This is a genomic window from Acidobacteriota bacterium (genome assembly GCA_020845575.1).
Lineage (GTDB): Bacteria > Acidobacteriota > Vicinamibacteria > Vicinamibacterales > Vicinamibacteraceae > Luteitalea.
Window position 1 is genome coordinate 56,347 of sequence record JADLFL010000076.1, and the last position, 57,671, is coordinate 114,017.

The 57,671-nt window shown below is 68.4% G+C and carries 44 protein-coding genes and 3 pseudogenes (2 of these 47 only partly in view); 27 read left to right on the top strand and 20 right to left on the bottom strand.

The genetic code is table 11. From position 1 onward, the window contains the following. From IT182_19385 to IT182_19440, 12 genes are all read left to right on the top strand, one after another. Nucleotides 1-1,043: the 3' portion of an iron ABC transporter permease gene (locus IT182_19385; GenBank protein ID MCC6165515.1), read on the top strand. Its footprint begins 28 nt before the window's first position; 1,043 of the gene's 1,071 nt are visible here — the last part of the coding sequence; its start codon lies off the left edge, out of view; its stop codon occupies nt 1,041-1,043. Beyond that, complete coding sequence (locus IT182_19390) at nt 1,040-1,873, top strand: ABC transporter ATP-binding protein (GenBank protein ID MCC6165516.1); 834 nt, start codon at nt 1,040-1,042, stop codon at nt 1,871-1,873. Before IT182_19385 ends, IT182_19390 begins: the two co-directional genes overlap by 4 nt. Further along, nucleotides 1,855-2,763 carry an alpha/beta hydrolase gene (locus IT182_19395; protein ID MCC6165517.1) on the top strand — a complete coding sequence of 303 codons (909 nt, stop codon included), beginning with the start codon at nt 1,855-1,857 and terminating at the stop codon, nt 2,761-2,763. Before IT182_19390 ends, IT182_19395 begins: the two co-directional genes overlap by 19 nt. After that, on the top strand, nt 2,760-3,872 hold the full coding sequence (locus IT182_19400; GenBank protein ID MCC6165518.1) for an ABC transporter substrate-binding protein: 1,113 nt from the start codon (nt 2,760-2,762) through the stop codon (nt 3,870-3,872). The genes IT182_19395 and IT182_19400 overlap by 4 nt, the downstream gene beginning before the upstream one ends. 103 nt (nt 3,873-3,975) lie before the next feature. Beyond that, a complete protein-coding gene (locus IT182_19405; protein ID MCC6165519.1) occupies nt 3,976-5,052 on the top strand; it encodes a YncE family protein in 1,077 nt (358 codons plus the stop codon). A gap of 7 nt (nt 5,053-5,059) precedes the next feature. Further along, a complete protein-coding gene (locus tag IT182_19410) occupies nt 5,060-6,682 on the top strand; it encodes an AMP-binding protein (GenBank protein MCC6165520.1) in 1,623 nt (540 codons plus the stop codon). A 3-nt stretch (nt 6,683-6,685) separates the two neighbouring features. Continuing rightward, nucleotides 6,686-7,342, top strand: a complete 657-nt coding sequence (locus tag IT182_19415; GenBank protein ID MCC6165521.1) for an isochorismatase family protein — start codon at nt 6,686-6,688, stop codon at nt 7,340-7,342. A gap of 39 nt (nt 7,343-7,381) precedes the next feature. Beyond that, nucleotides 7,382-7,621: an isochorismatase gene (locus IT182_19420; protein MCC6165522.1), complete on the top strand. Its 240-nt coding sequence runs from the start codon at nt 7,382-7,384 to the stop codon at nt 7,619-7,621. Beyond that, nucleotides 7,618-11,574, top strand: a complete 3,957-nt coding sequence (locus tag IT182_19425; GenBank protein MCC6165523.1) for an amino acid adenylation domain-containing protein — start codon at nt 7,618-7,620, stop codon at nt 11,572-11,574. The genes IT182_19420 and IT182_19425 overlap by 4 nt, the downstream gene beginning before the upstream one ends. Before the next feature lie 14 nt (nt 11,575-11,588). After that, nucleotides 11,589-12,356, top strand: a complete 768-nt coding sequence (locus tag IT182_19430) for a 2,3-dihydro-2,3-dihydroxybenzoate dehydrogenase (GenBank protein ID MCC6165524.1) — start codon at nt 11,589-11,591, stop codon at nt 12,354-12,356. A 187-nt stretch (nt 12,357-12,543) separates the two neighbouring features. After that, complete coding sequence (locus IT182_19435; protein MCC6165525.1) at nt 12,544-14,751, top strand: TonB-dependent receptor; 2,208 nt, start codon at nt 12,544-12,546, stop codon at nt 14,749-14,751. A 74-nt stretch (nt 14,752-14,825) separates the two neighbouring features. Next, nucleotides 14,826-15,314 carry a TlpA family protein disulfide reductase gene (locus tag IT182_19440; GenBank protein ID MCC6165526.1) on the top strand — a complete coding sequence of 163 codons (489 nt, stop codon included), beginning with the start codon at nt 14,826-14,828 and terminating at the stop codon, nt 15,312-15,314. 176 nt (nt 15,315-15,490) lie between these two features. Here IT182_19440 and IT182_19445 read toward each other — a convergent pair whose 3' ends face one another. From IT182_19445 to IT182_19455, 3 genes are all read right to left on the bottom strand, one after another. Beyond that, nucleotides 15,491-16,510, bottom strand: a complete 1,020-nt coding sequence (locus tag IT182_19445) for a zinc-dependent alcohol dehydrogenase family protein (protein ID MCC6165527.1) — start codon at nt 16,508-16,510, stop codon at nt 15,491-15,493. A gap of 208 nt (nt 16,511-16,718) precedes the next feature. After that, nucleotides 16,719-17,387, bottom strand: a complete 669-nt coding sequence (locus tag IT182_19450) for a carboxymuconolactone decarboxylase family protein (protein ID MCC6165528.1) — start codon at nt 17,385-17,387, stop codon at nt 16,719-16,721. 536 nt (nt 17,388-17,923) lie between these two features. Beyond that, the gene (locus IT182_19455) at nt 17,924-18,811 is read right to left on the bottom strand and encodes a LysR family transcriptional regulator (protein ID MCC6165529.1); all 888 of its coding nucleotides are present in this window, start codon (nt 18,809-18,811) and stop codon (nt 17,924-17,926) included. A gap of 176 nt (nt 18,812-18,987) precedes the next feature. On the opposite strand from IT182_19455, the gene IT182_19460 reads away from it, so the two are divergent. Beyond that, nucleotides 18,988-20,001, top strand: a complete 1,014-nt coding sequence (locus IT182_19460; protein ID MCC6165530.1) for an aldo/keto reductase — start codon at nt 18,988-18,990, stop codon at nt 19,999-20,001. Nucleotides 20,002-20,305: 304 nt separating this feature from the next. After that, nucleotides 20,306-20,833 (top strand): cupin domain-containing protein, encoded by a 528-nt coding sequence (locus tag IT182_19465; GenBank protein ID MCC6165531.1) that lies wholly within the window; start codon nt 20,306-20,308, stop codon nt 20,831-20,833. Between the two features lie 443 nt (nt 20,834-21,276). Here the strand turns inward: IT182_19465 and asnB are convergent, their stop codons facing one another. Genes asnB through IT182_19480 form a run of 3 tightly spaced genes read right to left on the bottom strand, consistent with a single transcriptional unit; the run spans nt 21,277 to nt 26,352 of the window. Then, nucleotides 21,277-23,214, bottom strand: coding sequence for an asparagine synthase (glutamine-hydrolyzing) (asnB, locus tag IT182_19470; protein ID MCC6165532.1), 1,938 nt, complete (start codon nt 23,212-23,214; stop codon nt 21,277-21,279). A gap of 10 nt (nt 23,215-23,224) precedes the next feature. Next, on the bottom strand, nt 23,225-24,211 hold the full coding sequence (locus tag IT182_19475; GenBank protein ID MCC6165533.1) for a glycosyltransferase: 987 nt from the start codon (nt 24,209-24,211) through the stop codon (nt 23,225-23,227). Continuing rightward, a complete protein-coding gene (locus IT182_19480) occupies nt 24,208-26,352 on the bottom strand; it encodes a discoidin domain-containing protein (GenBank protein MCC6165534.1) in 2,145 nt (714 codons plus the stop codon). The genes IT182_19475 and IT182_19480 overlap by 4 nt, the downstream gene beginning before the upstream one ends. 21 nt (nt 26,353-26,373) lie before the next feature. On the opposite strand from IT182_19480, the gene IT182_19485 reads away from it, so the two are divergent. The 4 genes from IT182_19485 to IT182_19500 are packed head-to-tail and all read left to right on the top strand — an operon-like array spanning nt 26,374 to nt 32,279. Continuing rightward, complete coding sequence (locus tag IT182_19485) at nt 26,374-27,882, top strand: NAD(P)/FAD-dependent oxidoreductase (GenBank protein ID MCC6165535.1); 1,509 nt, start codon at nt 26,374-26,376, stop codon at nt 27,880-27,882. Continuing rightward, nucleotides 27,879-29,375 carry a phenylacetate--CoA ligase family protein gene (locus tag IT182_19490; GenBank protein MCC6165536.1) on the top strand — a complete coding sequence of 499 codons (1,497 nt, stop codon included), beginning with the start codon at nt 27,879-27,881 and terminating at the stop codon, nt 29,373-29,375. The genes IT182_19485 and IT182_19490 overlap by 4 nt, the downstream gene beginning before the upstream one ends. After that, nucleotides 29,365-30,162 carry a class I SAM-dependent methyltransferase gene (locus IT182_19495; GenBank protein MCC6165537.1) on the top strand — a complete coding sequence of 266 codons (798 nt, stop codon included), beginning with the start codon at nt 29,365-29,367 and terminating at the stop codon, nt 30,160-30,162. Before IT182_19490 ends, IT182_19495 begins: the two co-directional genes overlap by 11 nt. A gap of 2 nt (nt 30,163-30,164) precedes the next feature. After that, nucleotides 30,165-32,279, top strand: coding sequence for a peptidoglycan DD-metalloendopeptidase family protein (locus IT182_19500; GenBank protein ID MCC6165538.1), 2,115 nt, complete (start codon nt 30,165-30,167; stop codon nt 32,277-32,279). 6 nt (nt 32,280-32,285) lie between these two features. Here the strand turns inward: IT182_19500 and IT182_19505 are convergent, their stop codons facing one another. After that, a complete protein-coding gene (locus IT182_19505; protein ID MCC6165539.1) occupies nt 32,286-33,506 on the bottom strand; it encodes a Glu/Leu/Phe/Val dehydrogenase in 1,221 nt (406 codons plus the stop codon). Nucleotides 33,507-33,534: 28 nt separating this feature from the next. Further along, nucleotides 33,535-34,503 carry a DUF1080 domain-containing protein gene (locus IT182_19510; protein ID MCC6165540.1) on the bottom strand — a complete coding sequence of 323 codons (969 nt, stop codon included), beginning with the start codon at nt 34,501-34,503 and terminating at the stop codon, nt 33,535-33,537. 62 nt (nt 34,504-34,565) lie between these two features. On the opposite strand from IT182_19510, the gene IT182_19515 reads away from it, so the two are divergent. Beyond that, nucleotides 34,566-34,823, top strand: a complete 258-nt coding sequence (locus IT182_19515) for a hypothetical protein (GenBank protein ID MCC6165541.1) — start codon at nt 34,566-34,568, stop codon at nt 34,821-34,823. 65 nt (nt 34,824-34,888) lie between these two features. Here the strand turns inward: IT182_19515 and IT182_19520 are convergent, their stop codons facing one another. Further along, a complete protein-coding gene (locus IT182_19520) occupies nt 34,889-35,485 on the bottom strand; it encodes a protein tyrosine phosphatase family protein (GenBank protein MCC6165542.1) in 597 nt (198 codons plus the stop codon). A gap of 247 nt (nt 35,486-35,732) precedes the next feature. Between IT182_19520 and IT182_19525 the strand changes: the two genes are divergently transcribed. The 7 genes from IT182_19525 to IT182_19555 all read left to right on the top strand — a co-directional run bounded on the left by IT182_19525 (nt 35,733) and on the right by IT182_19555 (nt 42,196). Next, nucleotides 35,733-35,918 carry a hypothetical protein gene (locus IT182_19525; protein ID MCC6165543.1) on the top strand — a complete coding sequence of 62 codons (186 nt, stop codon included), beginning with the start codon at nt 35,733-35,735 and terminating at the stop codon, nt 35,916-35,918. Between the two features lie 37 nt (nt 35,919-35,955). Further along, on the top strand, nt 35,956-36,552 hold the full coding sequence (locus IT182_19530) for a hypothetical protein (protein MCC6165544.1): 597 nt from the start codon (nt 35,956-35,958) through the stop codon (nt 36,550-36,552). Continuing rightward, the gene (locus tag IT182_19535; GenBank protein ID MCC6165545.1) at nt 36,549-36,959 is read left to right on the top strand and encodes a FixH family protein; all 411 of its coding nucleotides are present in this window, start codon (nt 36,549-36,551) and stop codon (nt 36,957-36,959) included. Before IT182_19530 ends, IT182_19535 begins: the two co-directional genes overlap by 4 nt. Then, nucleotides 36,956-38,356 (top strand): FesM, encoded by a 1,401-nt coding sequence (locus IT182_19540; GenBank protein MCC6165546.1) that lies wholly within the window; start codon nt 36,956-36,958, stop codon nt 38,354-38,356. The genes IT182_19535 and IT182_19540 overlap by 4 nt, the downstream gene beginning before the upstream one ends. Further along, the gene (locus tag IT182_19545) at nt 38,353-38,916 is read left to right on the top strand and encodes a hypothetical protein (GenBank protein MCC6165547.1); all 564 of its coding nucleotides are present in this window, start codon (nt 38,353-38,355) and stop codon (nt 38,914-38,916) included. Before IT182_19540 ends, IT182_19545 begins: the two co-directional genes overlap by 4 nt. A 131-nt stretch (nt 38,917-39,047) precedes the next feature. Then, nucleotides 39,048-40,853, top strand: coding sequence for a Na+:solute symporter (locus IT182_19550; GenBank protein MCC6165548.1), 1,806 nt, complete (start codon nt 39,048-39,050; stop codon nt 40,851-40,853). A 23-nt stretch (nt 40,854-40,876) separates the two neighbouring features. Beyond that, nucleotides 40,877-42,196: a hypothetical protein gene (locus IT182_19555; GenBank protein ID MCC6165549.1), complete on the top strand. Its 1,320-nt coding sequence runs from the start codon at nt 40,877-40,879 to the stop codon at nt 42,194-42,196. 48 nt (nt 42,197-42,244) lie between these two features. Here IT182_19555 and IT182_19560 read toward each other — a convergent pair. The 4 genes and pseudogenes from IT182_19560 to IT182_19575 form a co-directional block, all read right to left on the bottom strand. Then, a pseudogene (locus IT182_19560) lies at nt 42,245-42,457 on the bottom strand (aldo/keto reductase). Further along, the gene (locus IT182_19565) at nt 42,458-43,639 is read right to left on the bottom strand and encodes a carboxymuconolactone decarboxylase family protein (protein ID MCC6165550.1); all 1,182 of its coding nucleotides are present in this window, start codon (nt 43,637-43,639) and stop codon (nt 42,458-42,460) included. 44 nt (nt 43,640-43,683) lie between these two features. Further along, nucleotides 43,684-44,787, bottom strand: coding sequence for an alpha/beta hydrolase (locus tag IT182_19570; GenBank protein MCC6165551.1), 1,104 nt, complete (start codon nt 44,785-44,787; stop codon nt 43,684-43,686). Further along, nucleotides 44,784-45,056: pseudogene (locus IT182_19575) on the bottom strand (alpha/beta hydrolase). The gene IT182_19570 and the pseudogene IT182_19575 overlap by 4 nt, the downstream one beginning before the upstream one ends. Nucleotides 45,057-45,337: 281 nt before the next feature. Here IT182_19575 and IT182_19580 point away from each other — a divergent pair. Continuing rightward, a pseudogene (locus tag IT182_19580) lies at nt 45,338-45,481 on the top strand (LysR family transcriptional regulator). A 131-nt stretch (nt 45,482-45,612) separates the two neighbouring features. On the opposite strand, the gene IT182_19585 reads toward IT182_19580, so the two are convergent. From IT182_19585 to IT182_19615, 7 genes are all read right to left on the bottom strand, one after another. Further along, the gene (locus IT182_19585; protein ID MCC6165552.1) at nt 45,613-47,703 is read right to left on the bottom strand and encodes a hypothetical protein; all 2,091 of its coding nucleotides are present in this window, start codon (nt 47,701-47,703) and stop codon (nt 45,613-45,615) included. A gap of 11 nt (nt 47,704-47,714) precedes the next feature. Beyond that, entirely contained in the window at nt 47,715-50,087 is a 2,373-nt protein-coding gene (locus IT182_19590) for a penicillin acylase family protein (protein MCC6165553.1), read from the bottom strand. 15 nt (nt 50,088-50,102) lie between these two features. After that, the gene (locus IT182_19595; protein MCC6165554.1) at nt 50,103-53,246 is read right to left on the bottom strand and encodes a TonB-dependent receptor; all 3,144 of its coding nucleotides are present in this window, start codon (nt 53,244-53,246) and stop codon (nt 50,103-50,105) included. Between the two features lie 53 nt (nt 53,247-53,299). Further along, nucleotides 53,300-54,766 (bottom strand): L-fucose/L-arabinose isomerase family protein, encoded by a 1,467-nt coding sequence (locus IT182_19600; GenBank protein MCC6165555.1) that lies wholly within the window; start codon nt 54,764-54,766, stop codon nt 53,300-53,302. Beyond that, complete coding sequence (locus IT182_19605) at nt 54,763-55,995, bottom strand: MFS transporter (protein MCC6165556.1); 1,233 nt, start codon at nt 55,993-55,995, stop codon at nt 54,763-54,765. The genes IT182_19600 and IT182_19605 overlap by 4 nt, the downstream gene beginning before the upstream one ends. Before the next feature lie 188 nt (nt 55,996-56,183). Then, complete coding sequence (locus IT182_19610) at nt 56,184-57,545, bottom strand: serine hydrolase (GenBank protein ID MCC6165557.1); 1,362 nt, start codon at nt 57,543-57,545, stop codon at nt 56,184-56,186. A 26-nt stretch (nt 57,546-57,571) separates the two neighbouring features. Further along, nucleotides 57,572-57,671 carry the end of a carbon-nitrogen hydrolase family protein gene (locus tag IT182_19615; GenBank protein ID MCC6165558.1) on the bottom strand. Its footprint extends 971 nt past the window's final position, so 100 of the gene's 1,071 nt are visible here — the last part of the coding sequence; its start codon lies beyond the right edge, outside the window; its stop codon occupies nt 57,572-57,574.

The following is a 57,671-nucleotide window of genomic DNA, read 5'->3' on the forward strand; positions in this document are numbered from 1 at the left end:
ATGCCCTGACAGGCATCGTCGACGTCTACGACGCCGTTGTCAGGCGACGCCTGTGGCTGCTGGCCGGCTTGACGAGCATGCTCGTCGCCGCTTTTGCGCTCGATCTCTCCGTCGGTCCATCGCGCCTGCCGCTGGCCGACGTGATCAGGACGCTGCTCGGGTGGAGCACCGATCAGGTGCAGACGGTCATCCTGCACGAAGTCAGGCTTCCGCAAGCCCTCACGGCCGTGCTCGTCGGCGCGGCGCTCGCGCTGGCCGGCACCGAGATGCAGACCACGTTGAACAATCCGCTCGCGTCGCCGTTCACGCTCGGCATGTCGTCGGCGGCGATCTTCGGCGCGGCGCTCGCGATCGTCCTCGGCCTCTCGCTGCCCGGCATCCCGCCGCAGTGGATCGTGTCGGCCAACGCGTTCCTCTTCGCAATCGGGTCGGTGTTCATCCTCCGCGGCGCCGCGCGTCGTCAACAGGCAGGCTCGGACACGCTCGTCCTCCTCGGCATTGCCCTCTTCTTCACGTTCAACGCGCTCGTCGCGATCCTCCAGTTCGTGGCCAGCGAGCAGGCGCTCCAGCAACTCGTGTTCTGGACGATGGGGAGCCTCGCGCGATCGTCGTGGCCCGAGGTACGCGTGCTGGCGCTGGTGGTGGTGCTCGTCACGCCGTTCACCCTGCGCGCCTCGTGGCAGCTCACCGCCCTGCGGCTCGGTGAGGAACGCGCGCGCAGCTTCGCGATCGACGTGCGGCGCCTGCGCATGCGTTCGCTGCTGCGCATCAGCATCCTCACCGCGACTGCCGTCTCGTTTGTCGGCACCATCGCGTTCATCGGTCTTGTCGGGCCGCACATCGGCCGCATGCTGATCGGCGGAGAGGACCATCGCTTCCTCATTCCCGCCAGTGCGTTGAGCGGTGCGCTCCTCCTGTCGCTCGCGTCGGTGATCAGCAAGGTCCTCATTCCCGGCGTAATCGTGCCCATCGGGCTCGTCACGGCGCTCATCGGCGTGCCGTTCTTCGTCTGGCTCGTCTGGCGTCGCGGAGCTGTCGCATGACGGCCGACCAGGCGTTGCGCGTCGAGCGCCTCAGCGCCGGATACGGCAACAGGCGCGTGCTGCGGGGCGTCACGCTGCCGGCGTGCGATCGCGGCACCGTGACGGCCCTCGTCGGTCCCAACGGCGCCGGCAAGTCCACGCTCCTGCGCACGCTGGCGCGCCTGCTGCCCGCCGACGGCACCGTGCGCCTCGCGGGCGTGGATCTGCTGCACGCGAGCATCGCCGAGCACGCGGAATCGGTGGCCTTCATGCCACAGGCGATTCCACAGGGCGTGCACCTCACCGTCTTCGAGGCCGTGCTCAGCGCGATGAACGCCGCGACGCCAGAATCGTGGCTGCGTACGTCGCGCGAGAGCCGCGACCGCGTGGTGACGCTGCTCGAACGTGTCGACATGGCGCGCTACGCGCACCGCCCGCTCGACGAGCTGTCTGGTGGCGAGCGGCAACTGGCGAGCCTGGCGCAGGCACTCGTGCGCGATCCGCGCGTGCTGCTGCTCGACGAGCCGACGAGCGCGCTGGACCTTGGACACCAGGTATCGGTGATGTCCCTCATCCGCGACCTGGCGGCCGAAGGACGCATCGTGATCGTGGTGGTTCACGACCTCAATCTCGCGGTGCGATGGGCCGATCGCGTCGTGGTGCTGGACCAAGGACAGGTGGCGGCGACAGGGACACCAGACGCCGCGCTCACGCCTGATGTCCTTGCGCGGATCTACGGCGTGCAGGCGCGCGTCGAGCGCTGTTCGCAGGGGCGCGCGCACGTGCTCGTCGACGGCCTGCTCGACAGGCCGGCGCGAATCGAGGAAGAGCCATGGGCAGCAGCCCGTTAGGCCTCGACGGCGTCCTCGATCGCCGGCTCGTCGACGCGTCAGGTCGCGAGCACCGCGTGCTCGTGGCGGGGCCGAGCGCGCCGCCGCCCGATTCGGGCTATCCCCTCGTGGTGCTGCTCGATGCGCAGCACGGGTTCGGCACGATCGTCGAAGGCATACGGCTGCGTGCACGGCGTCCCGACGCGACGGGCGTTGGCCCTGCCATTGTCGTGGGCCTGAATCCCATCGTCGAGAATGCCGATCGGCACGCACGACGCGTGTTCGACTACACGCCGTGGCCGGGGCCTGACGCGGATCCGCATGCCGTCGATCTCGCGTCGGGCGGTGCGGCTGCGTTCCTGCGGTTCCTCGAGGGGCAGGTGCTGCCGCCCGTCGAGGCGCAGTATCCGATCGATGCCTCGCATCGCGTGCTGATCGGACATTCGCTCGCGGGACTGTTCACGTTGTGGGCGCTGTCGGTCGGTGCGCCGTTCACGGCCTACGTGTCAGTGAGCCCGTCGCTCTGGTGGAACGCCACCGCGTTGCGCGACGTGCTCACGCGTCGCGTGGCGAACGATGCCGACATCCGTCGCGTGATGCTCACCGTTGGCGAATACGAACAGCGGCGCGCGCCCTGGCAACCGGCCGCGGGCATCACCGACGACGCGCTGCGGCGCCGAATCGATCGCCGCATGGTCGAACACGCGTTCGAGACCGCGTCGATCGTCACGGCGGCCGGGCACGTCGTCGATTACCACGTCTTCGAGGGCGAGGATCACGCCTCAGTGCTCGCGCTCACGCTGGCTCGCGCGCTGCGGTTCACGCTGCCGCCGGCCTGTCGCATGGCGGCAACACCGTGGTCGCCCATCGGCGATCGCACGCTCGTCTCACGGAGTTCGGAAGGGTCATGACGCGTTTGATCGTGTGTGTTCGTCAGGCGCTGGTCGCAGCGCTCGTACTGGTGGTTGGCTGCGCGGTCGTCGAGGCGCAGCCGGCGCGGACGGTGCAGGATCTGCGCGGCCGGTCGGTGACGCTGAAGCGCCCCGCCACGCGTCTGCTGATCGACGACGGGCGGTACATGCTCGCGCTCGCGCTGATGCACCAGAACCCGGGCTCGATCGTCGCGGCGTGGCCGCACGACACGAACCGGTTGGGCGCGTCGGCGTACAAGCAGCTGCTGTCGCGGCAGCCGTCGCTCGGCACGCTCCCTCGGGTGGCGAGCTCTGCCGGCACGTTCTCGCTCGAAGGCGCGCTCGCCGCGCGGCCGGACGTCGCGCTGTTCACGCTCGGACACGGGCCGACTGACGCGCAGGTGAAGCAGCTCGAGTCTGCTGGCATCGTCGTCGTGTTCATCGACTTCTTCACGCAACCGGCGGCCAACCTCGAGCGCAGCCTGCTGGTGCTGGGCACCGTCGTCGGACGCGAGACGCAGGCGCAGGCGTTCGTGGCGTATCGCCGCGAGCACGTCGCGCGCATCAGGGATCGCGTAGCCGCGTCGAAGGCCCCGCGCCCGAAGGTCTTCGTCGAGGCGCACGCCGGGATGTCCGCCGAGTGCTGCAACTCGCTCGGCAAAGGCAACGTGGGCGACTACGTCACGCTCGTCGGCGGCCACAACATCGGTGGCGATGTGATCCCCGGTGCGTTCGGCCGGCTCAACGTCGAGTACGTGCTGGCGCAGAACCCTGCCGTCTACATTGCGACGGGTGGTCCGCACCTCGAGAAGACGGGTGGGCTCGTGGTCGGCCCTGGTTACTCGACCGAGCGCGCGCGCGCGTCGCTCGGCGCGATGACGCAACGGCCCGTGCTCTCGCAGCTCGGCGCCGTGAAGGCCGGACGCGTGTACGGACTGTCGCATCAGCTGCTCAACTCGCCGCTCGACCTCGTTGCCGTCGAGGCCCTCGCGGTGTGGATCCGTCCGGATCTGTTCAAGGACCTCGACCCGTCTGCCACGCTCGCCGAGATCAATCGCCGCTTCCTGGCGTTCCCGATCGAAGGTGAGCAATGGGTGGCGCTGCGCTGACAGCCCGCGCGCACATACCTCGTTCATCCTCTGGAGACTCACAATGACCGACAACGCCTCATCTTCTTCGCTGCGTGGCCGCCTGGTCCGCGCTTCGGCTGCCATGGCCATCACATCCATCGCGTTCACCGCCGCTGCGTCGGCGCAGGCTCCCGCGCGTCCGCCCGCCGCAGAGGCACCGGCCGTTGCGCCCCGTCCGCTCGTGAAGCCCGCCACGCCCTCCGTCGTGAAGACGTCGAAGGCTGGTGCCGGCGTGTACGAACTCGCCGCCAGCCCCAGCACCGGCATCGTCTACGTTGCGGCGGTGGGGAAGCGTGGCGAAGAAGGTGGCGCGAAGATCCTCGGCCTGGACGAGACGACGCTCGAGGTGAAGAAGACGATCGACGTCAGTGCCGCGCCGGCATTCGGTGTGGGCATCAACGACAAGACGCAGAAGCTGTACACGACCAACACGCGCAACGGCAACGTGTCGGCCATCGATCTGAAGACCGGTCAGACCGTTGCGACGATTGCGCTCGAAGGCTCGCCCAAGGCGCACGTGTTCCGCGCGCTGGTCGACGAGAGCAGGAATGTCGTCTACATCTCGGAGACGGCCGGCCGCGTGTGGGTGATCGACGGCGCGACGGACAAGCTGGTGGGGACGGTCGAAGGCGTGGGCAAGATGACGGTCGGCCTGGCACTCGACTCGGCGCGTAACCAGCTCTTCGCCGCCAACCTCGGATCGCAGGACGTGGCCGTGATCGACCTTGCGACAAAGACGGTGACCTCGCGCATCCCCGTCGAGGGTGGTCGTCCGACGCAGATGGCATACGACGCGAAGACGCGCCGCCTCTTCGTGTCCAACCAGCAGACGGGTGACGTTGCCGTGCTCGACGTGGCGGCGGGGAAGCAGATCAAGGCGATCCCGACCGGCGCCGGCGCGCTCGGCATCGGGTTCAGCCCGGCGAAGAACCGCGTCTACGTGGCCAACCGCATGGCGGGCACCGTCTCGATCATCGACGCCGCGACGCTCGAGGTGATCGAGGACGTCGAGGCGGGCACGCTGCCCAACACCGTGTCCATCGACACGAAGACCAACCGCGTGTTCGTCACCAACAAGGCCAAGGGCGCCCCGCGCGGCTCCACGGAACCGGCGCCCGAGGACGAGGGTGGCGACACGGTGACGCTCATCGTCCAGTGAGTCAGGCGTGAATCGAGCGATTGTCAGGCAGGTCTGGCCGGAGGCGTTCGCCCAACGGTACAGGACCGCGGGGTACTGGCGCGGCGAGACGTTCGGCGCATGGCTGCGCGAGCGGGCGCACGCGCACCCGGACCGCCTGGCGATCGTCGGCGGCGACACGCGGTGGACGTACGGTGAGTTCGACGCGCTCGTCGACCGGTACGCGTGCGGGTTCCTCGACAGGGGGATCGCGCCCGGCGATCGCGTGCTCGTGCAACTGCCGAACGTGGCGACGTTCTTCCCCGTCGTGTTCGGCATGTTCCGCGCCGGCATCCTGCCGGTCTTCTGTCTGCCGGCCCACCGCGAGACCGAGATGTCGCACTTCGCGCGCGTCGCCGAGGCGGTGGGCTACGTCGGCATCACGCGATGGGCAGGCTTCGAGTACGGACCGATGGTCGCCGCCGTGCAGGCCAACGCGCCGGCATTGACGCATGTGCTGTGGGATGGCGTCGACGTTCCTGAAGGAGCGTCGCTCGCCGACCTCGCGCAGACGCCGCCGCAGACGCTGCCCGAACGAGACCCGTCGGAAGCCGCGTTCCTGCAGTTGTCGGGCGGCAGCACCGGGTTGTCGAAGCTGATTCCCCGCACGCACGACGACTACATCTACTCGCTGCGCCGGAGCGTGGCGATCTGCGAGCTCGACGCATCGACGATCTACCTTGCCGCCCTGCCGGCGGCGCACAACTTCACCATGAGCTCGCCCGGTACGTTCGGCACGCTGTATGCCGGGGGACGCGTGGTGCTCAGTCCGTCGCCGAGCCCCGACGAGGCATTCGCGCTGATCGAGCGCGAACGCGTGACGATCACCGCCGTCGTCCCGCCACTGGCGCTCGTGTGGCTCGATGCCGTGCCCACGAGCACGCGGGATCTCTCGAGCCTGCGCGTGCTGCAGATCGGTGGCGCGAAGCTGATTCCCGAAGTAGCGCGACGTGTCGAGCCGACGCTGGGCTGCACGCTGCAACAGGTGTTCGGCATGGCCGAAGGCCTGGTCAACTACACGGAACTCGACGCCCCCGAACACATCAAGGTCCACACGCAGGGGCGGCCGATGTCGCCCGACGATGAAGTACGCGTCGTGGACGATGATGGTGCGCCGGCCGCGATGGGGACGCCTGGGCACCTGCTCACGCGTGGACCGTACACCATTCGCGCGTACCACAACGATCCCGCTGCCAACGCACGGTCGTTCACCGATGACGGGTTCTATCGCACGGGCGACATCGTCTCGCGCGACCAACAGGGCTACCTGACGGTGCTGGGCCGCGCGACCGACCACATCAACCGCGGCGGCGAGAAGGTGTCCGCCGAGGAGATCGAGGATCACCTGCTCGCGCACCCGCAGGTGCACGACGCCGCCGTGGTCGCGGTACCAGACCCGTTTCTCGGCGAGCGCAGTTGCGCGTTCGTCATCGCCCGCGAACCTCGTCCCACGGCTCCTCAGATCAAGGCGTGGATGCGCACGCGCGGCGTCGCGGCCTTCAAGGTCCCCGACCAGGTGGTGTTCGTGGATGCGTTTCCCGCCACGGGTGTCGGCAAGACCAGCCGCAAGGACCTCCGCGCCGCGCTGCGCGCCGGAACGACCACTTCCTGACTCATGGCCCTGCCGAGCATCACGTCATATCCGCTGCCCACGCAGCACGATCTGCCACCGTCGCGTGTGTCCTGGCGCCTGCGGCCGGACTCGGCGGCGCTTCTCGTCCACGACATGCAGGGCTACTTCGTGCGCGCGTTCCCAGCGGATGCCGCGCCGATGCCCGGCGTGATCGCCAACATCGCGGCGCTCATCGCGCGCTGCGACGGGCTGGGGATACCTGTCTTCTACACGGCACAACCAGGCAGGCAGGACCCGCTCGAACGCGGCCTCCAGCAGGACTTCTGGGGACCGGGGATGTCGTCGGCGCCGGAGGACCAGCACGTGATCGCGGCGCTCGCCCCGCGGCCGGCCGACACGGTGCTGACCAAGTGGCGGTACAGCGCCTTCCAGCGCAGCGACTTCGAGCAGCGCCTGCGTGCGCGCGGCCGATCGCAGCTGATGATCGCCGGCGTGTTCGCGCACATCGGCTGCCTGATCACCGCGGCTGACGCGTTCATGCGCGAGGTGCAGCCGTTCTTGGTCGCCGATGCCGTGGCAGACTTCTCGCGTGCGCATCACGACCGTGCGCTGGTGCAGGTGGCGGCGTGCAGCGGCGTGGTGCTGTCGACCGCGCAGACACTCGCCGTACTCCATGACTCGACCGCCGCGGCGCGCTGACGCGCGCGGCGTGGTTCGACTTCCTTCCGAGTGATACCGATGGCTCCCTCCTCCCTGCAGGGCATGCTCGACGATGTGGCGCAGTTGCTCGACGTTCCCGCCGACGAGATCGACGTGGACGACAACCTCGTCGATCACGGTCTCGATTCCATTCGCCTGATGCAGCTGGCACAGCGTTGGCAGGACGCCGGGCTACCCGTGAGCTTCCCCGTGCTTGCCGAGCGTCCGCAGATCTCGCACTGGTGGACGTTGGCGTCGGCGGGTTCATCGTCGTCATGACCGACGACACCACGCGCGAAGGCACGACGGAGACGACGGTGTCGGTGCGGCAGGAGGCGCGTCCGCTCACGCAGGCGCAGGCCGGCCTGTGGTACGCGCAGCGCCTCGATCCGCGCAACCCCGTCTTCAACACGGCGCAGTACGTCGAGATTCGCGGACCGTTCGACGTTGTCGCCTTCGCCGACGCGGTCGGGCGTGCCATGGCGGAGGCCGACGCGCTTGCCGTTCGCATCATCGACGAGGACGGGCAGCCGCGGCAGATCGTGGACGCGTCTCGCATCGCGTCGCTGGAGGTGGTCCATCTGCCTGGCGCGAGCGTCGACGCCGCGCAAGCGGCGATGAACGAGGACCTGCGCACACCGCTCGATCCGGCAGTCGACCGTCTTGCGCGCCAGCAGTTGTTCGTGCTCGGCAACAAACACCACGTCTGGTATCAGCGCGTTCACCACGTGGTCATCGATGGCTATGGCACGGCGCTGCTGACGGCCCGGATTTGTGACCTGTATACGGCAGCCATCAATGGCACGGCACCGACGACACCCGCGTTCGCGCCGCTCGATCCGGTGATCGATGCCGACGTGGCGTACCAGGCGTCGACGAAGCGCGAGACGGATCGCGCGTTCTGGATGGAGCGGTTGCGCGATGCGCCGCCGGCAGCGGGACTCGGCAGGAAGGTCGACGTCACGGCGCACGACTACAGGCGTGCGGCCATCGATCTCGAGGTCAGCGCCGGTGACGCACTCGGGCGCATCGCGAACGAGACAGGCATGCAGTGGCCCGACGTGCTCGCGGCGTTGTCTGCGGCGTACGTCGCCCGACATGGCGGCGTGGCCGATGTGACTGTCGGCGTTGCGGCGATGGAACGCCTGGGCACTGTTGCGGCGCGCGTGCCGGCGATGGCCATGAACATCGTGCCGCTTCGTGTGCTGGTGGACGAGGACCGGCCCATCGTCGAATGGCTGCGCGCGCTTGCGCCTGACGTGCGTCGCATGCGGCGGCACGGGCGCTATCGCGGCGAGCACCTGCGGCGGGATCTGGGGCTGGTCGGCGCCGATCGGCGCACGTATGGCGTGCTGGTGAACATCCTGCCGTTCGACGCGCCGGCACCGCTGGCCGGCGCCGAGACGACGGTGCACGTCCTCGCGACGGGCCCGGTCGATGACATCACGATCAACCTGCGTGCCGATGCATCGCTCACGCGCGTGCGAGCGGAGCTCGACGGAAACCCGCGCATCTACTCGCAATCCGAACTTGACGCACACGCGGAGCGGCTCGCGACGTTCCTCGCTCGTGCACTCCGTGCGGAACGCCTTGCAACGGTTCCGACCGTCACCGACGCGGAACGCGATCGTGTGCTCGTCGCTTTCAACGACACGCAGCACGAGGTCGAGGTCACCACGCTCGATCGCCTCATCAGCGAGAGTTGTGGCACGTTCGCCGGACGGGACGCGCTCGTGTTCGGTGAGCAGACGCTGACGTATGCCGGGCTGGCCGCAGACGTCGACGGCATGGCCGCGGGTCTGCGTGCGAAAGGCGTCGGCCGCGGCGACATCGTCGGCATCGCGCTGGAGCGGTCGCTGGATCTGATCCCGGTCATCTACGCGACGATTCGCGCGGGCGCGGCGTACCTGCCGCTCGACATGGCACAGCCCGTCGCGCGCCTGCAACGCCTGATCGACATCGCCGGGCCCAAGCTCATCGTCTCGACCGACGCGCTCGCGGAGCGTCTGCCGCCCGGCGCGCCGTACGTGACCGCCGCCGAGTTGCGAGATCGGGCGACCACAAGGGTCGCCCCTGCATCAGCATCCGACGCCGGTGGCCGCCCGCAACCGGGCGATGCGGCGTACGTGATCTTCACGTCGGGTTCCACCGGCGAGCCCAAGGGTGTTGTCGTGGAGCATGCGGCGATCGTCAACCGCCTGCTGTGGATGCGTGAGCACTACCAGGTCGGCCCTGATGACGTGCTCGTGCAGAAGACGCCAACGACATTCGACGTGTCGGTGTGGGAGCTGTTCCTGGCTGCGCTGGCAGGTGCGACGCTCGTTGTCGCGGAGCCAGACGCGCATCGCGATCCTCGGGCGATGGCGCGCCTGTTTCGCGAGCGTGGCGTGACGATGGCGCACTTTGTGCCGTCGATGCTGGCCGAAGTGCTCGATGAGCCGAGTCTCGGGACGGGCGCGCTTCGCGCGGTGATCTGCAGCGGAGAAGCGCTGTCGGCGCCGTTGCGCGATCGCTTCCACGCGCGCCTCGACGCCCAGTTGCACAACCTGTACGGGCCGACGGAGGCGGCCGTTGACGTCAGCTACTGGCCGGCGTCGCGCGAGGATCGCTCGAACCCCGTGCCCATCGGCTGGCCCGTCTGGAACACGTCGCTCTTCATCGTCGACGACAGGCAGCGGCCCGTCCCGGTTGGCGTCGCGGGCCACCTGCTGCTCGGCGGCGTGCAGCTCGCGCGCGGCTATCTCGGTCGCCCGGATCTGACTGCGGACCGCTTCGTGCCGAACCCGTTCGGCGAGGAGGGCAGCCGCGTGTACCGCTCGGGCGACCTCGCGCGCTGGCGCGAAGATGGCGCCGTCGAGTACCTCGGCCGCTCGGACTTCCAGGTGAAGATCCGCGGGCAGCGCATCGAGCTCGGCGAGATCGAGGCCGCGATCGTGAGCAGCGGTCTCTCGGTGCGCGCCGTGGTCGTTGCGCGCGAAGCACGCGGTGCGACGACGCTCGTCGCATACGTGCAGCCGTCGGATCCACAGCAGGCGTTCGACGCGGGCGTGTGGCGGCAGGCAGTGGCGGCGCGCGTGCCCGAGGCGATGGTGCCGTCGGCGTTCGTGCCGGTGACCGAGTGGCCTGTCACCGCCAACGGCAAGCTCGATCTGCGCAAGCTGCCGGAGCCGTCAGGGCCGGCGATCGCGGGACCACGGCCGTCGACAGTGAGTGAGCGGCTCGTCGCCCGGTGCTTCGCCGATGTCCTGAAGCTTGACATCGAGGCGGTGAGTGCCGACGCGGACTTCTTCACGCTCGGCGGACACTCGTTGCTCGCCGCACAGGCGGTGCGTCGCCTGCGCGAGGCGACGAGCGACGAAACGCTCGAATTGAGCGTGCTGTTCCTCAACCCGACGGTGACGGCGCTGGCCTCGCATCTCGACGCGTCGCGCGAGGTGGCGGCAGGCTTCTCGCAGACAGATACGGCACCACTCGTGCGTCTCAGTGACGGCAGACAGGATCGCCAGGCGCTGTTCTGCATCCATCCGGCCGGCGGCTTGTCGTGGTGCTACCTGACGCTCGCGCGCCTGCTCGGCGGCGAGCGTGCGGTGTTCGGCATCCAGGCGCGTGGCCTCGGAGACACGCCGCTGGCCGAGTCGCTCGACGCGTTGGCAGACGACTACGTGGCGCAGGTGCGCGCGATACAGCCCCACGGTCCGTATCATCTGCTCGGCTGGTCGATCGGCGGCATCATCGCTCACGCCATGGCTGTCCGGCTGGAAGCGCTGGGAGAGACGGTGGGCGTGCTCGCGATGCTCGATTCGTATCCGAGCGATCGGTGGCGTACCGGTAACGACGCCACCGAAGCGATGGCATTGCGCGCATTGCTCCTGATGGCCGGAGAGCATGCCGCCGAGGGCGACGGGCTCACGCGCGCGGACGTGATCGCCCGGTTGCGTGAGAGCGGACACCCGCTCGGCCTGCTGTCGGACGCGTCGCTGTCTGGCGTGCTGCGCGTGGTGCAGCACAACAACAGGCTGGTGCGGCGGCACGAGCACGCGCCGGTGCGTGCGAGACTGATGCATTTCATGGCCGATCGTGAGCACGTGGGCCATTCGACGAGCCCTGACGAATGGGCGCCGTACGTCGGCGGCGTGGACGTCCATCACGTCGACGCGCTGCACGCGCACATGACCGCGCCGGATCAGGCCCGTCTCGTGGCAGGCGTGCTCGCGCGGGCACTCGAGTCGTAGGGAGCAGCGGAGCGATGGCCGAAGACTTCGAAGGGCGGATCGCCGTGGTGTCTGGCGGCGCGAGCGGCATCGGGCAGGCCGTGGCGCGCGCGCTGTTGCGCGAGGGTGCGCGCGTGGCGATCTTCGACATCGATCCTTCAGGGGCTGGCGATCTCGCGCCGGCCGATCGCGTACACGCCGACGCGTTGGACATCAGTGATACCGCCGCTGTCGATCGCGCCGTCGATCGCGTGGAGCGCGAGTGGGGTTCCATCGATCTCGTCGTCAGCGTGGCGGGCGTGCTGCACGTCGGTCCGGTGGTGGAGATGACGTCGGCGGAGTGGCGTCGCGTGCTGGACGTCAACGCGACGGGCGTGTTCAACCTGCTGCAGGCCGCGGCCCGGCGCATGCGCCCGCGCCGGCGTGGCGCGATCGTCACGGTGAGCTCGAATGCAGCGGGCATTCCGCGTCACGGCATGGCCGCCTATGCCGCGTCGAAGGCCGCGGCGTCGATGTTCACCAAGTGTCTCGGGCTCGAACTGGCCGATGCCGGCATCCGCTGCAACGTCGTCTCGCCGGGGTCCACGCGCACGCCGATGCAGATGGCGATGTGGGAGCGCGGCACCACCGAGCTGGACGTGATTCGCGGCTCACTCGAAGGGTTTCGCACCGGTATCCCGCTCGGCCGCATCGCCGAACCATCGCAGGTCGCCGACGCCGTGCTCTACCTCCTGTCCGAACGCGCCTCTCACGTGACAATGGCCGACCTCTACGTCGACGGCGGCGCCACGCTGAGAGGGTGAGAGGAGCCTGCGGGTCACGGCCAGGGCTCGTGACGGCAGACACACGGACCTTGCAGGTTCCGCCTGTTTGCGATATTTATTTTGAGTGGTCAAAAAGAAAAGTTCTCGATATGGAACTCGGTGGTTGTTCCTGTTGGGACGCTTCTGCCCCGTTGCCCTCTGTCTCATGCCTGGCGGCCATGCCGCTGTGGCGCAGCCCCGACTGGCTGGCGACGCGTGTCCGGTCCAGGGACGCGTGGTCGATTCGACCGGCCTCCCGGTCCCGGGAACGACAGTGCTGGCCACTCCTGGCGGGATGACCGTTGCTGACGAAGGAGGGCGGTTCTGCCTGACGGGGCTGCCACCGGGCGGTCACGTGGTGGTCACCGTGTCGCTCGCGGGGTTCAGGTCCGACACGCGAACCGTGGACCTGCCCGCGTCAGGCGTGCTGCCGCCGCTCGACGTCGTGCTGGAACCCGCGGGCTTCCGCGACGACGTGGTGGTGACGTCCACGCGGACGAGTCGTCGCCTTCAGGACACGCCGGTGCGCACGGAAGTGGTCGACACGGCGCTGATGCGCGCGATTGGTGCACGCACGCTTGCCGATGCCGTCGAGTACACGACCGGTGTGCGTGTGGAGTCCAACTGCCAGAACTGCAACTTCTCGCAAATCCGTCTGCTCGGTCTCGAAGGGCCGTACACGCAGATCCTGATGGACGGTCAGCCCGTGGTGTCGTCGCTCGCGCAGGTCTACGGGATCGAGCACATCCCGCAGCGCCTGATCGATCGCATCGAGATCGTGAAGGGCGGCGGCTCGGCGCTCTACGGATCCGGCGCAGTGGGCGGCGTGGTCAACGTAATCACCCGCGAGCCGTCGCGCCGGGGCGGCCTCTTCGAGTCGCGCGTCGACGTGTCGCGCGGCCTGCCGAACTACTCCAACAGCGGTTCGTTCGACTGGGTGGCCGGCGACCAGCGGTCCAACGGCATGGTGTTCTTCCAGGTGGACGATGTGAAGCCGCTCGACGTCTCCGGCGACGGCTACACCGAGGTGTCGCGGCGCGCGTTGCGTACCGGCGGCGGCCGCGCGAGCCACTACATGCTGAACGGCCGCGGCAAGTTGAGCGGTGAGGTCACCGTGCTGAGCGAGGATCGCCGCGGTGGTGACCTGCTGCGCCTGCCGCCGGACCAGGCCACCATCGCGGAGTGGGTCGACACGCGTCGGATCGGCGTGAGCACGACGTGGTTCCACAGCATCAATCCGTCAATCGACTATCGCGTCACGCTCGCGGTCGCCGACACGCATCGCGACAGCTACTACGGCACGGGCCGCGATCCCGATGCGTACGGCGTGACCGACAACGTGCTGGTCGTTGGCGACTCGCAGGTGAACCAGTACATCGGGCGGCACACGCTCACGTGGGGAGGCCAGGCCACATGGGAGGATCTGCGCGACGTCCAGCCTGCCTACGATCGGCTCACCGACGCGATCTATCGCAATGTGGGCGTGTACGCGCAGGATGCCTGGGCGTTCGCTTCAGGTTGGGAACTCGTGTACGGCGTGCGCGCCGACAGGCACTCCGCAGTGGATCGCATCATCGCGTCGCCGCGGATGGCGTTGAAGATCTCGCCGTCGGACGTGTTGAACATCCGCGCGTCGGTCGCGCGTGGCTTCCGCGCGCCGCAGGCGTTCGACGAGGATCTGCACCTCAGCTCGGTCGGCGGTGAAGTCCGCTTCATTCGCCTCGATTCGAATCTGCGCGAAGAGCGGTCGACCAACTACATGCTGGGCGCCGAGTGGCGGCCCCAGGCCGGCCGCGGGCAGGCGCTCTTCGAGCTCAATGGCTTCTATACGGGCATGAGCGACATGTTCTTCAACCGCGAAGACGACGATCCGCGCACCAACGCGTTCGAGTTCCTCAAGGTGAACAAGGGCGACGCGCGCGTCCATGGCATGGAGGTCAATGCCGGATGGGGGATCGGTGACGAGCTCGTGCTGCAGGGTGGGCTCGTGTTCCAGCGCGCACGTCACGACCAACCAGAGCCCAACTTCGGCAGCCTCGACTTCGTCAGGACGCCGCGCCGCTACGGCAACCTGACGATGACGTGGACCAACCACAGGCTGGGCACGCTCTTCGCGGGGCTGCGCTATACAGGTCCGATGACGGTGCCGCACTACGCCGGCTTCATCGCGGAGGATACGTTGACGAACACTCCGAGCTTCGTCACGTTCGACGCGAGCGTCGCGTACCCGGTGTTCGCGTCCGGCGGGAGAAAGCTGACGCTTACGTTCGCCGGACGCAACCTGACCAACGCCTATCAGCGCGACGTCGATCAGGGTCCGCTGCGCGACAGCGACTACGTGTACGGTCCGCGCTTCCCGCGTGCGGTGAGCGTGGGCCTGAGGGTGGAGTTCTGAGAGGGCCGGCAACCGGCAACGGGCAACCGGCAACCGGTAGGGCGCAGGGCGGGTCTCGCGGCATTCTCGTGTGCGTGCTTTTGTGGCTGACCATGCCGGCGCGTGTGGTGGCACAGGAGGATCCGCAGGTGCACCTGGCGCGGCTGACGCAGGCGTTCGCGCGCCTCGACGTCGTCGACATGGATGGCCGGCGATGGACGGCGGCCGACCTCCGCGGGCGCGTCGTGGTGGTGGACTTCTGGGCCACGTGGTGCGCGCCGTGCTGGACGGAGATCCCGTGGCTGCGACGCATCCACGAGCGGTACGGCGATGGCCGCGTGCGGGTGATCGGCGTCAGCCTCGACACGACGGAGCGCCGGACGCTCGTGGCCTGGATGAACCAGCGACGCGTGGACTGGCCGCAGATGTGGGACGCGCGCGGCTATGACGGTGACCTCGCGCGCCGGTTCGGCGTCGACACGCTCCCGCGCTCCCTCCTCATCGCGCCAGACGGCCGCGTCGTCGCCACCGACCTCCGCAGCGACAGGCTGCTGACGGCTGTCGAGACGCTGCTCGAGAAGTGACGTGCGTCTCCTGACGTCCTACTCTGGTATGACCATCGCGAAACGGGCAGGCAGGACGGTCAAGGTCAGTGTGTCTCTCGACGTGGACGACCTCGTCTTGCTGCGCCGGCACGCGCGTGAGTCGCATGGGGGCAACCTCTCGGCACGCATGCCAGCGCGATCCGATGCCGTCGGCGTCAGTCCACGCGGAGCATCGTCTTGATGGCGCGGCGTTGGTCCATGGCCTTGTAGCCGTCGGCCACCTCGGCGAGGGGCAGCACCAGGTCGAACACCTTGCCCGGCTGGATCGCGCCAGCGAGCACGCGATCCATCAGGTCGGGGAGGAAGCGGCGCACCGGCGCAGGGCCTCCCAGCATGCGCTGCTGCTTGAAGAACAGTTGCTGGCCGTCGAGGTTCACGCCGTGCGGTACGCCGACGTAGCCGATCGTTCCGCCGGGGCGGCACACGCCCATGGCCTGCTCCATCGACTCGGCCATGCCCACGCATTCGAGCACCGATTCGGCGCCGACGCCGTCAGTCAGTTCCAGGATCCGGGCGACGCCTTCATCGCCGCGCTCGGCCACGATGTCGGTGGCACCGAACTCGCGCGCCAGTCGCTGGCGCGGGGCGTGACGGCTCATCGCGATGACGCGCTCGGCCCCCATCTGGCTGGCGGCGAGCACGCCCATCAGCCCCACCGCGCCGTCACCGACGACCACGACGGTTCCACCCTCGCGCACCTGGGCCGCATCCGCGGCGTACCAGCCTGTGCCGAGCACGTCGGACACCGCCAGCATGTGCGGAATCATGTCGGCATCTGGCATGTCGGCTGTGGCGACGAGCGTACCGTCGGCCAGCGGCACGCGTGCGAACGGGGCCTGCGCGCCTGTCATGAACTCACGCTGTACGCACGACGACTGGAAACCGAAATTGCAGTGTGGGCAGGTGTTGTCGGACAGGCAGAACGAGCCGACCACGAACTGGCCCGGCTTCACCGTCTTCACCTCCGACCCGACCTCGACCACCACGCCGCAGTACTCGTGACCCATGTGCGCCGGGCCGTCCTGCGCAGACAAGCCACGATACGGCCACAGGTCGGAACCGCAGATGCAGGTGGCGGACAACGTGATGATGGCGTCAGTCGGCTTCTCGATCCTCGGATCGGGGACCTGCTCGTAGCGGACGTCGCCGGGCGCGTGCATGACGGTTGCGTACATGGGGGCGCTACTCCTGTGTGGGGGATTGGTGACGCCCATGGCGGTCATCAGCGCGATGCGCACCTGGCGCCCGGCCAGTGCCGCCAGCACGTTGCGCACGATTCCTCGACGACGTAGCAGCCGATGCTCCCGCTGGCGCCCACGCACACACGGTCAGTTTCGTTGGACTCATGTCAGGCTCCTTTGCCGCGCCACGGCCGCGGCATGTTCAGCGTGGTGCGGCATCCAGCACCTTCGCCAGCGCCTCGCGCGCACGCCGGCCGTTATCGGCGCCGCCACGCTCGTCGAGCACCCGCACGGCCTGCTGCATCTGCGTGACCGTCAAGCCTACGTTCAAGCTGATGCGCAGATGCGATTGCAGTTGCGATTCCGCACCGGGCAGGGCCGACAGGAAGCCCACGGTGGCCAACTCGCGGTTCTGCCAATCGAGGTTGTCGCGCGCGAAGATATCGCCGAACAAGTGGGACTTGAGGTACTCGTCGATGGCGGGGGCGAACTCGAAGACCGGCCCTGTGACCGGCCCACCGACCAGCCTGGTCTGGTTGGCCGTGCCGGCGGCCAGCAGTGCGTCTCCCTTGGGGATGGCAGTGCTGGGCCCACGCCCCGGTGCATCCGCGACGCCGCGCTGCGCGCGTGCATCGAGGACCTGCATCAGCGCCGTGAGCGCGTTGAGGCTGCGCGGGAACCCGGCATAGGCGTAGAGCTGTATCAGGATCTCCCTGCAGTCGCTGACGCTCAGGCCGGCATCGAGTCCCTGGTGCAATGCCGTGTTCAGCCGGTCGATGTCGCCTGCCGCCGCGAACGCCGCGATGGGCAGGATCGCCTGCTGGCGCGCGGCGAGGGTGTCGGTAGCCGGGGACGGGCGTTGTGTCGTCATGGTTCGTGACTCCTGTGCCGGAGACGTGCCTGCCAGGGCACTGCCGGAGGTCACCAGGACGCCCGACGCCAGTGCGAATGCGACGAGGCGGCGTTCAGTGGTGTGCATTGCTCACCCCAGGTCCGCCAGCGCGTCGCAGGGTGTGGCCAGGTCCTTCAACGCGGTACGACGGTTCACGGTGCGAGTCTCCGTATCTCGGGCCCTCGCAGGCCTCGACCAGACGCGAGCGTAGCGTGCTCCCGTCCTGAAGGGAAGACACAAGAACGGCAAGGGGCTGTGAATGAAATGCACCAATGGCCCGCGACCGATTGAGCGACGCGAGTATCACTCGCCCGCGCACGTGCGTCAGCGTGTGCGGGTCAGGTCTGCGGTCTGGTGACGAGCGACACCCTGTTCAGCTCTCGCGCGGCGGTACATCGGCCGGCGCGCTGGCTGGTCGCGAGACGTCCGCGATACCCGAGGACCGAGATTCGTGCGGCGGGTGTGCTCAATGGCGCCGCCACTATCATGGCGACAGGGTCACTCGCGAACCGGCATCAGACCCGCAGCGTCCTGATGAGCGCCGTGAGTGCCGGCGACTGTTGTCGGCGGCTCGTGTGATACAGGTAGTAGCCTGCGAACGGCTGGCACCAGTCTTCGAGTACCCGGATGAGGGCCCCGCTCGCGAGGTGTGCTGCAACTTGGTCCTCGAGCGTGAACGCGAGTCCGACGCCGTCGAGGGCGGCGACCGTCATCACGTCGACGTCGTCGACAGCCAGCGGACCACTGACAGCTACTGACAACGACTTCCGGCCGCGGTCGAACTCCCAGTGATACAGGCCAGCGCTGCCATGCCGAAAGTTGAGGCAACGGTGGGCCGTCAGGTCGCGAGGCGTCCTGGGCCTCGGGTAGGACGTGAAGTAAGAGGGTGAGCCCACGATGGCGGCCCGCTGCTCCCGTGAGATGCGGATCGCGACCATGTCGCGGGCGACGAACTCGCCGAGATGGATACCGGCGTCGAATCCGCCGCCGACAATGTCTATCCGGCCTTCCTCGGTCGTGGTCAGGTCAATGACGATGTCCGGGTACTCGCGCGCGAACTGCGCGAGCTTCGGCGCGACGATCATCCGAGCCGCGAGCCGTGACGCGACGAGCCGCACACGGCCAGCCGGCTCTGCGCGAAGCCCCGAGATGTCCGCCCAGGCGCTCCGCACATCGGACAGCGCCGGGCCGATGCGCGCGATGAACTGCTCGCCGGCGGGGGTGGGGGCGACGCTGCGTGTCGTGCGGTCGAGCAATCGCACACCGATCCGCTCTTCGAGCCCGCGGATGGCGTGACTGAGTGCCGACGGCGAGACGCCCAACCGTCGAGCGGCCCGCGTAAAGCTGCGCTCTTCGGAGACGGTCACCAACGCGGCCAGAACGCTCAGTTCGTCGCGAACCATTGTTGAATATTACTCACAAGAGCATACCACATTGTCCGACTACCGATCGCGAATTGACCGGCGTACGCTTGCAGTGTGTAACGTGCCGCTGATTGGACGACACGCGGCGGGGGACAAGGTGCCGACGCTTCGGCACTGGCCGTGTTGACGGACGTTGCGCCCGGGGAGTGACGAACATGCAGAACCGCACACTGGGAAACGACCTTGACGTCTCGGCCCTCGGCTTCGGCTGCATGGGCATCAGCCAGAGCTATGGCGCGCCACTGTCCACCCAGGAGGGCGTTGCCCTGATCCGTGCGGCGGTGGACCGCGGGGTGACGTTCTTTGACACCGCCGAGGTATACGGGCCGTTCATCAACGAGGAGGTGGTGGGCGAGGCACTCGCGCCGGTCCGCGACCGGGTCGTGATCGCCACCAAGTTCGGCTTCGATGTCGACTTCGCCACGCGCGAGAACCGCGGCGTGTGCAGCCGGCCCGAGCGCATCCGCCAGGCCGTCGATGGCTCACTGAAGCGCCTTGGTATCGAGACGATCGACTTGCTGTACCAGCACCGGGTCGATCCGGACGTGCCGATCGAGGAGGTGGCCGGCACCGTCAGGACGCTGATCGCCGCCGGCAAGGTCCGGCACTTCGGCATGTCCGAGCCTGGCGTCGCGACGCTGCGCCGTGCCCACACGGTGCAACCGGTTACCACGCTGCAGAACGAGTACAGCCTGTGGACGCGAGGCCCGGAGACCAACGGCATCCTCGAGGCATGCGACGAACTCGGCATCGGCCTCGTACCCTACAGCCCGCTCGGCAAGGGTTTCCTCACCGGAGCGATGAACAAGGACACCCGCTTCGGCGAAGGCGATTTCCGCAACTCGGTGCCGCGCTTCGCGCCCGCGGCGATGGAGGCCAACCAGGCGCTGGTGGATCTGCTGCGCCGCGTTGGCGACGCCAGGGGCGCGACGCCCGCCCAGATCGCGCTCGCCTGGCTGCTGGCACAGCGGCCCTACATCGTGCCGATCCCGGGCACGACCAGGCTGCACCGGCTCGAAGAGAACATCGGTGCGGCGGCCGTCGAGTTGACCGACGCCGACCTGCGCGACATCGACGCCACCGCGGCGTGCATCCACATCGAGGGCGATCGCTACGCGGCGGCGCAACTGGCGATGGTCGGGCGTGACGCGGCGCCGGCACGCAGCTGAAGCAGAACAGGGAGCACCACGGTCCCGGGGTTTCTGAGCGAGTCGATCCCCGGCATGACGGACGCGGACACAGGCAGAGAAGGCTGAGGGTGGCAAACTCGTCCTCGTCTTGCAGGATTAATCAAGAAGGCGGAGTGCACATCATGAAGATCGCTGTTGTGGGAGCCACGGGAACTTCGCGGTGGCGATCGTCGATGAGTTGGAACAGCCTGCGCGTGGCGGCACGCGCTTCACCGTGGCGAACTGATCTGCACCTCCCGCGTGGTTCGTGCGTGCAGAGTCGACCCAAGAAGGGAATCACCCAATGAACATCGATCCATCCGGCAAGGTGGCCCGAGGGCAGGCACTTCTCACGCTTGCCCTGTGCGCGACCGCGCTGCAGGCCACTATCGTCCGGACCGTCGAGGCACAGACCAATACCTCCGCCGGCGCGCAGCAGATCACGCGCGCGGGCGATCAGGCGTCGGTTGCCGGCCCGGCCGAGTTCTTCACGGGTCGCGTGCGGGTCGATCCGGTCTGGCCTGCCAACGACACCATCAACGCCTCCGGCGGCCTGGTCACCTTCGAGCCCGGTGCACGGTCCGCATGGCACACGCATCCGGCGGGGCAGCGGCTGATGGTCACCTCCGGTGTGGGGCTCACCCAGGAATGGGGCAAGGCCGTGCAGGTCCTCCGTCCCGGCGATGTGGTGTGGTGCCCGCCCGGTGTCAAGCACTGGCACGGCGCGGCGCCGGACACCGCGATGACGCATCTGGCCGTCACCGGTACGGTGGATGGCAAGAACGTCAACTGGATGGAGAAGGTGACCGATGAGCAGTACCAGTCACGCTGAGGCTCCGCAATGGTCGTTGGTTGCCCACGACGGTCGTTGCCTCTACCTGCCGGACGCACCAGAGCGATCCGCTCGCCACCACGTCTGGGCTGCACCCCGGTGAAAGCCGGGGTATCGGCGACCACTGACGGCCAACGCCATGTGTGCCCACAACGTGGCAGAGGTTCAGGCCCTCGTCGACAGACTCCCGCTGTTTCCCTTCTTCGATAGGGTCGAGTACTTCCCGCTGAACGAGATCATCGACGGTGCACCTGCGCCCGTTTCATCTCACGACACAGGAGCACGTCATGCAAGTTCAGCGACGCCAAGAGCGAGGCCACGCAGCAGGCGCTCGCGCGGCCGGGCTTGTCGGTCGACGACCTGCCCGTCGTCCTGATGCCGAACGGCGCGGTGCCGCGCGGTCCGGGGGGGGGGGGGGCGGAGGTCGACCGGGCCTGCGCCCTCTACCGGTTGCCGGTCGGCATCCACCTCGTCAGCCACCAGTGCGCGGCGACGGCGAGGAGGGCACTGCGGGCGTCCTCGTGACGCCAGGGCGTGGCTGACCGGCGATTCGCGGCGGCGATCGCGTGGATGGCCTTGCCGTCCCACAACCCGCTGCGCAGGAACTCGGGATCGTTGACTTCGTCCCAGAGCCACTCGCCAAGACCTCCGTCGAGCCAGCGCGCGACGGGGGCCACGTAGCCCAGCTTGTCGCGACGCAGGCGTATCCGATCGGGCAGGACACCTCGCATCGCGTCGCGCAGCACGCGCTTGGTGAATCCGCCGCCCACCTTGCGTTGGTCGGGAAGCGAGAACGCGAGTCGTACGATCCGCCAATCGAGGAACGGCATGCGTACCTCGACGCCATGTCCCATCGAGTGCGCATCGAACGCGCGCAGGATGCGCGGGAGCGAGACGTGATGGAAGCTGCGATAGAGCGCGCCGGTGAGCGGCCCGAGCGCGTCGATGGCATCCGCCTCGGCACGCGCGTCGGCGTCGAGCGTCGCATCACGACCGCGCGCATGTTGCTCGAGATGGCCAAGCACTTCGCGCAATCGACCGCGTACCACTGGCAGCCGCCGTCCCACAGCCAGCGCTCCCGGGAGCGTCGCCGCCGCGACGAGCGCGGCGTTCGACTGGCGGTCGATCAGCCCCGGGCGATGCATGCGCCGCCACGTGTCGACGAGATCGCGCGTCCGCCATGGCTCGCGCAGCGCGCCGCGTCCGCGCAGCAGCGCGAGCGCCACGTGCAGGTGATAGCCGCCGAACAACTCGTCGGCGCCGTGGCCGTCGATGGACACCACGACGCCCTGGCGCCGCATGTCGCGATACAGCATCCATGGAGCGAGGCCGAACACGCCGACGATCTCCTCGAACTGCCAGAGGAACGCCTCGATGTCTTCCCGTGACACATCATCGGAGAACTGCCGTTCGACGGGGATGGCTCCCGCATGCGCCGCCGCGAGCCGCGCATCGTCTGTCTCGTCCTGCGCCGTGCCGGGGAAGCCGGCGATGAACGCGTGCCGCCATTCGGGCGCTTCACGCATGGTGTGACCAGCAGCATGCGCCAGGGCGAGGGCATTGACCACCGACGAGGAATCGAGTCCGCCGCTGAGCGACGTGGCGACGGGCACGTCGCCGCGCATCCGGAGCCGACACGCATCCACGAGCAGTGCGCGAAGCTCCTCGGCCTGCGCGTCAGGATCGCGGGGCGGTGTCACGAGATGGTCGAGCGTGTGCCACCAGCGCCAGCGCCGCGAGCCCTCCGGCGTGAACTCCACGCACCAGCCCGCTGGAACCATCTCCACGCCGCGCAGCAGCACACGCTCGTGGAACGTGAGCGCCAGGCGTGCGGCGACGGCGTCCATGTCGGGCGCCGCATCGAACCCGTCGAGGAGGCGGAACGCCTTCAACTCCGACGCGAACGCGACGCGGTGCGCGTCGACAGCGAGGTAGAGCGGCTTGACGCCGAAGCGATCGCGCGCGAGCAGCAGGCGGCGCTCCTGGCGATCCCAGATCGCGAGGCTCCACATGCCGTTGAAGCGCAGCAGGCAATCGGCGCCCCAGCGCTCGTACGCGGCGAGGATCACCTCCGTATCGCTGTCGCTGCGAAACCGGAAGCCGTCGTTTTCGAGCTGGCGGCGCAGCTCGACGAAGTCGTACACCTCGCCGTTGTAGGTGATGTCGTAGCGTCCGCTCTCCGATCGCATCGGCTGCGCGCCGGCGTCGGTCGTGTCGAGGATCGCCAGCCGGCGATGCCCCAGCGCCAGGCGCCCCTCGTCCAGCATGGCGATGCCTTCGCCGTCTGGCCCGCGATGCGCGACCGCGCGCAGGAACCGCGCGATGCGGCGCGGCTCGACGGGCGGCCCCTCGCGCTCCCAGATGCCGGCGATCCCGCACATGATCGATCCGTCAGGACGCGCGCGTCCGCGCGAGGTGCAGCAGCACGCCTACGGCATATGTCGCGGAGCTGTACAGGTAGTAGAGCAGGTGCAGGCCGAACGCGGCCGCGGCGAATCGCCATCCATCAGCACCGGCGAAGAAGCGATAGAGACGACGATTGAGCACCACGAGCAGCACGACCGCCGTCAGCGCGAGCGCGGCACCGGCTCGGGGCGCGACGATGGTCGTGCCGATCGCGATGACGGCACTCCACGCGACCAACGCCGACACGCGATCGCGCGTGCGCAGGTTGAGATCGTGCGCCGGCGCCTGCGTGTCGAGCAGCAGGCGCGTCCACGGGTACGCGCGATCGCGCACGTCCGTCGTCACGAGTTGACGCAGCGTCCATGTCTTGACGTGCGTGACCTGCGCCTCGCGCACGAGCCGCACGCGCAATCGGGCACGCCACAGTCGTGTGCCGAGCTCGATGTCCTCGATGCTCGGGCGCCGATAGCGCGCGGCATCGAACCCGCCGACGGCGTCGAAGGCGTCGCGCCTGATCGCGCCGAAGCCAGCCCAGAACGACGTGCTGCGTTCGTCGGCCTGCTGATGGACGAAGTGGTGCAGCAGGTTCTTGAACCGCGACGGCACACCCGGTGCCACGGGATTCGCGTCGTACGAACCGAACGCCGCCGCGAGATCGTCTTCCGTCTCGAACGCCCCGAGCAGTCTCGAGACGGCGGCGGGCGACGCAATCACGTCAGCATCGACGAACACGATGATGTCGGATGTCGTGACGGCCACGCCGGTGTTGCGCGCGGCGGCAGGGCCGGACGGCCCGTCGATGCACAACACCTCGGCGCCATGTCGTCTCGCGATCGCTGCCGTGTCGTCCGTCGACCCATTGTCGACGACGAGGATCGATGCGGCGTGCGGCCCGCTCGCGAGAGCCGATAGACAGGTGCCGAGCGTCGCCGCGGCGTTGTAGGCAGGTACGACGATGGCAGCGCTGCTCATGGCCGTGCCCACATGGCGAGTTCGTCGACGGACCAGTACCACCGCTCGGCACGACCCGTCTGTCGCAACACGAGCGCGACCGACTGATTCGGCGGCAGCGCGAAGGTCAGCACGGGCCGTTCCGGCGCGCGGCGAATCGCCGCGCCGAGGGGCGCGAGGACATTCTCGTCGTGGAGGACGTGGACCGTACCTGTCGCGTCGTGCGATTCGATGCGCAGGTGCCGTGGATAGTCGCGCAGGCTCGCGTTGCCGAGCGTGATGTCGACGCGCGCCACATCCTGCGTGGCAGCGAAGCGCAGGACGATCGACTCGCTGCCATCCTGCGGCCGCCCCGACAGCCAGCGCGTCGCGGGATCGCCGTCGACGGCGCGCTCGACGCCCGTTCCGCTCGGCGACGCCGCAATCGTGAAGGCCGTTGACGGGATCCGTCGTCCGATCTCGAGTTCCGCGGCAGGTGGCAGCGGTGCAAGACGCAGGACGTGCACGCCACCCTCGCGAAGGGTCGACGTCACGAGTGCCGACGCCTGCAGTGCTGCCAACGTGGACATCCCGAACGCGTTGTCGACAAAGCGCGAGGGACGAACCACGACGTGACTCACGCCGAGCGACTGGAGCATCGGCAGGATCTCGGCCTGCCGGCCGTCGTACGAGAGTGGAGAGGCCGATCCGCCGAGCCACGCCTGGAGCGGCGTCTCGATGCGGGTCAATCCGTTGATGACGGGATGCCGATGGAGGAGCGCACCGTACTGTGCCCACAAACCGAAGTTGACGCGTCCCGGGGATCCGATCGGCACTTCGAGTACCGCGCCTGCCGGCTCGTGCGCCAGCCACTCGTACGCTCGCCGATCCTCGTCCGGCAGTACCGGCATGCCCGCTGTGAACGCACGCACGGTCGGTGTGCCTTCGAACACGATGACCGCGGCGAGCACCGCGACGATCGCCACGACCATGCGACGCGAACGACCGGTCGTCAGACGTGCGACGCCGATGGACGCAAGCATGGTGGTCGCCAGCAGCGTCAGGGCGCCGAAGCGTGCCGGGGCGCGAATGACATGGAAGAGCGGGACCCACTCGGCGACCATCGCGTACGCCGACGGAATGGGCAGGCGCGTGCCCCACGCTCGGGGCTCCGGGCCAAGCGACAGCAGCAGGGCCGCGAGCGCCACGGCGACCAACAGGCCTCGCATGCCCCACGAGATGCGATGCGCGCCGATCCAGCGGCGCGGCAGCGGTACCAGCGACAGGATCGCGAGAAGAGACACCGTCACGCCGGGAAAGAGCCGGCCTTCGGGTTGCGTCACGCCTGGCAGCCACCCGGCCGTGCGCATGTCGTCTGGCACATCGAGATAGGCGCCGAGGTCCGCCGAGTTGTGGTGGATCTCGGATGTTGCCGGTGCGCGATCGTTCCAGACGCGTCCGTACGCACCGATCGCCGGTGCCACGATCGCGATCCCGATGGTGGCGGCGGCTCCGATGGGCAGCAGGGCGCGCCGAGACGGGAGGGCTCCCGACGCGAAGTGCCACACCGTGACGATGACGGCCGCGAGTGCGAGCTGGAACGCCGCGTACCCGTACGACAGGGCCTGGAGCACCGCCGCGCACACCAACACCGCGATCATCGTCGGCGTCCGTTGCCGCAGCAGACGCAGGAGGGCCCACATCGCGACGGCGGTCCATCCGATCCACTGCACCTGGAGATGCCCGGCCTGCGCCACGCGATAGGGCAGCATGACGAAGGCGACAGCGGCGATCGCGGCGGCCGCGCGTGAACCCGTGCAGTCGCGTGCGAGCAGGTACGCGCCGATGGCGCTCACGACGTATGCGAGGAGGAACGCGACGTTGTACGTCAGCGTGAGGCTGCCGCCCAGCCACAGAATCGGCGCGACCAACACCGCGACGCCGAGCAGGTTCTCCGAGTAGGCGAGGACGTCGCGATACGGATGGAACGCGGGCGGTGTCCAGAAGCCGGCGAGTCCGTGCGGAATGCGGTCGGCGGCCCACGCGAGCGCCCACCCGCTGATACTCGCGTCGGTACCGGCCTGCAGCACGTATCGATCGAGCTGCCGGCCGAGCGGCCACGTCGCGACGACGGCGAGCACGATGGCCGCCATCACCACGCCGCACACTTCTCGCGTCGACACTGCCGATACTATATGCGCTCGATGCCTGCTGTCAGCGAACCGGCCGTCGTCATCGGTGCGGGCCCCGCGGGCCTCACCGCGGCTCATCGACTCACGGCCGACGGCCGGCCCGTCGTCGTGCTGGAGGCCGATCCCGAGTACGTGGGCGGCATCTCGCGAACGGTCCGCTACAAGGACGTCAGGTTCGACATCGGCGGACACAGGTTCTTCTCGAAATCACCGGAAATCGAGACATTCTGGCGCGAGATGCTCGGCGACGACCTGCTCGTGCGCTCGCGTGAATCGCGCATCTTCTACAGGCGGCGATTCTTCCAGTACCCACTGCGTCCGGGAGATGCGTTGCGCAAGCTCGGTCCCATCGAGGCGCTGCGCTGCGTGTCGTCCTATTGTCTGGCCCGCGTCGCTCCCGCGCGCCCCGTCGTCAGCTTCCAGGACTGGGTCACCAACGAGTTCGGCCATCGGCTCTTCGAGATCTTCTTCAAGACGTACACCGAGAAGGTCTGGGGGATGGATTGTCGCGACGTGTCGGCGGACTGGGCGGCGCAGCGCATCCAGGGCCTGTCGCTCGGATCCGCGATCGTCGACGCGGTGCGGTCCGCGCGACAGCGCGGCAACGGGCCGATCAAGACGCTGACACGGACCTTCCTCTATCCGCGGCTCGGGCCCGGGATGATGTGGGACGCGTGCGCGGCCGCCGTCCGGCGCCAGGGTGGCCAGATCCGTCTCGGGCGGCGCGTCACGGAGTGCCGCTGCGACGATGAGGGCACGTGGCACGTGACGCACGTCGGTACCGATGGCAGCGAGGAGACGACCACGGGGCGCCACGTGATCTCGTCGGCGCCGCTGCGAGAGCTCGTGGCGGCGCTGCGTCCGGCGATCGACCCCGAGACGCTCGACGCGGCATCGAAGCTCCGCTATCGCGACTTCCTCATCGTGGCGCTCCTCGCGCGCGGTGGCACGCCGCTGACCGACCAGTGGATCTACGTCCACGATCCCGACGTGCGCGTGGGGCGCGTCCAGAACTTCCGCGCGTGGTCGGAGGACATGGTGCCCGACCCGTCGCTGGCGTCGTACGGACTCGAATATTTCTGCAGCGAAGGCGACGACATCTGGACGCGATCGGACGAGCAGTTGCGCGCGCTCGCGGCATCGGAGCTCGCGCACATCGGCCTCGCGGCGCCAGACGACATCGTCGACGCGTGCATCATCAGGCAACCGAAGGCTTACCCGATTTACGACGATGCGTACAGGGCGCAGCTCGAACGGATCCGCGCGACACTGCAGGAGAGGTTCCCGACGCTGCAGGTCATCGGGCGCAACGGCATGCACCGCTACAACAACCAGGATCACGCGATGATGACGGCCATGCTCGCGGCGGAGAACATCCGTGAAGGTCGCATCCGCTACGACGTCTGGCGCGTGAACAACGACGCCGAGTATGTCGAGGGCCCTGGCGCGATCGCCGACGATGGTGGCCGCCAGGTACCGGAGCGGCTGCCGCTGGCCGCGCGGACGCGGCAGCAGACATGACGATCGGGGATCGCCTGGAGGCGCGCCTGCGTCGCCACGTCGTGAGTCGCGCCGGCGCGCGCTGGGCCCGTATGGAGTCGACGGTGGCCGTCGCCGCCATCGCCCGGCAGGAACGCGCCATTCCGTACTGGCCGCTCGACAGGATTCGCGCGCTGCAGCAGCAACGGCTGCGCACGCTGGTCGTCCATGCGCGCGACACCGTGCCCTTCTACCGGCACGCGTTGCGGGAGCGCGGCGTCGACGTCGGGGACGTTCGCACCGAAGCCGACCTGGCTCGCCTGCCCGCGATCGACGGGACGACCCTCGCGCGCGACCCGATGCCGTTCGTGTCAGAGCCCTTCGTGGCGGAGGGGCGCGAGGTCTTCAAGACCAGCGGGTCCTCGTCGGGCTTGCGCAAGCCCGTTTTCTGGGACTATCCGTCGCTGCTGCTCCGCCCGGCCAGGGGAGAACGCGACCGCGTGGTGATCGCGCGTCTCGCCGAAGAGCCGTGGACCGACGTGATCGTCCGCGAGTTCCTCACCACGGAGTGGCGCCACTCGCTGGCGCGCTGGGGTGGCGTGCGCACGCAGGGACACCAGCGCCTGCTGATCCTGCCGAGCGATTTCTCGAGCCGCACGCAGCGCGCCATCTACAGCGAGCGCACCGTCATTCCGCAGCGTCCCGTGCACTACCACCACCTGCCGCCATCGGCGCCGTTCGAGGTCGCCGCGGCGCACCTGCGCGCGATCCGTCCGCGCGTGGTGTTCTCGTTCGGATCCTACGTCGATCAGTTCCTCCACTTTCTCGATGCGTCAGGCGGCGACGTACCCATGCCTCGCGTGTGGGTGTACCTCGGCGATCGCATCTCGCCTGGCGGACGTGAACTGGCCGACACGCTCGGCTGTCGGCTCTACTCCGTGTACAGCGCGATGGAAGCGGGGACCATCGGATTCCAGTGTGAACGCCGCCAGGGCTTTCACCTCAACATCGACCTCTGCGCCGTCCGCATCGTCGATGACGATGGGCGACAGGTGCCTGATGGAGAGACGGGAGACATCGTGATCTCGCCGCTGGACAACCGCGCGATGGTGCTGCTCAACTACCGCGTCGGCGATCGCGGCGCCATCGCGCGTGAGCCGTGCGCCTGCGGCCGCACGCTGCCGCTGCTCGAACGCATGGACGGCAGGCGATCCGAGATCATCAGACTTGCCGATGGCCGCGAACTGTCGTCGCTCGCGATCGAGGCGGCCTTCAGCGCGGAACTGCGGCGCACCGTGCAGGCGCAGCTCGAACAGGTGGCCGACGGACACCTGCGCTGGCGCGTCGTGCCGTACCGCGGCGTCGAACACGACCAGGTGCGCGCCGCGCTCGTGGCGCGCGGCCGCTACGCGCTCGGCGCCGATACGCGACTCGACGTGGAGATCCTCGACGAGATTCCCAGGACCAGTGCCGGCAAGTTCGTGCGCGTGCGCACGTCGCCCATCGCGCCGGTGGGACCAGGCGATGGCCGCTGAGCCCGTGGCCTCGCCATCGTCTGCGGCGTACTGGGACGAGGTTGGCGAGGCGTGGACGGGCGGACACGCCGACGCGCTCTGGCGCGCGTACTGCGATCGACGCAACGGCGCGTTGATCGCGCGCTGGATGGGCAGGACGACCGGGCGGGCCCTCAAGACCGACAGCTTCGACGAGGCGGTGGCCGACGGCGTGTATGACGTTCTGCGCGAACGCGCGACGCGCGTGACAGCGATCGATGTGTCCGCCACGATCCTGCGCGCGGCGCGCGCGCGCCACGGCGACCTGGCCACGGCCCTTGCCGATGTGCGGCGCCTGCCGTATGCCGACGGAGCGTTCGACGCCGTGGTGTCCATCTCGACGCTCGATCACTTCGACTCGGTCGACGCGATCCGCCTCGCACTCGGGGAACTGGCGCGCGTGCTCCGCAGCGGCGGCGGGCTGCTCGTCACGCTGGACAACCCCATGCATCCGACCGTGGCGTTGCGCAACAGACTGCCGTTCGATCTGCTGCACCGCATGGGCATCGTGCCGTATCGCGTCGGCGCGACGTGCGGCGGCGCGGCGCTGCGCCGGCTGATCACGGCCGCCGGGCTGGACGTGCGCGAACTGACGTGGGTGGAGCACTGTCCTCGATGGCTCGCCGTTCGCGCAGGACGGAAGCTCGGGCGACCCACACCGTATGCCGCCACGTTCATGCGCGTGCTCGAACGGTTCGAGACGCTCGAACGCTTGCCGCTCCGCTCGCTCACGGGGCACTACGTCGCTGCGTGGGCGGTCAAACCGTGACAGTGACTGTCGTGCTCGCGTACGCCCTCGCGATCGCCGCCGCCGTGCTCATGCTGCTTGCGGTCGTGACGCTGCGGCGCATCGTCGCAGCGAGCCGTCGGGACGGCGAACCGCGTCCGGCCGACGCGATCCTCGTCTTCGGCGGCGGCGTGCGCCCCGAAGGGCCGAGCCTCACCGTGCGTACGCGCGTCGACCACGCGGCGCGCCTCTACGACGCGGGGCTTGCACCGCTCGTGTTCTGCAGCGGCGGCTGCGAAGGGGCGCTCTCTGAAGCGCGCGTCATGCGGGGGCTGCTGATCGAGCACGGCGTACCTGCCGATGCGGTGATTCCTGACGACCACGGTCTCTCCACGCGTCTCGCCTTGGAGTCGGCAAGGCGCATGGGCCGCGGCCGATGGCACCGGATCATCCTCGTCAGCTCGCCGCATCACCTGCATCGCGCGGAGTTGGAAGCGTGCCGGCAGGGGCTGACCGTCGACACCGTGGCCGCCAGGCGCCGCGGGCGTTCGACGTGGCGGCATGTCGTGTTCGACATCCGGCAGCACGTGCGTGAAGTGCTGGCGGTGTGGGGCTACGCGCTGACGGCGCTGCCGGGCGATCGCGTGAACGAGTGGTTACCCATTCGCGTGGCGCGCCAGATCGGGGCTCGCCTGGCGTACCTGTTCGGCGGTGCCGACGCCGTGGCCGCGGCCAGCGTCGCGATCGGTGCCGCCATCAAGGCGCGCGTGGCCGACGTGCTCGACACGCAGTCGGTCCACACGCCGGCGTCAGGGCTCCACTGGCCGGCGGCCGGGCGCGTGGGTCATCACTTCGGCATGCGTCACGGCCGGCTGCACGGCGGCGTCGATCTGCGTGCCGCGCAGGGGACTCCCGTACGCGCGGCCGCCGACGGACACGTGCTCCTTGCCGACTGGATCGGTCCGTACGGCAATGTCGTGGTGGTGCACCACGGCGGCGGACTCGCCACGTGCTACGCGCATCTCGGCGGATTCGTGGTGGAGGAGCGCGCGCCTGTCGTCGAGGGCGCACTCCTCGGATTCGTCGGCAGCACGGGGCGCAGTTCCGGGCCGCACCTGCACTTCGAAGTGCGCGTCCACGGGAGTCCCGTCGACCCGCTCGTCTACCTGCCCGACACGGTGCCGTACGAGCCGCGCCGCCAGGGACAGCACAATGCCGTGTGGGCCGAGAGCATCTACCTGCGCGGTCACGATCCGAAGAAGCCGCGCAGGGTCCTGAACGACGGCGAGTTCCAGGCGCTCGCTCGTCGTCTCGAGGCGAACGACATCCGCTACGTCTACCTGTTCGCCGGACCGTACGATGGGCATGGCGGCGTGCCCGCCTATGCGATGTCGGAGACGGCACGTGCGTCTGTGCGGAGACTGCGGCAACTCGTGCCGGATGTCGTGCTGCTGCCATGGGTGGGAGGGTTGCAGCACAGGACCGTGCATCTCGAAGATCCACAGTGGGTCGCACGCGCGATCGAGGAGACGGCGCGTCTGGTCGAGACGCTGGACGTGCCGGGCGTACACGTCGACTTCGAGTTCATCGTTCCGGAGGCGACATACGTGCGGCGGGAGCGCAATCTGCCCGACACCAACGAGGGGTTGCACGAGTACGGTGCCAGACACGTCGCGTTCACGCGTGCACTGCGCGAGCGCCTGCCGCAGGCGTTCCTCTCGGTCGTGATCCCGTCGACGTCCGGCCACGTGCGACCGTGGAAGCAGAAGCACAGCGTGGAGGAAGCCGCGACGCTGGCGACGCTCGTCGATCAGATCGCGCTGATGCACTACGACACGTCGATTGCCGATCGGGCCGTGTTCGCGGCGAGTCTCGACGAGCAGTTGCGGCATGTCGCCGACTGGAGAGCGCGCTCCGCCTCAGCACGCACGCAGTTCCTGCTGGCGGTGGGGACGTTCGTCAACGCCAGGCCTCTTCGTCACCATCGTCATCTCGACGTCGAGGGGCTGGAGCACTACCTTCCGGCGATCGATGCCGCGATCGCGCGGACGCAGCGGGACGTCCGCCTGGTCGACGGCCTGGCCGTCTACTGCGACTGGACGACGAAGGATGTGGATTGGCGGCGCTTCAGACGGCTGTGGACGGCAGGTGCGCACTGACGCCGGTCACCGCCATGCGCGCGCGATGAGCCAGGGGGCAAGCGCGCCCATCAGCGACTCCGGGATCCACTCACGACGATACGCTTCGAGTCCGAGCCCGCGCACGCGCCCCATGAGTGTCGGGTGAGCGGCGGCTTCCGCGACACGCGCGTGCCTGGCGAGTGACTCGGCTTCCGCCACCGCACGCACCGTGGTGCCCTGACGGCCCGCTTCGTCGAGGAACCGTCCCACCCAGCGTCGAACCGGCATGTCGATGATGGGGCCGATCCGGTTCGCGGGCACACCGGCGAACTCCAGCGTGCCGCCGAGTACACCGCCGCAGTTGCTCACGAAGTCGGGCACCGACAGGATGCCGCGCGCGTCGAGCGCCGCCTCGGCATCGTCGGTGAGCGGGTTGTTGGCGCCGGGACAGATGACGCGGGCCGACACCCGATCGAGCGTTGCGACATCGATCCCGTGCCGTCGTGCGCATGGCAGCAGGACGTCGGCTGGCGCGTCGAACAACGCGTCTCGCGGCAGGACGCCCGGCGTGTCGAGCACGAAGCGACTGCCGGCAGCCGCCGCGCGCGCGGTCAGGTCGTCGACATCGAGGCCGTCGGCGTCGACGAGCGCTCCATGCGACGTGGAGACCGCGACCACTCGCCCGCCGCGTTCGGCGACCATCCGCGCGGCGGCGCCGCCGACCTTGCCGAACCCCTCGATGGCGACGCGGCACGCCGGCCAGCAGAGTCCTCGTCGCGCGACGAGGACGTCCCCGGCCGCGAGGCAGGATCGTGCCGTGTGATCGCCGGACCGACCGGCCCGCCAGTCGCGCGCCCGCATGGGGATGCCGACCGCCTGCATCATCGTCCTGATGGCGGTGGCGTCGGTGCCCAGGTCGGCGTCGGGGATGTAGCGGCGTTCGCGGAGCAGAGGCTCTACGGCCCGCGCGAACGTCTCCAGGCGTCGGCGCCGCTGGTCCGGTGGGGCGTCGGGATCGCCTACCACTCCGGCCTTGGCACCGCCCTGGGGTAGACCGAGGAGACCATACTTCAGCGTCATCGCCCGCGCGGCGTCGCGCATCTCGGGTTCGCTCAGATCGGCAACGAGCCGCAGCCCGCCGCGCGCGCGCCCCTCCACCGTGGAGTCGATGGCCACGAAACCCAGCAGTTCTCCGTCCCGATCGACGCGCCAGGACACGGGAGCGGGCGGCGAGCCATGAACGATGGTGGTAGAGGGAGCCGCCACGATGCGTCTGGTCTGGCCGGCCGTGCGATCAGCGCTTCGCCGGCGTGATCACGATGTTGCGGAATTCGACGGGGCCGTGATCGCCCTGGAAATAGATCGGACCGGGGGCGCCTTCGTCGCTGTCGAGGGCGCCTCCGGTGATGCCCGGGATCTCACGCTCGCAGATCACGGTCTTCCCGTTCAGCACGTAGGTCAGCGTTCGTCCCACCAGCGTCACGTCCATCGTCTGCCACACGTCGGGCCCCTTGCCGGCGTCTTCGCTCGGCGCGAGGAAGCCATAGACACCTCCCGTGTGGTGCGACGGCGAGTGCAGGCCCGTCGGGTCGTCGATCTGCAGTTCGTAGCGTCCGCGCAGGTACACACCGCTGTTCTCGCCCTTCGGCACGCGGAACTCGAGGTGCAGCTTGAAGTCCTCGAACGTCTGCGTGGTGCGGAGGTTGGCGCCGCGTGCGGCGTTCTTCAACACGCCGTCGGCCGCTGACCATTGGCTATCTCCGCGTCCGAGCGCCTGCCAGCCGTCGAGAGACTTGCCGTCGAACAGGGTGATCGGCGGACCCCACGCCGCCGGAGCGGGCCGCTTCAGTGCCGGTGCGCGCACGCCCGTGAACGCCTGCGTGCGATCGCCTTCCGTGATGGTGCCGACGAGGCGATCGCCGTCGAGACGGCCTTCGAGCCTCGTGTCGGCCGTGCCCCACTGCGGCGGAATCGTGAAGCTGAAGGCGCCATCCGCGAAGTCCACCTTCGAGACCGGTCGTGCGCTGCCGCCCGTGCCGACGAACTGGCCGACAAGCGTCCGTGTCCCGGAGAGCTCGACTTCCAGCCACGACGGTGCCTTGCGCGGTCCCGCGTCGACAGTCAGATCCCAGCGTCCGATCAGCGGCGCATGGGGAGGAGGTGTTTGCGCGGACGTCGCCGCGAATCCACCAGCCATGAGCGTCAGCGCACCGGCGACGGCGGCGCGTGAGAGGTACGTGCGTGCAGGCGTCCAGTCAGCCATATCCCCGGCATCCTACGTCAAACCCGTTCTCGGAACATCGCTGACAGGCAGGGGCGACCCTTGTGGCCGCCATCGACAGGACCGCCAACCGTTGCGGGCACCCGCAAGGGATCCCCTGCGACCCGCCCGCGACACTGACTTCAGCTCAGGCCGCCGAGCGCGTCGATGGCGAGAAGGCCACGCTGAGTTTCTGGGACGCCATGGTCGTCCATGCGGCCGCGGAACTCGGCTGTCAGGTGCTCTGGCCGGAAGACCTCAACGACGGCCAGGTGGTCGACGGCGTGCGGATCCGGAATCCCTTCGCCCAGATCGAGTCGTAGCGGCCGCCCTCGCGATGGCTACGGGTACCGGCGAGTGGCCTGCTCGCGCGTCAGCGCGTGATTCATCATCGCGCGACCTGCATCGTGATCGACGGTGACGCCGTCTCGCGTGCCTCGTTCCTGCCGATACGGCCGGAGTGCTCGTGCAGTTCGCCCTTCACGGCGGGATACCACCAGCGCATGCCCACGTCGCGCGCCTCGCTGTATGCCCGATCGATGGACCACCCCTGCCTGGTGATGCGATAGAGCGCCGCGAAGGCGCCCGTACGATCCGCGCCGCGCTTGCAGTGGAAGAACACGGGGCCGTGCGAGGCGTCGTCGACGATCGCGAAAAAGCGCGTGACGGCTGCCTCAGGCAGCTCGCCGCCGAACCAGCGGAAGTGGACCGGGATGTGGATGTACTTCATCCCGAGTGCTTCGACCATCGCGCGCTCGTCGTCTCCGGTGCGGAAGTTCACGACGGTACGGATGCCCATGTCGCGCAGGCGTTCGTACCCGGCCTTGTCGGGCTGCCCGCCGCGGTAGAGCCCTGGCCCGATCTCCATGAATCGCCGGATCGGGGCCGCCTGCGTGGTCTGTGCGCCGAGTCCGTCGAGGGCGACGGGCGCGACGACAGCCGTGAGCACGAAGAGAGAAGCGAAGAACGCGCGTCGGGTCTGCACTGCCGGGATCCTCCAGAAATCCGGTGGGACGGTCGCGGCCGGGGGGGGGGGCGCCACCGCGCAGCCACGCACCTTCCATCATGCCCCAGTCGTCAAGGGGACCGGAGCGTATCCCCCCGTCCACGTCCGTCACTCGGAGCTCGACGATCCGCCGGAGCGGATCGGGAGGCATGGCCCCGCCGCGCGGCACTCATCATGCGAATGCACTATTGACCGGGTTCCGGAGGGTTGGAAAGATCGTCCGGTCATGCTGACGGCGCGTCTCCTGTTCACGACCTTCACGGTGCTGTTGCTCGTCGTGATCACGCTGGGTTGGCGGTGGACCGCCACGCACCAGCCGCCGCCTCTCAACACGGCCAGCCACGTCGTGCTCGGTGTCTCCGCGTGCTTCGGGCTGTTCGCTATCGTGAAGATCTGGTCGCCGCGACGATGATGCGGCTCGGCCGCCTCGGCCCTGACGGAGTGATGCGATGACGACGGCAACGATGGCGGCGACGCGGCCGCAGGCGGGCTTCCTCGACCGTCTCAACACGGACTGGCATGAGCTCGGCCTGAGGGTCTTCACGGGCATCGTGCTGCTGCACTGGTTCGAGCACCTGCTGCAGGCATTCCAGATCTACGTCCTCGGCTGGCCGGTCCCGCAGGCAGGCGGGTTCGCCGGGTACTTCTTCCCGTGGGTCATCAAGTCCGAACTGCTGCACTACGGCTATGCCGTCGTGATGCTCGTCGGACTGTGGATTCTGCGTCGTGGCTTCACCGCACCGGCCGATCGCTTCTGGTGGATGGTCGCGTTCTGGATCCAGTTCTTCCATCACATCGAGCACGCCCTCCTGCAGGGTCAGGCGATCCTCGGCATGAACCTGCTCGGCAGGCCGGTGCCCGTGAGCCTGGTGCAGCTGTGGGTGCCGCGCGTGGAACTGCACTTGTTCTACAACACCATCGTGTTCATCCCGATGATGATCGCGATGTACTACCACCTGTTCCCGTCGCCGAGCGAGCACGCGACGTTCCAGTGTTCGTGCGCGCGATACGCGCCGACTCACGACCGCTCGCTCGCCCGCGCGTGATACCTCTGGCGCGCGCCAGGCGCGCCGCGGTGCTGGTGCTCGTCGCCGCCATGACGACTGCGGCGACAGGCTGCGTGCGTCGTGATGCCGCCGATTCGCGTGTGCGGGTCACGTGGTTGCTCGCACCGCAGCCGCCCGTTGCCGGCGCTGCCGAGTTGACCGTTGCGCCGGCAACCCCGGATGGCAGTCCGATCGAAGGCGCCACCGTGCGGCTTGAGGGTCACATGTCCCACGCGGGCATGGCCCCGGTGATCGCCGATGGCACGGAGCGCCGGCCCGGCGAGTATCTGATACCGTTCACATTCACCATGGCTGGCGACTGGGTGCTTCTCGTCTCGATCGTGGAACGCGACGGCACGCGCACGCAGCAACGGATCGACGTGGCTGCCGTGCGCGCGGCGTCGTGATCGCACCGGCGCGCCTCGCTCGTCTCCGCCCGGCCGGACAGGTCGTCCTCCTCGTGCTCTCCATCGCCATCGTCCTGCACGGTGTGCTCGGGCCTGATCTCGCGCCGAAGAACCTCGCCACGGTCCTCACGTGGGTGCACTATCGCGGGTTGCTGGCTGGGCTGTTGCTCGCGGTGGGCAACGTGTTGTGCGGCATCTGTCCGATCGTGCTGGCGCGCGACATGGCGCGCCGCGTCCATGCGCCCACGCGCACCTGGCCGGCGTGGCTCCGCGGCAAGTGGATCGCCGCGCTGTTGACCGTAGCCGTCCTGTTCGCGTACGAGCTGTTCGACCTGTGGGCGCTGCCGGCCGCAACGGCGTGGCTCGTACTCGGCTACTTCGGGACCGCGATCGCGATCGACGTGACGTTCACCGGAGGGGCGTTCTGCAAGCACGTCTGCCCGGTGGGGCAGTTCAGTTTCCTGCTGTCGACGCTGTCGCCGCTCGAGGTGAAGGCGAAGCGGCTCGCGACGTGCGAAGCCTGCGCCACGGCCGATTGCGTCAAGGGACGCTACACGGAGGCGACACCCGCGCGCCTCGTGCGTCGTGGATGCGAACTGGGGCTGTTCCTGCCGGCCAAGGTGGGCAACCTCGATTGCACCTTCTGCCTCGATTGCGTGCAGGCCTGCCCGCACGACAATGTCACCATCGCGGGCCACGTGCCCGGCGAGGAGTGGGCCGACGATTCGCGCCGTTCGTCGATCGGGCAGTTGTCGCGCCGGCCGGACATCGCCGCGCTGGCCACCATCTTCACTTTCGGCGCGCTCCTCAACGCGCTGGCGATGACGCGGCCCGTGTATGCGATCGAACAGTGGATGGCACGTGCGCTCCACACCACGCACGAGGCGCCCGTGCTTGCGATCCTGTTCGCCATCGTGCTCGTGGCCGTGCCTGTCGCGTTGTTGGGCATGGCCGGCGTCGTCACGCGAACACTAGCGCCCTCGCGCACGCTCGACGTCTGGGAGATCGCCGTCCGCTATGCCGTGGTGCTCGTGCCGCTCGGCGCGGGCGTCTGGGTGGCGCACTATGCGTTCCACTTCCTCACGGCCGTCGGCACCATCGTCCCCGTGTTGCAGGGGGCGCTCGTCGATGCCACGGGACGCGCGCTCGCGGGCGAACCAGACTGGCGTTGGCTCGGACTGCGGCCGGGAGCCGTGGCGCCGCTGCAGGTCGGCTTCGTCCTGCTTGGCGCGCTCGGATCGCTGCTGCTCACGCATGCCGTGTCGCAGCGCGATCACGCGCCGCACGCGATACGCGCCGGCGTGCCGTGGATGCTGATCGTGGTGGCGCTCACGCTCGCGGCCCTGTGGATTCTGGCGCAGCCGATGGAGATGCGCGGGACGGCGCTGGCGGGATGACGCGACGCGCACGTGTCGTGGCCGTGTTCGCCGCCGCGCTGTGCCTGCGCGCCGGCGCAGTGCAGGCGCACGACGGACCGCCGTACCCGATCGTATCGGATCTGATAGCTGGTGCTTACTCGATCTCCATCTGGACCGATCCGGACGCGACAGACGATGGGACGCCGGAGGGGAAGTTCTGGGTGATGCTGGCCGGTGCGCCGGGGACCGGTCGTGATGTACCCGCGGGCACGGCGGCGCGCGTCACGATTGCCCCGACCGATCGCGAGGGTCCGCCGGCGGCAGGCGCGGCAGTGCCCGTCGACGGCACACTGACGAACCAGTACATCGCCTTGCTCATGCCGCACGAAGGGGCTTACCGTGTGACGGTCGACATCGCCGGCCCTCTCGGCCCCGCCCGCGTCGAGAGCCACGTCGACGCCACCTACGACACGCGCCCAGCGCCCATCCTGCTGGTGGTCTACGCCTTCCCGTTCGTCGCCATCGGCGTCCTCTGGGCGCGGGTGATGTGGAGCCGGAAGCGACAGGCAACCGGCAACCGGCAATCGGCAACCGGTTGAAAACAGGACAAGGGCGGCCTTCAAGGCCTCTTGGAGTGTGTGTTGTGCTTTCCCGGCCTTGAGGTCACGTGCTCGCGGCTGTGACCGGTTGCCCGTTGCCGATTCCGGTGTCCTGCTAGACTCTGCGCACCATGCAACTCGCGGCCATCGACTGGCTGATCCTGATCGGCACGCTCATCGTCTGTTTCGCGCCGGCGCTGTTGTTCGGGAGGCGCGCGGGCCAGAGCACGTCGGAGTTCTTCGCGTCGGGCCGATCGGTGCCGTGGTGGCTGGCGGGCCTGTCGATGGTGGCCACGACGTTCAGCAGCGACACGCCCAACCTCGTCACCGACATCGTGCGCCGCAACGGCGTGGCGGGGACCTGGGTGTGGTGGGCGTTCGTGCTGACCGGCGTGTCGACGGTGTTCTTCTACGCGCGGCTGTGGCGTCGCTCGGGCGTGATGACCGACCTCGAGTTCTACGAGGTGCGGTACTCGGGGCGCCCCGCGAGCTGGGTGCGGGGATTTCGCGCGGTGTATCTCGGACTGTTCTTCAACAGCATCATCATGGCGACGGTGAACCTGGCCGCCTGCAAGATCATGGCGATCCTGTTCGGCCTCGAGCGATGGCAGACACTGGCGGCCGTCGGCCTGCTCAATGTCGCGTTCGCGGCGCACTCGGGGTTGTGGGGCGTGCTGGTCATCGACATGATCCAGTTCTTCATCAAGATGACGGCCGTCATCGCCGCGGCGTACTTCGCGCTGCACGCGCCGGGCGTGGGCGGACTCGACGGCCTCATCACGAAGCTCTCGACGACGCGTGGACCTGACGGCATCGACTATCTTGCCGTGCTGCCCGACTTCGCCAATCACTGGGAACTGGCGGTCGCGGTGTTCGTGATGCCGATCGCCGTGCAGTGGTGGGCGGTGTGGTATCCCGGCGCGGAGCCGGGCGGCGGCAGTTACATCGCGCAGCGCATGCTCGCGTCCAAGTCGGAACGCGACGCACTCGGGAGCGTGCTCTTCTTCAACGTGGCGCACTACGTGCTGCGCCCGTGGCCGTGGATTCTCGTGGCGCTCGCCTCGATCGTCGTGTACCCGGAACTCTCGGACATCAGGGCGGCGTTCCCGGCAGTGGACCCGGGCCTCATCGGCCACGACATCGCGTATCCCGCCATGCTGAAGTTCCTGCCCGTGGGTTTTGCGGGCCTCATGGTCGGCGGCCTCGTCGCCGCCAACTCGTCGACGATCCTCACGCACCTGAACTGGGGCGCGTCGTATCTCGTGCACGACTTCTATCGGCGCTTCATCAGGAGCGACGCCACCGAGGCGCACTACGTCCTGATGGGGCGCCTGGCGACAATCGGACTGTTCCTCTGCTCGGCAGCGACGGTCTATCTGCTCGACACGGCCAAGGATGCGTTCGACATCATCCTGCAGGTGGGCGCCGGCACGGGCCTGCTGTATCTCGCGCGCTGGTTCTGGTGGCGCGTGAACGCGTGGTGCGAGATTGCCGCGATGGTGAGCTCGTTTCTCGTGTCGCTCGGCTTCCTCGCGCTCGCACGCGCGGGCACGCCGGTCAGCACGCACCGCGCGCTGCTCATCACGATCGCGATCACCACCGTGTGCTGGGTGATCACCGCGTTTGTGGCGCCGGCCACCGACCGTGACGTGCTCGTCGCGTTCTATCGCAAGGTGAGACCGGTGGGCCCGGGCTGGGCGCCGATCCGCGCCATCGCCGGCGATCTCACCGACGACGGCACGCGGGGCGACAACATTCCGCTGGGCCTGCTCGGCTGGCTCGCCGGCTGCGCGATGATCTGGTCGGCCCTGTTCGCCGTCGGCAACGTGCTCTACGGCCGCATGGGCTACGCGATCGCCCTCGTCGTCGTCTGCCTGGCCACCAGCGCCGTCGTGATCGCCGTGATCAAGCGTCAGTGGCCGACGACAGCACGGTGAGAGTGGTGACTCGGGGTCGCGACATGCCTGGCCAACTCCCTTCGACGCGTGTGGACGCGGCGTACGACTATCCGCCCGACCTTGCCAGGTTCGCCCTGGACCGGTGGTCGACGCCGCCGCCAGCCGCGCCGCAGGCTCCGGTGCCGGAACTGGCCACGTTGACGCATTTCCTGTCGGCGTGCTACCAGGCGAGCCTGCTGCGCGAAGAAGAGCGCCCCGTGACATTCCGCGCGATCCTCGCCTCGCCGGACCAGTTCCCGGCTGGCGGCGTTGCGCCAGCCGGCTTGCGTCGGCTCGCCTTCTGCGACGCGTGTCCGCTCGATGCCAATCAGCTGCGACGACTCGCCGTGGCGGCCGACATGCACCGGATGCTCATCGGCGCACACCAGGACGGCGACGGCAGCTTGCGGATCTGGGGCCTGGTCAACTCAGGGCCGCGCTGGCTTCGGGACGTCCAGGGCGGCCGGCGGGCGGGCGCGCCACTCCCGGCGGTGCCTGTCGCGCATGTCGAGGCGCCGGGCGTCGTGAGCGTGTACCGCGGACCGGAACTCGTCGCAAGACTTCAGGGAGGCCGCATCTCGGGTTCGCGGGCGGACGCGTTCGCGTCCACGTGGCTGCCCGATCGATTCGCGGACCTCCGTGCGGAGATGGAGGTCCGCCACTTCCGCGCGCGTGAGGCGTCCGCCGTTCACTGGGCACCGATCGCGTCGAACCTCTCGCACGCCATCTCGCAACGCATGATGAAGCGCGCGATCGCCCTGCTGCGCCACGCGCGACACGGGGGCACGATCGTCTTCGTGCCGATGGAGACCGCGCAGGATCTGTGTGCTGCCGATCCCTTCATCGATCTCAAGTACGGCTTCGAGGACGTCCCCAGGCAGGGGTCGTTTCCCGATCTCGTCGTGTCCATCCTGAACCGTCTCGCCGCCCTCCATGGCGACGGCCCGCGCCCGAACGACCCCGTCGGGTGGGCGGAGTTCGAAACCACGCCTGACGATGAGTTGGCCACGCTCGATGAAGCACTCTTCGAGATGGCCCATCTCATCGCCGGACTCGCGTCCACCGACGGCGCCGTCGTGTTGAACAAGCAGCACGACATCCTCGGGTTCGGCGGGATGATCTCCGGCCGACTGCCGGCGGTGAGACGCGTGGACAGAGCGCTCGACCTCGACGGCAACGCCGTCGCGGAGGAAGGCACCGAGAACGTCGGAGCCCGTCACCGGTCCGCGTACCGGCTGGCGGGCGCGCTGCCGGGCGCCATCGTCATCGTGATCTCGCAGGACGGCGGCGTGCGGTTCGTCGCCCAGAAGGACGGACGCGTCACCTACTGGGAGCAGGAATGACCGGGTGGAAAGTGCGTCGAATGCCCGTCGCGCACGCCCGCGCTGCTGCCCCGGTCGCCGCTGGCCGGTCTGCTGATCGATGTTCCAGCCGAACTTCGACGTGATCACGACCTCGTCGCGGAACGGCACGATGGCCTCGCCCAGAATCCGCTCGCATTCATGCGGGCCGTAGGCTTCGGCGGTGTCGAAGAACGTGATGCCCCTGTCGAACGCCACGCGGTTTGCGACCAGGTCATGTTCCGGTGGTGGATGGCCTGTGATTCAGGGCGGAGGGGTGCCGGTCACTGCGGTCAGCGCCGCAGTCGCCCTGGGCCATCCGGCGTAGAAGGCCACGTGGGTCAACGCCTCCACGACCTGCGCGCGCGTGAGGCCACTGGCGACGCCACGCTGCACATACGGCTGGAGTTGGTCATGCGCACCCATACCGGCGAGTGCGGCGATCGTGACCAGACTTCGATCGCGGACACTCAGGTCGCCGCGTCGCCAGAGGTCGTCGAACACGACCTCGCTGGTGAGCTGTGCGAACTTCCGGGCGGTCGCCGCCACGGCATCGCTCACGCCTTCGCGCCGTGACGTCTTTGCACCGGCGGTAGCGGTACGAGCCGCGGCGTCGGCAAGCGCCTGCGTATCGACGTTGCGAGCGGTGTACACCTGCTCGTACGCCTCGAGCGCCGAGACCGCATTCGGCCATCCGGAGTAGATCGCCAGATGGGCGAGCACGCCTGATGCCTCCGACGGCCGCAGGCCGTTGTCCAGCGCCCGCCCCAGGTGCCCGGTCAACTGGGCCGACTTTCCCGTGGCGATGAGCACCGAAATCGTCACGAGACTCCGGTCGCGCGGCGACAGCTCGGTACGCCGCCACACGTCGCCGAACAACACTTCGTCGGTCAGCCGTGCGAGCCCAGGCGCGAGTCGTTGTTGCCGGGGTCCGGACGGTCGCATCGTGCCCTGCGCCGGCGCGCCGCGTTGCGCCTGCGGGGCCGCGTGGTACTGCTCGTCGGTTACCGGCTCCATCCACTGCACGGTCGTGCCGTTCTGGTGCTCGCTGACGGCGATGTGGGTCATGGACGCGCGCGGTGACGCCCCATGCCAGTGCTTCTGGCCGGCCGGGATTCTGACGACGTCGCCCGTGCGGATCTCCTGGACGCCATCACCCCATTGCTGGACTCGGCCGACGCCGGCGGTCACGATCAGCACCTGGCCGCGCGGATGCGCGTGCCACGCGGTGCGGGCGCCGGCCTCGAACGTGACCGTTCCGCCACTGGCATGTGAGGGGTCGGCCGCCTCGAACAGCATCTCGACGCGCACCGCACCCGTGAAGTTCTCTGTCGGTCCTGGCCGGACGGCGCGAGAGCCGCCGCGCGTGATGTCCACCGTCTGTGCCTCCGCCGACGCCGACGCAAGCAGCGCCGTCGCCGTGACGATCAATACCGGGAGATTCATGGATGCTCCGATCGTTGCCTCAGCCGGATCTCGGGCTGCTGCGATCAGCGGCCGAGTGTGCGCGCGAAGAACGGCGTCAGCTTGCCCATGGCGGCCTCGACATACTCGGGCACCCAATAGGTCTCGATGTGTGTTGCGCCATCGATCGTGAACAGTTCCTTGTCCTTCGTGCCGGTCGCCTTGTGGAACGCGTCCTCGGTCATGTACAGGCTGTCGGCCTTGCTGCCGGCCATCATGAGGAGCGGCTGGTCGATCAGGGCGATCTGATCGGTGGCATCCCACCGCATCAGGTCCAGCAGGCTGCTCATGGTGTACCTGAAAGTCGAGCACGCGTGCGCGTGGGTCCGCCAATAGTACTGGTACCCCTGCCGATACATCTCGAAGGGCAGAACCGCGATCTGCGCATCCGTCATGTCGGCATCACCGGCATACGAGACCGGACCACCCGCCATCTCCCGGGCGCGAGCCTCCGACGCCTGCCGCAGACGTTCCTGGATCGTGTCCAGTTGTGAATCTGCGAAGCCGTTCCGCCGCACTCGCCCGGAGTTGAACATGCTCAACGTCGCTACCGACGTGAAGCGCTTGTCGGTCTTGGCCGCAGCCAGCGCGTAGCCGCCACCGCCGCAGATGCCGAGCACGCCCAGGCGCGTCCCATCGGCGCCAGGGTACCTGGTGATGAAGTCCGCCATGCCGTGGATGTCCTCGATGCGATAGGCAGGCTTGTCGACGTTGCGCGGCGCGCCACCGCTGCCGCCCTGATACGCGGCATCCGCGGTGATCGTGATGTAGCCCTCCGCGGCGAGGCGCTGGGCATACAGCCCCGCGACCTGTTCCTTGACTCCGCCGTTCGGATGCGCGACGACGACTGCAGGATATGTCCGCTGCGGGTCGTGGTTGGCCGGGGTGTAGACGTTGCCGACGATGTCCAGGCCGGTCAGCTTGTAGGTGACGGGACGGATGTTGACCTTGCCTGGCTCGTTCGTCGCGATGGCATCGCGATACACCAGGGTCCACGGATTCTGTGTCGACGTGCGTGCGTTGGCGGTCGCGTTGGTCATGGCTCGAACTCCTGGTACTGCACCCGAGAGCACCAGCGCGGAGGCTCCGAGGAACTTGCGTCGGCTCGTGTTGATGGCGTGAGCGGTCATGACAGCTTCTTTCCGGCAAGGAACTGCGACACCAGATCGGCGATCTGCACGTTGTTCAGGTCGGACATCAGGACGTGCGTGTTGCTGCGGATGCCGACATCAGGAAGATGCACGAGTTGGGCATCGCCGCCATGCCTGTTCACGATGTCGACCCAGAGCCTGGCCATCGCGAGCCGCACCCGCCAGTTGTCCTGTCCGCGGGCCGTGGGCGGCTCGACCGGAAAGTTGTCGCCGTAGTGAATGGCGATCGGGATGCGGGTGAGCTTCTCGCCCGGATGACCAGCGCCGACGCGTCGCGGGCGGTGCGTGCCGCGCCTGGTGGCGCGCAGCCCGCCGTCATCGATGGCAAGGCGAGCGCGATGGCGAGGCTGGACATCTGGTGTGTCACGGAGGGTTCCTTCGTGTGCGCTGACGCTCGTGTCGCTGTCGCGCCCGTCCAGCATAACCAGCCGCACCGCGTCCGAGTAGACCGTCAGACGTGGATGGGGATGTGAATGTCATTCATCAATGCAGTTCCACAACCTGAACGTCCCTCACCTCAGTCCTCACGGTGGCGGACGAGCGGAGCTTCACGAAGGCGGCGAAACGGCTGGGCGTGTCTCGGTCCGCGCTGAGCCATGCCGTCCGCGGCCTGGAGGAACGTCTTGGCGTGCAGTTGCTGGCGCGCACGACGCGCAGCGTGGCACCGACAGATGTCGCACGCACCCGCAGAGGGCTGCAGTCGATTGTGTGTGCGTCGATGGCGGTGCCGGCGGACGTGATGATGCGCGGGCCGCGTCGCGGCATCGTCGGTCGCGCCGGCGCAGGCGTCGATCGGGGACATGCTCAGCGGCCCGTGAGGTGATCCCATTGCGCGCCGGCCTGCTCGACGGCGGCGGCAACATCCTGCGCCAGCATGTAGCGGTCGGCAACGAGCCGGGTGCAGGCCGTTTCGATGCGCGCCAGGTAGGCGCGGCGATCCGGGTAGCGTTCTTCGATTGACGGCCGCGGGTCGCCCGACGCCAATCGCTCCGCCCTGGTACGCGCAAACGGCAGGAACGAGCCCACCATGCTGAGGAGTTCATCGGGTGCGCCGATGTCGGGCCGTCGGAGATTCCAACCCGTGTGCGACGCGAGCGGCACCTGGATGATGGGCAGGCGGATTCCCGCGATCTCGTTGCCGTCGCCAGGATCCACTTGCGGCACCTTGTTGACGAAGGGCGTGCCGAGCCGCGGTGGTTCGAAGGCGATGATGCCCTTGGTCACGAACTCCGGGCCGAAATCGAGACGGTCGGCGTGGTGCATGCGCTGCGGCACGGCCACTCCGGGTATCTTCGGGAAGCGCAGGTCCTTCAGCGCCACGAGCGTCCCGTCGGCAACCGTCGGATAGCGCGATGCCGGTGGTTCGACGCCCGTCTGAAGCCACTCCTGCATGCCCACCAGGAGCGCACGCATCGCGTAGCGGAAGTCATGTGCGTTGCCAGGGTTCTGGCCCGCTCCCGCAGTCGGTGGGAAGCGGCCGGGTCCGTGCTGACTGCCCGCGAGCAGGTAGATGCGGGTACTCGGATCGGGGGCAACGTCGCGTGCCCCGTCCAGCGTGGTGTGAATGAGCGAGGCGGCGCGCCCGTAGTACTCGTACGACGAGTTGGTCTGGAAAATCCGCGGCACCACCTTGGCGGCCTTCACACGCGTCAGGAGCCCGTCGGTGCGCCCGGTCTCCGGGTCGGTCTGCTCGACATCGCTGAACGGGAAGACATCGGTCGGGTAGAAGAAGTTGAAGTGCGGACGCGCGTCACGCGAGGGCTGCGCGAAGCGATGATTGAAGCTGCCACGCCCGCCGCCGGCCACGTGCGCCCATACGCCATCGAACGCCTGGCGTCCGCGCTCGTCGGCGTTGAACCCCTGGTAGAGGAACATCCGCAGGAATCGTCCGGTCTGCGACGAGCCGAAACCAATGGTCCGCGCGTATCGCGGCCAGTCACTGCCCGTGCGGCCGGCGAGCACGCCGGCGCTTCCGTACTTCAGGAACGACACGAAGTCGCGCACGGCAGCCAGGCCGAGCCCGACCACGACGGGGTTCTCGGCCGGATAGACGATCTCGTAGATCTTTCCTGCCTCGAATCCGGATGCCATGAAGACGTGCGCGCGGCTCGGCACCGGCTTACCGTCGACCTCGCGGGCAAACTGCCAGCGATCGCGCGGGATCACCTCGCGCGGGTCGTTACGGCGGGCACGCACCGTGAGCCGGATGCCGGGGTCATCCGGGTCGGCCACCTCATAGGGCCGGTGCGTCCGGTCGGCGACATGGAAGCTGAGGCTCTTCACGTTGGGGACGAAGTCGGACCGCACCCACCCTCTGATGGGCTTACCGTCCTGCGTGGCCACCGGCGCGTGGAACCGCAGCAGGTGCGGGTTGGGCGGCGTGCCGGGCTTGACGCTCGTGTACACCGTCTCGAGATGGTCGGCGACGTCAGCCTGCCATCCGACCCACGCCAGCGTGTAACCACGTTCCATGAGGAAGCCGTCGCCGAAGTGCTCCGGCGTGCGCGGATCGAGTGACGTGCGGGCCATGCTGAACGTGTCCAGCAGACCTTTGCGGCCCCGGTTGCCGACCTCGAAGAGCACCGTGCCGTTCCCCTTGGCCGGGTCCACGGGACGCAGAACGTACAGATCGGACGAGGACTCGACGCGCCCGTCGGCGTTGCGCGGCGCGAGGCCGGCGTCGACGATCGCCCGGTTGGCCGGCAGATCCGGGTCGATCGCGAAGTGAATCCTGCCGACCACACGCTCATAGGGGCCGACGGCACCGAACGCGCGTCCGTCCAGGACCGGTTCCCGCTTGATGATCTCGACTCTGACGACTTCTGCGTCGGCCGGGTGTGCGGCACACAGGGCGATTCCCAGGCCGATCGTCAGCCGCCAATTGCGAATCCTCACGTCCATCCTCCTCACCTGTCGGCCGCACCCCTGGCGACGACAGCAGGTTTCAACACCAGCGTATGGGCCGCGGCCTGCTCGACGGCCGTGCGCGAGTACCGCAGCGGAAAGTACTGCCCCCTGGACCACGGCTCCCGCAGGTTGCCGTAGTACGGGCTGCCCGGCTGCGCCGACTGCCCCGGCGTGTTGGTCACGCGCGAGTCGTCGAGATTGGAGAAATCGATGATCTCGCGGAACGTCGCGCCTGTGGAGGCCACCGTGTCGCCGCCGCCGTCCCGCTCCACGCCTGGCAGATCGTAGGCGCTCACGAGTGGGTGCGGGAACTCGCTCCGATGCAGGCGCCCCCACCGCCATTCGCGCCTGTCGGCGCCGAGCGTCCTGGTGAGCGTGTCCACCGCCTTCTCGAGTGCCGTCCGAGCCGCCGACGTGCGTGCCACGGTCGGAGAGGCGAGAGCGAGGTTCCGCACCGCCTCGCCGACACCGCCGCGGCCAGGGTCGCCGTCCACCTCCAGCGCGTCCGGATCCAGATGGCGGCGCCAGGTGTTGTGGATCGCCGCCGCGGCGCTGCCGGCCACGTAGCGACCATCCCACGCCAGCATCGTCTGGCGCGCCCACTCGACGTCCTCCCGCCCGGACGTCCACGTCCGCAGGAACGCCTTCTCGGCCTCGAGATATGGCCAAGTCGTGTCGTGCTGGACGCGCTCGAAGTCCTTCGGACCGAGCCGGGTGCTCCCGCCGAGGACCTGATTGAGACGATCCCAGCGCACGTACGGCCCGCGCTTGAAGAAGAGCGGGGGATAGTACCCGGCGGGCATGATGTTGTGATTGGCCGTCGCGATCCAGCCACGAGCCGGGTTGAACTCGTACGGCAGGTCGTCGCGGAAGCCGTTCCATCGGTAGGCGCCCGTCCCTGGTACGGGCATCCGGCCGTACCAGCCGCCCTCGCGGCGGGGCGTGAGGCTCGACGCGTGCCACGCGATGTTGCCCTCGACATCGCCGCAGATCATGTTCTCGGACGGCGCCAGGTAGTGGCGCTGATGTGTAAGGAACTCTCGACAGGTTGGCGTGATCGATGCCTGGTTCAGGCGCAGCGCGCCGAGATACTCGGCGGTCCCGGGTTCTTGCAGCGTCGAACGCAACGCGTACGCGCGGTGATTCACGAGGTCTTCGTAGAAGATGGGCCCGTGCCGACTGTACTTGCGTTCAATCGTCCGGTCCGCGCCGCCGCGCACCGCGATGGTGTCGGCAACAACACGCAAGGGGTACCACTCGCCCTGCCATCTGGCCTGGCCCGGATCGGCCGGGTTCAGTTCCTCCACGAACACATCGTCGTAGTCGGTGCCGACGATCGTCAGCCCCCAGCCGACCCGCCCGTTGTGGCCGATCGCCACCCCGGGAATCGCCGGCTCGGTCGCCCCGATGACGTCCCACCCCGGGGCGACGAGGTGGACGATGTAGCGCAGCGAGGGGTTGGCGACCTGCCGGTGCGGATCGTTGGCGAGCAGCACGGCGCCACTGGCGGTGTGCGTACCGCGGAACACCCAGTTGTTGCTGCCCGGTGCGTGCTCGGGCGTGCCCATGTCCAGCGAGGCGACGGCGCCGGGCGCACCGCGGTAGGCGTCGAGCAACGGCGGCCGCGGGAACGGCACGACGGGCAGGACGCCTTGGAGAGCGTCAAGAACCGACGGCGAGAGGATCGAGAGGTCGAGCCCCCGCGGAACCGTCAGCGGAATGTCGGGGTCCTGCCGCGCGCGCCGGCTGGCCTGGTCCACACCGAGGCGCGCCACATCGAGGGCGAACCGGAGTTCCGTGCGCGCGCTCGTCAGCGAGCGCGCCGGTACGCGCAGGACGACATCGCGGATGGTCCATGGCTCCGGCGTGATGCCCGTCAACACGAACTCGACCGGCAGGTTGCCGCGATGGGCGTCGATGTAGGCGTTCACGCCGCTGGCAAACGCGGTGAAGATGCGCCGCGCTTCCGGGTGATAGCTGGCAAACTCGCGGTCGTCCCACGGTCCCTGGTACTGGACGAGCCGCAGCAGGCGGTCGTGCGCGACCGCCTGCTCGCCGAGGATCTCCGCCAGCCGGCCGCCGTTGTAGCGACGCCACAGCTCCATCTGCCAGAGGCGGTCCTGCGCCTGGACGTAGCCCTGGGCGAAGAACAGGTCGTCGGTATTCGCCGCGTAGATGTGCGGCACGCCCCACGTGTCGCGGATGATCTCGACCGGTGCGCGGAGACCAGCAACCGTCTCGCTGCCGTCGATCCGGCTGAGCGACTGCCGTGCCAGCGCATCGAAGGAGGGCGGGGCCGGTGCCTGCCCCGCCACCCGCGACCACAGCAGGACGGGCACCAGCACCAGCAGTGCGACGATGCTTCGCGGCATGGTCGTTCCTGTGCCTCAGAAGTTGAACCTGATACCCAGTTCCGCCGTGCGCATGTCGAGGGCCGAGGTGATTCGTCCGAAATTGGCCGCGCCGAGCGTGGTGTTGGGCGCCCCCCAGTTCACCTCGTTGAACACGTTGAGGATCTGCGCCTGCGCCGTGAGGCGATAGCGGCCGGCGAACGCGAACGTCTTCATGATCGAGAGATCCGTTCGACTGTAGCCAGGCCCGCGCAGCATGTTCCGTGGGGCGTTGCCGAACGTGTACTGCGCGGGCATCGCGAAGGCCGCCGGATCGATGCAGTCGACAAGTCCCAGGCCTGAGGGATTCGGCCGGCAGTTCAGACTCACGTCGCGCAGGACGTCGGGCCGCTGGTTGGGGCTGCCGACATTGGCCCGGTCGCCCTGGATGACGACGTTGAGCGGCGTGCCGCTCTGGAAGGTCGCTACGCCGCTGACCTGCCAGCCGCCGGCAAGGGTACGCACCCACGCGGAGTCGGAATCCCTGAAGAACGGCAATTCGTAGATGCCGCTGATGACCAGGCGATGGGGGACATCCCACGACGCCGGCCCGTAGTCGCTCCAGATGTCGTAGTTGTTCACGATGCGGCCGCCGGCGTTGGAGTGGTCGGCCATGTCGCGCGTGCGCGACCAGGTGTAGTGGGCGTTGAGCGCGAGGCCGGCGGTCATGCGACGCCGGACCACCGCGGTGACCGCGTCGTAGTCGGACACGAGGTCGTTCTCGATCACGCGAATCTCGCGGAACAGCTGGTTGGGGCGCCTTGGGTCGATGGCGCCAGGACCCGGCAGGGGCGTGTTCGCGTAGTAGCTGCGATCCAGGTGAGTGGTCCGCGAGGCGAGGTACTGGAGTTCGACCACGGTGGCCTTGAACAGTTCGTGCTGCACGTCGACGCTCCACTGGTTCTTGCGGGCGTTCGGAAGGTCGCGGTTCGGGGTCACCATATTGGGCGGCCCCGCCGGGCCGACGACACCGGTGGGCTGGCTCAGGCTCATCGTCGGGTTGGCCGGGTCGTTGGTGTAGGTGGTTCGCGCCGCCAGCGGGGGGTTGTTGGTGAGGAACGTGAACGAGTTCATCTGGTTGGGGTTGGAGTAGATGCCCCACCCGGCTCGCAGGACGGTCTTGTCCGACAGGCGGTACGTCGCGCCGATGCGCGGCGCGATGTCGGTCTTGTTCGGCTCGTGGAACTCGAAGCCTGGTGACGGTAGTGTCGCCGGGATGATCTGCGTGCGGGTGTCGTCCAGTTCGGTGGCGTATCCGGAGTAGGTCTGGACGGGCGTATTCAGTTCGTAGCGGAGACCCAGGCTCAGCGTCACCTTCGGTCCGATCTGCCACACGTCGTTGACGAACAGGCCATTGCGCCAGCCGCCGACGTGCCCGGGAATCTGGTCCGACGATGTGACGACGGTGCGCGGCAGTCCGAGCATGAAGTCGGCCATCGAGTAGCCGGTCATGTCGCCGTTGAACGTGAAGCTGCCGCGCGGCGTGTTGGCGGCGCGCCGGCCGGTCTCGAGACGTCTGAGGTCGAACCCGGCGCGGATGTTGTGGGTGCCGCGGGTGTACGACAGGACGTTGGCCACCTGGAAGGTCTTGTCGAACTGGAACCAGTTGGTGCCGCCGGCGCCGAGGCCGCTGAAGGCGGTCGGGGAGAACGAGGGAATGCCCGAGTTGCCGTACACCACGTCGGCGTCGAATCCCGGTATGCCGAGGGCGGCTCCAGAGCCGGTGACGCCGTTGACGTAGTCGGCATTGACGGTGCTGAAATCGAGATCGTGATAGCCGATGCGGAAATCGTTGTGCAGATTCGTGCTGAGCGTGTGCGTGTAGGACGCCAGCCAGTTCTTGTTGACCCTGGGCTGGAACACGGCGACGCTCGCGATGGGCGATGGCGTCAGGACCTCGTCGCTCTCCATCCAGTTGTAGCGGAACGACAGGCGGATACGGTTGCCGAGGTTCTGATCGACCCGGGTGATGACCTGATTGTGCGAGTCGTTGTCGAGCGCCGGTCCCTGGTAGTTGGCCGCGGTCCCAGGCAGGTTGGCGCGTGGATAGAAGTCCATCAGTTCGAGGGCGATGGGCGACAGCATCGACGACGGGATGACGTTGCCCGGGAACGGCTGGCGCGTGAACGGATTGCGGATCGGCGTGGCGATCTCCGAGAAGTCGCCACGGCGCATCCGATCGGTCGGCACCGAGATGATGGGACTGGTCTGCCCCTTCTGGCGGACGCCTTCGACGGCAGCCATGAAGAAGGTGCGATTGCGTCCGTCGTAGAACGGCAGGACCACCGGGCCGTCGAACTGGACGCCGAACTGATCGCTGCTCTGCGGGTTCTTGGCCACGGCGCGATTGTCGAAGTACCCGCGCGCGTTGAGCGCCTCGCTGCGGTAGTACTCGTAGCCGGTCCCGTGGAACGTGTTGGTGCCGCTCTTGGTCACGACGTTGACGTTCACGCCGAGAAACGAGCCGTACTCGGCCGACGTGCTGCCCGTTTGCACCTGCACTTCCTCGACGGCCGCCTGGATGGGGCGCATGCTGGTCATCGCCAGCAGGTTGGAACTCGAACTGATGCCATCGAGCGTCATGTTGTTCTGGATGTTGCGCTGGCCGGCCCCGCGAAAGCTGTAGCCGATATCGCTCGAGTTGCCGCTCAGGACGCCGGGCGTCGTGCTGGCCAGGGCCCAGACGTTCCTGTCGGCCGTGGGCAACTCGGTGACCGCTCGTGAATCGATCGTCTGTGAGAGTGCCGCGCGGTCGGTGGCCAGGGTGGTCGACGCTCCTTCGACCACCACGGTCTCGGTGAGTGCGCCGACCTCGAGTACGGCATCGCGGCGGACCACCTGGTTGCCTGCAACCTCCACGCCCGTGGCTTGGTACGTCTTGAATCCCTGGAGGGCGACGCTGATCTCGTACCGCCCCAACGCGACATTGGGAATGGTGTACAGCCCCTCGCCGTTGGTGGTCACCTCGTAGGTGTCGCGCGTGCCGACGTTGACGGCGGTCACCGTCGCACCGGGAATCACGGCACCGCCGCTGTCGCGCACGGTCCCCACCAGGCCCGTCTGCGAGGCCAGCTGCGCAAGCGCCCCGGTCGGACACGCGACGCACAGCATCAACACCAAGAGAACTCGAACTCCGGACATCGTGTTGCTCCTTTCATCCGGGGGCGCGGCTGGCGCGACCCGGGTCTGACCGCTCATACTCGTCCGCTCGTCACGCCGACGACGACGCTCTCGATGCCGAGGGCATCGGCAATCCGCCGCAGCGTTCCGGCCCGATGACCCACGCCGAGCGCGAAATGGTGCGTCGGCCCCTCGGCCACCCATTGCTTGAGAAACGTCCGCACGTCGGGCTTGAAGAAGCCGCGCGTGTTGGTGTTGCCCGTCGCCGGGATCGGTCCGGCCACGCTCTCGCCCTCGGCGAGGATGAACTTGAACGTGCCCCGCGCCGTCACGCCGATGCTCAGCATGGTGATCGGGCCTTCGCGGATCTTGAACTCCACGCTGGCACCGCGCCCGGGCTTGCCGTGGTACGCCGCCAGGCTGCGCAGCGAGGGCCGACCCTGCGCGATGTTGATGTGGTGCGGACCGTCGTGCCCGACGAGCACGAAGCCCTCGCGGAAATCGACCGGATGGAACTCCGCGAAGCTGCCGCCGATGTCGATGCGGTCCATCAGCAGCATGGCGATACAGGTCTTGAGGTCGGATTCGCCGCACATCGGGAAGCCAGCCGCCGTGAGCAGGGAGTTGCCCACGATCAAGTTGGTCACGATGTGCCGCAGTTGGCTGCCTGGCTGCCCGGCGTAGTAATAGGCCAGGCCGTCCAGGTCGTGGTGGACCACGAACCGCTCGAGCGTCGCGGCCACGCGCGCGGCCACCTCCAGGTCCTCGTCGGTCAGCCGGCGGGTCAGCGGATCGGCGCCGGGGTCCGGCGTGTCGAACAACGCGAGAATCTCGTCGACCTTGCGACGCACCTCCTCGTCGGTCACCGCCGCGGCCAGCGACAGGAGATCGTCGGCTTCGGTCTGCACGATGTGGCAGCCGAAGGCGGCGGTGAGCGCCGCCTGGTCTGTCTGCATATCGAGCATGTGCTCGATGGGATGGCCGAAGTGCCCGATCCGCGCGGTCCGGACGTCGCGGAGGGCCATCGCTACATCGCACCAGTCGGCAAGGTCGGCCTCGGCCTCGGGGTCGTTCTCGAGCGTCCCGAGAACGACGGGCGGCGGCCGCCGGCCCATGCGGATGGCGACGCCGGTGAACTCCGGGACAGAGCAGAAGTCGTCGTTGGCCAACTGCATGTGCGTCGTCGCACGCGCGTAGTCCAGGGCAGCGAGCGGCTGGAGGGCCACCAGCACGATCGGCACATCGAGGTTGCGAACGATGTTCGCGAAGGTGGCCGACGTCGCATACGTCAACATGTCGCAGAACACGATGTCGAGGTCGGCAGCCTTGAGGCGCGGCAGGACCGCGTACGCGTCCTGCGCCTTGTCGACCATCCCGAAGTTGGTCACGCGGACGCCGCGTCGTTCCAGCCTGGCGACGAGCACGTCCAGCTTCGCGAGCAGTTCCTCGAGCAATCCGGGGAACTGTGCCCAGTAGACGTGGTAGCCGACGCCGAACACGCCGACGTGCGCTCCACGAGGTTTGCGGCGCGGAATGGTCACGGCAAGTGTCCTCGGATATCGTCCGAGGCGACCGACCGCTGGCTGGCGATGACGAGCCACGCGATCGGGTACACCACGGCGGAGATGAGAAAGACGGGCGCGAAGCCGAATCGATCGACGACCGGACCCGTGATGAGATTGGACAGCATGGCGGCCACGCCACCGGCCATGCCGGTCAGGCCGACTGCCGTCGCCACGGCCCCGGATTCCACCGTGTCGGTGATCAGCGTGATGAAGTTGGCGATCCAGATCCCGTGCGCGAGCATGAGCACCGACATCAACGCGATGGCCACGCCAGGACCGTTGGCCACGACGACAAACCAGGAGGCCGGCGTGAACAGCGCCGCCCCCAGCATCCACGCCAGACGCGCTCGTCGCGGCGACCAGCCGCGCTGGACGAGCAGGTCTGACAGGCGCCCGCCGACGATGGTCGACAGGCCGACGGCGAGGAACGGGATCCAGGTCAGTGCGCCGATCTGCGCGAGCGACATGCCACGCTCGCGCGACAGGTACTGGGGAATCCAGAACATGTACAGGTAGAAGACCGGATCGAAGCAGAAGCGGGCCGCGACCAGCCTGGCCACGGCTGGTCGCGCGAGCAGATCACGGAACCGCACGCCGGAGCCTGCCGAAGGCGCGGCATGCACGGATGGCAGCCCGCGCGTGGCCAGCGTCCAGGCGACAAGCCATGCCATACCGAGCACGGCAGTGACGGCGAACGCGCCGCGCCACCCGAGCGTCTCGGCCCACCACGCCGTCAGCGGAGGCGCGAGCACGGCGCCGAACGCGGAACCGCCGTTGGCCACGCCCACGGCCAGCGCACGCCGGTGTGCGGGCATCCATTCGATGGCGCCCTTGGTCGCGCCGGGGAAGCACGCGCCTTCGCCTACGCCGAGCGCAAAGCGCGCGGCCCCGAGGCTCCACGCACCGGTCGCCAGCGCATGCGCGGCACTGGCCAGCGACCACACGCCGACGGCCAACCCCAGGCCGAGACGCGTGCCGAGCGCATCGAGCACGCGACCGCCCACGGCGAACATCACGGTGTAACTGGCGACAAACGCCGTCACGACGCGCGCGTACGTCGTGTTGCTCATCGTGAACTCGTCCACCAGCGTCGGTGCCAGCACGCTGAGCACCTGGCGATCCAGGAAGCTCAATGCCGTGGCACAGAACAGCAGGCCACAGAGGACCCAGGCGCGCGTTGTCGAGGGGAGGGACGCCTCGCTCATGCGCGCGTACCCCGCGTCCCCGATTCGCGGCGCTCGGCCGACGCCAGCGGCGGACCGGCCAGGACCACCACCCCGGCCACCTTCATCGCGCGTGAACGCATTGCGTCACATTCCTCCAGTGACAATCACGGACACGCGTTCACGGGATGAACGCGTCCGCCCCACTCGCACGACGTGCGAACCTCTCGTCAGTAGTCCACGACGGCGGACACGACCAACTCGAGCGTCCGCCTCACTCCGGTCTCGACGTCAGGAGGCGGATCGTGAAACTGATCGTGGGGATGCAACCGCCACGTGGCGCGGCTTCCGTCATACGGCACGTTCTGCGGCAGACCCCGTGCAGTCCATTGGTACTGCGCGTCCACGCCGCCGATCTTCCAGACCACCAGGTCGAGCGAGGGAACGACGTAGAGCCCGTAGCCATTGGTTCCGGACTTGAAGTACGCATCACGCGGGGCGCCAGCCAGGTGCCCGTCCTGGTTCGACGTGAACTGGAAGCTGTACATCGTGTGCGGGTTGTAGGGTGACGGCCTGGACGCGTGCTCGATGAAGCTTGCCGGCACGAGCTGCTGATTGCCCCAGCGTCCCTTGTGGAGCAGCATGTATCCGTAGCGAAGCATGTCCGTTGCCCGCACCGCGACACCGCCACCTCCCGGTGTGTTGGTCTGGGGCGTGCCATCGGCGGATGGCGGCCAGCCCCAGGGGCCCCATTGCATCGGCGTGGCCAGCTTCTCCCGAAGATAGTCCTCCATCAGTTGCCCGGTCACGCCGTGCACGAGGATGGACAGGACGTGGGTTGCCGAGGTGGAGTACACGTACCCGCCACCAGGCGCTGTCCACATCGGCGCACGCAGAGCACGGAGATCCCGGCCGAGCGACGGATCTGCGGCCGGCCCGGGTGCCAACGGGACCGCCTCTGAATCGACGTACCCGAAGCGGGGAACCGTGGGCGGTGCGCCGCCGCTGGCGTACTCGGACATGCCCGAACTCATCGCCAGCAACTGCCCCAGCGTGATATCGGCTTTTCTCGGGTCACTGAGCGGAAAGGCGTCTGGCAGGTACGTCCGCGTGAACACCTTGGTGTCCAGCCCATCGGGTAACCGATCGCGGTGATCTCGCAACATGATGCCGCACGCGATGGCGGTGAACGTCTTCCCGATGGATGCCGTGGACGGTGTGACATCACGAGACGCTCGGCCGAAGTATCGTTCGTAGACGAGCCACCCGCGCCTGATGACCAGCAATCCACCGTGTTGACTCGTCCGCTTCGCGTACTCGAACGCCCCATCGAGCCTGTTGACGTCGATGCCGGCGACCTGTCGCACCTGACCGGGATCTGCCAGCGTTCGCCACCCGCCCGCGCTGTCGGGTGGCGGGTAATAGACCTGAGCCGATACCGGTGCCTGGTCCTCGGAATCGGACACCGTACCGTCGATGCGTCCCGTGATGCCCTGGCCCGGTGACGGCTGGACGGCAAGGCACGAGAGAAGGCCGACGACGACTACCGATCGAATGATCTGTTGGCTGCGCGACAACGCGTCGTGAAACATCATCACTCCTCGAACAATCACACCGGTCACGGGACTGGCAGCGGACGGGTCGGTGCAGGCGTCCCGACGCGTGCCCGCAGCACGCGATCCGATTCGACGTGGGCATCCATCTCGCGCAACTGCTGC

Excerpts from the sequence above, each read along its gene's own strand:
- IT182_19390 (MCC6165516.1), top strand. The coding sequence starts at position 1,040 with ATGACGGCCGACCAGGCGTTGCGCGTCGAGCGCCTCAGCGCCGGATAC.
- IT182_19395 (MCC6165517.1), top strand. The coding sequence starts at position 1,855 with ATGGGCAGCAGCCCGTTAGGCCTCGACGGCGTCCTCGATCGCCGGCTC.
- IT182_19400 (MCC6165518.1), top strand. The coding sequence starts at position 2,760 with ATGACGCGTTTGATCGTGTGTGTTCGTCAGGCGCTGGTCGCAGCGCTC.
- IT182_19405 (MCC6165519.1), top strand. The coding sequence starts at position 3,976 with ATGGCCATCACATCCATCGCGTTCACCGCCGCTGCGTCGGCGCAGGCT.
- IT182_19415 (MCC6165521.1), top strand. The coding sequence starts at position 6,686 with ATGGCCCTGCCGAGCATCACGTCATATCCGCTGCCCACGCAGCACGAT.
- IT182_19420 (MCC6165522.1), top strand. The coding sequence starts at position 7,382 with ATGGCTCCCTCCTCCCTGCAGGGCATGCTCGACGATGTGGCGCAGTTG.
- IT182_19425 (MCC6165523.1), top strand. The coding sequence starts at position 7,618 with ATGACCGACGACACCACGCGCGAAGGCACGACGGAGACGACGGTGTCG.
- IT182_19430 (MCC6165524.1), top strand. The coding sequence starts at position 11,589 with ATGGCCGAAGACTTCGAAGGGCGGATCGCCGTGGTGTCTGGCGGCGCG.
- IT182_19445 (MCC6165527.1), bottom strand. The coding sequence starts at position 16,510 with ATGTACGCAACCGTCATGCACGCGCCCGGCGACGTCCGCTACGAGCAG.
- IT182_19450 (MCC6165528.1), bottom strand. The coding sequence starts at position 17,387 with ATGACGACACAACGCCCGTCCCCGGCTACCGACACCCTCGCCGCGCGC.
- IT182_19455 (MCC6165529.1), bottom strand. The coding sequence starts at position 18,811 with ATGGTTCGCGACGAACTGAGCGTTCTGGCCGCGTTGGTGACCGTCTCC.
- IT182_19460 (MCC6165530.1), top strand. The coding sequence starts at position 18,988 with ATGCAGAACCGCACACTGGGAAACGACCTTGACGTCTCGGCCCTCGGC.
- IT182_19465 (MCC6165531.1), top strand. The coding sequence starts at position 20,306 with ATGAACATCGATCCATCCGGCAAGGTGGCCCGAGGGCAGGCACTTCTC.
- asnB (MCC6165532.1), bottom strand. The coding sequence starts at position 23,214 with ATGTGCGGGATCGCCGGCATCTGGGAGCGCGAGGGGCCGCCCGTCGAG.
- IT182_19475 (MCC6165533.1), bottom strand. The coding sequence starts at position 24,211 with ATGAGCAGCGCTGCCATCGTCGTACCTGCCTACAACGCCGCGGCGACG.
- IT182_19485 (MCC6165535.1), top strand. The coding sequence starts at position 26,374 with ATGCCTGCTGTCAGCGAACCGGCCGTCGTCATCGGTGCGGGCCCCGCG.
- IT182_19490 (MCC6165536.1), top strand. The coding sequence starts at position 27,879 with ATGACGATCGGGGATCGCCTGGAGGCGCGCCTGCGTCGCCACGTCGTG.
- IT182_19495 (MCC6165537.1), top strand. The coding sequence starts at position 29,365 with ATGGCCGCTGAGCCCGTGGCCTCGCCATCGTCTGCGGCGTACTGGGAC.
- IT182_19510 (MCC6165540.1), bottom strand. The coding sequence starts at position 34,503 with ATGGCTGACTGGACGCCTGCACGCACGTACCTCTCACGCGCCGCCGTC.
- IT182_19525 (MCC6165543.1), top strand. The coding sequence starts at position 35,733 with ATGCTGACGGCGCGTCTCCTGTTCACGACCTTCACGGTGCTGTTGCTC.
- IT182_19530 (MCC6165544.1), top strand. The coding sequence starts at position 35,956 with ATGACGACGGCAACGATGGCGGCGACGCGGCCGCAGGCGGGCTTCCTC.
- IT182_19545 (MCC6165547.1), top strand. The coding sequence starts at position 38,353 with ATGACGCGACGCGCACGTGTCGTGGCCGTGTTCGCCGCCGCGCTGTGC.
- IT182_19550 (MCC6165548.1), top strand. The coding sequence starts at position 39,048 with ATGCAACTCGCGGCCATCGACTGGCTGATCCTGATCGGCACGCTCATC.
- IT182_19555 (MCC6165549.1), top strand. The coding sequence starts at position 40,877 with ATGCCTGGCCAACTCCCTTCGACGCGTGTGGACGCGGCGTACGACTAT.
- IT182_19565 (MCC6165550.1), bottom strand. The coding sequence starts at position 43,639 with ATGAATCTCCCGGTATTGATCGTCACGGCGACGGCGCTGCTTGCGTCG.
- IT182_19570 (MCC6165551.1), bottom strand. The coding sequence starts at position 44,787 with ATGACCGCTCACGCCATCAACACGAGCCGACGCAAGTTCCTCGGAGCC.
- IT182_19590 (MCC6165553.1), bottom strand. The coding sequence starts at position 50,087 with ATGCCGCGAAGCATCGTCGCACTGCTGGTGCTGGTGCCCGTCCTGCTG.
- IT182_19595 (MCC6165554.1), bottom strand. The coding sequence starts at position 53,246 with ATGTCCGGAGTTCGAGTTCTCTTGGTGTTGATGCTGTGCGTCGCGTGT.
- IT182_19605 (MCC6165556.1), bottom strand. The coding sequence starts at position 55,995 with ATGAGCGAGGCGTCCCTCCCCTCGACAACGCGCGCCTGGGTCCTCTGT.
- IT182_19610 (MCC6165557.1), bottom strand. The coding sequence starts at position 57,545 with ATGTTTCACGACGCGTTGTCGCGCAGCCAACAGATCATTCGATCGGTA.